Origin of the sequence: Acerihabitans arboris (assembly GCF_010131535.1) — a bacterium.
Classification (GTDB): Bacteria; Pseudomonadota; Gammaproteobacteria; order Enterobacterales; family Enterobacteriaceae; genus Acerihabitans; species Acerihabitans arboris.
Map to the genome: position 1 here is coordinate 1 of NZ_WUBS01000001.1, position 57,671 is coordinate 57,671.

At 55.5% G+C, this 57,671-nt stretch carries 54 protein-coding genes, 4 tRNA genes, 1 rRNA gene and 1 other annotated feature (1 of these 60 running past the window's edge); of the genes, 13 read left to right on the forward strand and 46 right to left on the reverse strand.

From position 1 onward, the window contains the following. From GRH90_RS00005 to rluD, 4 genes are all read right to left on the reverse strand, one after another. Positions 1-266: ribosomal RNA gene (locus GRH90_RS00005) — 16S ribosomal RNA — on the reverse strand; the annotation flags it as partial. Positions 267-826: 560 nt separating this feature from the next. Beyond that, positions 827-3,400, reverse strand: a complete 2,574-nt coding sequence (clpB, locus tag GRH90_RS00010) for an ATP-dependent chaperone ClpB (protein WP_162363856.1) — start codon at positions 3,398-3,400, stop codon at positions 827-829. A 130-nt stretch (positions 3,401-3,530) separates the two neighbouring features. Continuing rightward, positions 3,531-4,262 (reverse strand): purine nucleoside phosphorylase YfiH, encoded by a 732-nt coding sequence (gene yfiH / locus GRH90_RS00015; RefSeq protein ID WP_162363857.1) that lies wholly within the window; start codon positions 4,260-4,262, stop codon positions 3,531-3,533. A 4-nt stretch (positions 4,263-4,266) separates the two neighbouring features. Then, positions 4,267-5,241: a 23S rRNA pseudouridine(1911/1915/1917) synthase RluD gene (gene rluD / locus GRH90_RS00020; protein WP_162363858.1), complete on the reverse strand. Its 975-nt coding sequence runs from the start codon at positions 5,239-5,241 to the stop codon at positions 4,267-4,269. Positions 5,242-5,371: 130 nt separating this feature from the next. On the opposite strand from rluD, the gene bamD reads away from it, so the two are divergent. The 4 genes from bamD to pheA all read left to right on the forward strand — a co-directional run bounded on the left by bamD (position 5,372) and on the right by pheA (position 8,303). Then, the gene (gene bamD / locus GRH90_RS00025) at positions 5,372-6,103 is read left to right on the forward strand and encodes an outer membrane protein assembly factor BamD (protein WP_162363859.1); all 732 of its coding nucleotides are present in this window, start codon (positions 5,372-5,374) and stop codon (positions 6,101-6,103) included. Between the two features lie 398 nt (positions 6,104-6,501). Continuing rightward, positions 6,502-6,837 (forward strand): ribosome-associated translation inhibitor RaiA, encoded by a 336-nt coding sequence (gene raiA, locus GRH90_RS00030; protein WP_162363860.1) that lies wholly within the window; start codon positions 6,502-6,504, stop codon positions 6,835-6,837. 156 nt (positions 6,838-6,993) lie between these two features. Next, positions 6,994-7,120 (forward strand) — a sequence feature (Phe leader region). Then, a complete protein-coding gene (locus GRH90_RS26025; RefSeq protein ID WP_218586196.1) occupies positions 6,995-7,042 on the forward strand; it encodes a hypothetical protein in 48 nt (15 codons plus the stop codon). Its footprint overlaps the feature before it by 48 nt. Positions 7,121-7,145: 25 nt before the next feature. Further along, positions 7,146-8,303 (forward strand): bifunctional chorismate mutase/prephenate dehydratase, encoded by a 1,158-nt coding sequence (gene pheA, locus GRH90_RS00035; protein ID WP_162363861.1) that lies wholly within the window; start codon positions 7,146-7,148, stop codon positions 8,301-8,303. A gap of 68 nt (positions 8,304-8,371) precedes the next feature. Here the strand turns inward: pheA and tyrA are convergent, their stop codons facing one another. Continuing rightward, the gene (gene tyrA, locus GRH90_RS00040; protein ID WP_162363862.1) at positions 8,372-9,493 is read right to left on the reverse strand and encodes a bifunctional chorismate mutase/prephenate dehydrogenase; all 1,122 of its coding nucleotides are present in this window, start codon (positions 9,491-9,493) and stop codon (positions 8,372-8,374) included. A 6-nt stretch (positions 9,494-9,499) separates the two neighbouring features. Next, the gene (locus GRH90_RS00045) at positions 9,500-10,576 is read right to left on the reverse strand and encodes a 3-deoxy-7-phosphoheptulonate synthase (RefSeq protein WP_162363863.1); all 1,077 of its coding nucleotides are present in this window, start codon (positions 10,574-10,576) and stop codon (positions 9,500-9,502) included. Positions 10,577-11,085: 509 nt separating this feature from the next. On the opposite strand from GRH90_RS00045, the gene GRH90_RS00050 reads away from it, so the two are divergent. Then, the gene (locus GRH90_RS00050) at positions 11,086-11,454 is read left to right on the forward strand and encodes a DUF2799 domain-containing protein (RefSeq protein ID WP_246235795.1); all 369 of its coding nucleotides are present in this window, start codon (positions 11,086-11,088) and stop codon (positions 11,452-11,454) included. 105 nt (positions 11,455-11,559) lie between these two features. Here GRH90_RS00050 and rplS read toward each other — a convergent pair whose 3' ends face one another. From rplS to ffh, 5 genes are all read right to left on the reverse strand, one after another. Continuing rightward, entirely contained in the window at positions 11,560-11,910 is a 351-nt protein-coding gene (rplS, locus tag GRH90_RS00055; protein ID WP_162363864.1) for a 50S ribosomal protein L19, read from the reverse strand. A gap of 66 nt (positions 11,911-11,976) precedes the next feature. Then, positions 11,977-12,729, reverse strand: coding sequence for a tRNA (guanosine(37)-N1)-methyltransferase TrmD (trmD, locus tag GRH90_RS00060; RefSeq protein ID WP_162364252.1), 753 nt, complete (start codon positions 12,727-12,729; stop codon positions 11,977-11,979). A 40-nt stretch (positions 12,730-12,769) separates the two neighbouring features. Beyond that, the gene (gene rimM, locus GRH90_RS00065) at positions 12,770-13,318 is read right to left on the reverse strand and encodes a ribosome maturation factor RimM (protein WP_162363865.1); all 549 of its coding nucleotides are present in this window, start codon (positions 13,316-13,318) and stop codon (positions 12,770-12,772) included. An 18-nt stretch (positions 13,319-13,336) separates the two neighbouring features. After that, entirely contained in the window at positions 13,337-13,585 is a 249-nt protein-coding gene (gene rpsP, locus GRH90_RS00070) for a 30S ribosomal protein S16 (RefSeq protein ID WP_162363866.1), read from the reverse strand. Positions 13,586-13,709: 124 nt separating this feature from the next. After that, entirely contained in the window at positions 13,710-15,071 is a 1,362-nt protein-coding gene (ffh, locus tag GRH90_RS00075; RefSeq protein ID WP_162363867.1) for a signal recognition particle protein, read from the reverse strand. Between the two features lie 176 nt (positions 15,072-15,247). Between ffh and GRH90_RS00080 the strand changes: the two genes are divergently transcribed. Beyond that, positions 15,248-16,039 (forward strand): cytochrome C assembly family protein, encoded by a 792-nt coding sequence (locus GRH90_RS00080; protein ID WP_162363868.1) that lies wholly within the window; start codon positions 15,248-15,250, stop codon positions 16,037-16,039. A 79-nt stretch (positions 16,040-16,118) separates the two neighbouring features. Beyond that, positions 16,119-17,408 carry an HlyC/CorC family transporter gene (locus GRH90_RS00085; protein ID WP_162363869.1) on the forward strand — a complete coding sequence of 430 codons (1,290 nt, stop codon included), beginning with the start codon at positions 16,119-16,121 and terminating at the stop codon, positions 17,406-17,408. A 74-nt stretch (positions 17,409-17,482) separates the two neighbouring features. Here the strand turns inward: GRH90_RS00085 and luxS are convergent, their stop codons facing one another. From luxS to pncC, 12 genes are all read right to left on the reverse strand, one after another. Next, positions 17,483-17,998, reverse strand: a complete 516-nt coding sequence (gene luxS, locus GRH90_RS00090; protein WP_162363870.1) for an S-ribosylhomocysteine lyase — start codon at positions 17,996-17,998, stop codon at positions 17,483-17,485. A 156-nt stretch (positions 17,999-18,154) separates the two neighbouring features. Further along, complete coding sequence (gene gshA, locus GRH90_RS00095) at positions 18,155-19,717, reverse strand: glutamate--cysteine ligase (protein ID WP_162363871.1); 1,563 nt, start codon at positions 19,715-19,717, stop codon at positions 18,155-18,157. Positions 19,718-20,056: 339 nt separating this feature from the next. Beyond that, a complete protein-coding gene (gene yqaB / locus GRH90_RS00100) occupies positions 20,057-20,623 on the reverse strand; it encodes a fructose-1-phosphate/6-phosphogluconate phosphatase (protein ID WP_162363872.1) in 567 nt (188 codons plus the stop codon). 233 nt (positions 20,624-20,856) lie between these two features. Then, positions 20,857-20,933 (reverse strand) — tRNA-Arg (locus tag GRH90_RS00105). A 54-nt stretch (positions 20,934-20,987) separates the two neighbouring features. Then, positions 20,988-21,064: transfer RNA gene (locus GRH90_RS00110), tRNA-Arg, on the reverse strand. Positions 21,065-21,115: 51 nt separating this feature from the next. After that, positions 21,116-21,192, reverse strand: a tRNA-Arg gene (locus GRH90_RS00115). 12 nt (positions 21,193-21,204) lie between these two features. Next, positions 21,205-21,297 (reverse strand) — tRNA-Ser (locus tag GRH90_RS00120). A 274-nt stretch (positions 21,298-21,571) separates the two neighbouring features. Continuing rightward, positions 21,572-21,757, reverse strand: coding sequence for a carbon storage regulator CsrA (csrA, locus tag GRH90_RS00125; RefSeq protein ID WP_132926210.1), 186 nt, complete (start codon positions 21,755-21,757; stop codon positions 21,572-21,574). Between the two features lie 259 nt (positions 21,758-22,016). After that, positions 22,017-24,644, reverse strand: a complete 2,628-nt coding sequence (gene alaS, locus GRH90_RS00130; protein WP_162363873.1) for an alanine--tRNA ligase — start codon at positions 24,642-24,644, stop codon at positions 22,017-22,019. Positions 24,645-24,786: 142 nt separating this feature from the next. Further along, positions 24,787-25,281 carry a regulatory protein RecX gene (locus GRH90_RS00135; protein ID WP_162363874.1) on the reverse strand — a complete coding sequence of 165 codons (495 nt, stop codon included), beginning with the start codon at positions 25,279-25,281 and terminating at the stop codon, positions 24,787-24,789. Between the two features lie 51 nt (positions 25,282-25,332). Beyond that, positions 25,333-26,403, reverse strand: coding sequence for a recombinase RecA (gene recA, locus GRH90_RS00140; protein WP_162363875.1), 1,071 nt, complete (start codon positions 26,401-26,403; stop codon positions 25,333-25,335). A gap of 109 nt (positions 26,404-26,512) precedes the next feature. Then, positions 26,513-27,001 (reverse strand): nicotinamide-nucleotide amidase, encoded by a 489-nt coding sequence (gene pncC / locus GRH90_RS00145; RefSeq protein ID WP_162363876.1) that lies wholly within the window; start codon positions 26,999-27,001, stop codon positions 26,513-26,515. A 345-nt stretch (positions 27,002-27,346) separates the two neighbouring features. Between pncC and GRH90_RS00150 the strand changes: the two genes are divergently transcribed. Both GRH90_RS00150 and GRH90_RS00155 read left to right on the forward strand, forming a co-directional pair. Continuing rightward, complete coding sequence (locus GRH90_RS00150) at positions 27,347-28,117, forward strand: amino acid ABC transporter substrate-binding protein (RefSeq protein ID WP_162363877.1); 771 nt, start codon at positions 27,347-27,349, stop codon at positions 28,115-28,117. 26 nt (positions 28,118-28,143) lie between these two features. Beyond that, positions 28,144-28,803, forward strand: a complete 660-nt coding sequence (locus tag GRH90_RS00155; RefSeq protein WP_162363878.1) for an amino acid ABC transporter permease — start codon at positions 28,144-28,146, stop codon at positions 28,801-28,803. Positions 28,804-28,893: 90 nt separating this feature from the next. Here the strand turns inward: GRH90_RS00155 and GRH90_RS00160 are convergent, their stop codons facing one another. The 4 genes from GRH90_RS00160 to GRH90_RS00175 form a co-directional block, all read right to left on the reverse strand. After that, complete coding sequence (locus GRH90_RS00160) at positions 28,894-29,904, reverse strand: hypothetical protein (RefSeq protein WP_162363879.1); 1,011 nt, start codon at positions 29,902-29,904, stop codon at positions 28,894-28,896. Positions 29,905-30,855: 951 nt separating this feature from the next. After that, positions 30,856-32,091, reverse strand: coding sequence for a hypothetical protein (locus GRH90_RS00165; protein ID WP_162363880.1), 1,236 nt, complete (start codon positions 32,089-32,091; stop codon positions 30,856-30,858). A 737-nt stretch (positions 32,092-32,828) separates the two neighbouring features. Continuing rightward, positions 32,829-33,170, reverse strand: coding sequence for a zinc ribbon domain-containing protein YjdM (locus GRH90_RS00170; RefSeq protein WP_162363881.1), 342 nt, complete (start codon positions 33,168-33,170; stop codon positions 32,829-32,831). 295 nt (positions 33,171-33,465) lie between these two features. Further along, positions 33,466-34,224, reverse strand: coding sequence for an alpha/beta hydrolase (locus GRH90_RS00175; RefSeq protein ID WP_162363882.1), 759 nt, complete (start codon positions 34,222-34,224; stop codon positions 33,466-33,468). Positions 34,225-34,410: 186 nt separating this feature from the next. Between GRH90_RS00175 and GRH90_RS00180 the strand changes: the two genes are divergently transcribed. Next, entirely contained in the window at positions 34,411-34,857 is a 447-nt protein-coding gene (locus GRH90_RS00180; protein WP_162363883.1) for a MarR family winged helix-turn-helix transcriptional regulator, read from the forward strand. 203 nt (positions 34,858-35,060) lie between these two features. Then, positions 35,061-37,625, forward strand: a complete 2,565-nt coding sequence (gene mutS, locus GRH90_RS00185) for a DNA mismatch repair protein MutS (RefSeq protein WP_162363884.1) — start codon at positions 35,061-35,063, stop codon at positions 37,623-37,625. A 138-nt stretch (positions 37,626-37,763) separates the two neighbouring features. Here mutS and rpoS read toward each other — a convergent pair whose 3' ends face one another. From rpoS to cysG, 13 genes are all read right to left on the reverse strand, one after another. Beyond that, positions 37,764-38,753 (reverse strand): RNA polymerase sigma factor RpoS, encoded by a 990-nt coding sequence (rpoS, locus tag GRH90_RS00190; RefSeq protein WP_162363885.1) that lies wholly within the window; start codon positions 38,751-38,753, stop codon positions 37,764-37,766. Positions 38,754-38,806: 53 nt separating this feature from the next. Next, the gene (nlpD, locus tag GRH90_RS00195) at positions 38,807-39,985 is read right to left on the reverse strand and encodes a murein hydrolase activator NlpD (protein ID WP_162364253.1); all 1,179 of its coding nucleotides are present in this window, start codon (positions 39,983-39,985) and stop codon (positions 38,807-38,809) included. A gap of 247 nt (positions 39,986-40,232) precedes the next feature. Further along, positions 40,233-40,859: a protein-L-isoaspartate(D-aspartate) O-methyltransferase gene (locus GRH90_RS00200; protein ID WP_162364254.1), complete on the reverse strand. Its 627-nt coding sequence runs from the start codon at positions 40,857-40,859 to the stop codon at positions 40,233-40,235. Next, a complete protein-coding gene (surE, locus tag GRH90_RS00205) occupies positions 40,853-41,623 on the reverse strand; it encodes a 5'/3'-nucleotidase SurE (RefSeq protein ID WP_162363886.1) in 771 nt (256 codons plus the stop codon). The genes GRH90_RS00200 and surE overlap by 7 nt, the downstream gene beginning before the upstream one ends. A 238-nt stretch (positions 41,624-41,861) precedes the next feature. Beyond that, positions 41,862-42,911, reverse strand: coding sequence for a tRNA pseudouridine(13) synthase TruD (gene truD / locus GRH90_RS00210; protein WP_376766045.1), 1,050 nt, complete (start codon positions 42,909-42,911; stop codon positions 41,862-41,864). Beyond that, entirely contained in the window at positions 42,908-43,384 is a 477-nt protein-coding gene (gene ispF, locus GRH90_RS00215) for a 2-C-methyl-D-erythritol 2,4-cyclodiphosphate synthase (protein WP_162363887.1), read from the reverse strand. The genes truD and ispF overlap by 4 nt, the downstream gene beginning before the upstream one ends. Positions 43,385-43,405: 21 nt before the next feature. Beyond that, entirely contained in the window at positions 43,406-44,131 is a 726-nt protein-coding gene (gene ispD, locus GRH90_RS00220) for a 2-C-methyl-D-erythritol 4-phosphate cytidylyltransferase (protein ID WP_162363888.1), read from the reverse strand. Then, on the reverse strand, positions 44,131-44,448 hold the full coding sequence (gene ftsB, locus GRH90_RS00225) for a cell division protein FtsB (RefSeq protein WP_162363889.1): 318 nt from the start codon (positions 44,446-44,448) through the stop codon (positions 44,131-44,133). Before ftsB ends, ispD begins: the two co-directional genes overlap by 1 nt. 159 nt (positions 44,449-44,607) lie before the next feature. Next, on the reverse strand, positions 44,608-44,955 hold the full coding sequence (locus GRH90_RS00230) for a DUF3561 family protein (protein WP_162363890.1): 348 nt from the start codon (positions 44,953-44,955) through the stop codon (positions 44,608-44,610). Positions 44,956-45,016: 61 nt separating this feature from the next. Further along, the gene (gene cysC, locus GRH90_RS00235; RefSeq protein WP_162363891.1) at positions 45,017-45,646 is read right to left on the reverse strand and encodes an adenylyl-sulfate kinase; all 630 of its coding nucleotides are present in this window, start codon (positions 45,644-45,646) and stop codon (positions 45,017-45,019) included. 2 nt (positions 45,647-45,648) lie between these two features. Then, the gene (gene cysN, locus GRH90_RS00240) at positions 45,649-47,076 is read right to left on the reverse strand and encodes a sulfate adenylyltransferase subunit CysN (RefSeq protein ID WP_162363892.1); all 1,428 of its coding nucleotides are present in this window, start codon (positions 47,074-47,076) and stop codon (positions 45,649-45,651) included. A 12-nt stretch (positions 47,077-47,088) separates the two neighbouring features. Beyond that, complete coding sequence (gene cysD, locus GRH90_RS00245; protein ID WP_162363893.1) at positions 47,089-47,997, reverse strand: sulfate adenylyltransferase subunit CysD; 909 nt, start codon at positions 47,995-47,997, stop codon at positions 47,089-47,091. 10 nt (positions 47,998-48,007) lie between these two features. Next, entirely contained in the window at positions 48,008-49,423 is a 1,416-nt protein-coding gene (gene cysG, locus GRH90_RS00250; RefSeq protein WP_162363894.1) for a siroheme synthase CysG, read from the reverse strand. Between the two features lie 268 nt (positions 49,424-49,691). On the opposite strand from cysG, the gene GRH90_RS00255 reads away from it, so the two are divergent. After that, complete coding sequence (locus GRH90_RS00255) at positions 49,692-50,717, forward strand: aminopeptidase (RefSeq protein WP_162363895.1); 1,026 nt, start codon at positions 49,692-49,694, stop codon at positions 50,715-50,717. Positions 50,718-51,068: 351 nt separating this feature from the next. On the opposite strand, the gene GRH90_RS00260 is transcribed toward GRH90_RS00255, so the two are convergent. The 5 genes from GRH90_RS00260 to kbaZ form a co-directional block, all read right to left on the reverse strand. Beyond that, on the reverse strand, positions 51,069-51,974 hold the full coding sequence (locus GRH90_RS00260) for a DMT family transporter (RefSeq protein ID WP_162363896.1): 906 nt from the start codon (positions 51,972-51,974) through the stop codon (positions 51,069-51,071). Between the two features lies 1 nt (position 51,975). Next, positions 51,976-52,944, reverse strand: coding sequence for an N-acetylglucosamine kinase (locus tag GRH90_RS00265; protein ID WP_162363897.1), 969 nt, complete (start codon positions 52,942-52,944; stop codon positions 51,976-51,978). Continuing rightward, the gene (locus GRH90_RS00270) at positions 52,941-53,813 is read right to left on the reverse strand and encodes a tagatose bisphosphate family class II aldolase (protein WP_162363898.1); all 873 of its coding nucleotides are present in this window, start codon (positions 53,811-53,813) and stop codon (positions 52,941-52,943) included. The genes GRH90_RS00265 and GRH90_RS00270 overlap by 4 nt, the downstream gene beginning before the upstream one ends. Before the next feature lie 77 nt (positions 53,814-53,890). Next, on the reverse strand, positions 53,891-55,042 hold the full coding sequence (locus tag GRH90_RS00275; protein ID WP_162363899.1) for an SIS domain-containing protein: 1,152 nt from the start codon (positions 55,040-55,042) through the stop codon (positions 53,891-53,893). A gap of 20 nt (positions 55,043-55,062) precedes the next feature. Further along, positions 55,063-56,346, reverse strand: a complete 1,284-nt coding sequence (kbaZ, locus tag GRH90_RS00280; RefSeq protein WP_162364256.1) for a tagatose-bisphosphate aldolase subunit KbaZ — start codon at positions 56,344-56,346, stop codon at positions 55,063-55,065. 386 nt (positions 56,347-56,732) lie between these two features. Here kbaZ and agaR point away from each other — a divergent pair, with 386 nt between their 5' ends. Continuing rightward, on the forward strand, positions 56,733-57,530 hold the full coding sequence (gene agaR, locus GRH90_RS00285; protein WP_162363900.1) for a transcriptional repressor AgaR: 798 nt from the start codon (positions 56,733-56,735) through the stop codon (positions 57,528-57,530). A 64-nt stretch (positions 57,531-57,594) separates the two neighbouring features. Here agaR and GRH90_RS00290 read toward each other — a convergent pair whose 3' ends face one another. Beyond that, positions 57,595-57,671, reverse strand: partial view of a phosphoadenylyl-sulfate reductase gene (locus tag GRH90_RS00290; protein ID WP_162363901.1) — the end only. The gene runs 658 nt beyond the window's last position; 77 of the gene's 735 nt are visible here — the last part of the coding sequence; its start codon lies beyond the right edge, outside the window — the gene reads right to left on this strand; the stop codon is at positions 57,595-57,597.

Genomic DNA, 57,671 nt, shown 5'->3' on the forward strand with positions numbered 1-57,671 from the left:
CCGTTACCCCACCTACTAGCTAATCCCATCTGGGTTCATCCGATGGCGTGAGGCCCGAAGGTCCCCCACTTTGGTCTTGCGACGTTATGCGGTATTAGCTACCGTTTCCAGTAGTTATCCCCCGCCATCAGGCAGATCCCCAGACATTACTCACCCGTCCGCCGCTCGCCGGCAAAGTAGCAAGCTACTTTCCGCTGCCGCTCGACTTGCATGTGTTAGGCCTGCCGCCAGCGTTCAATCTGAGCCATGATCAAACTCTTCAATTAAAAGCTTGATGCTCGAAGATTCATCTGGTTAATCTTTTGAATTAACTGTTTGTTCACTCTTCAAGACTTGGTATTTTTGTGTTTCGATACGGTCTTGTGAGTGCCCACACAGATTGTCTGATAAATTGTTAAAGAGCATGGCCAGCGTGCGTAAATCTCACCTGGCGCGGGTTGCGTATATTACGTTTTCCCGCTGAAGAGTCAAGCTTTTATTTGCCCGAACGGGCCGCTGTTCCCTTCCCGACCCGGCATCGCGTTAGCGTTTGTTCCCGGTCAGTGGAGGCGCATTATAGGGACTTTCTCGCAGGTGACAAGGGCTATTTCGAAAAAAAATCTCAACTGCTCATTATTAGCGCAAAACGTTAGCAAGCTAATGTTTACCCAGCCCACGCAATGAGCGGCCAAACAACCGTCAAGCCCCGGCACCACAGGGATTGTGGTGATTAATACTGGTATGGATGCCGGCTATGTTTAAACAGCAGACCGGGCACAATAAAAAAGCCCCGCCGTAGATGAAGTAAACGGCGGGGCTTTTATTGCCAGGTGATTACAATATCGGCTTATTGCCTGGCCACGATATGGCCGTTTTCCACTTCCAGCCTGATGGGCACACCCGGGATCAGCGTACCGGACAGCATCTGTTGCGACAGCGGGTTTTCAATTTCCTGCTGGATAGCCCGCTTCAACGGCCGGGCGCCATACACCGGATCGAACCCGGCTTCGCTCAGCAGCGCCAGGGCTTCCGCGCTCAACGTCATGCTGTAACCGCGATCCTCCAGCCGTTTGTACAGGCGCTGCAGTTGGATCTGCGCGATCTCGGCGATATGCTCGCGTCCCAGCGGATGGAACACCACCACTTCATCGACGCGGTTGATAAACTCCGGACGGAAATGATGGCTGACCACGCCCAGCACCATATCTTTCATTTCCTGATAGTTCATTTGGCCGAACCGTTCCTGGATAACGTCGGACCCCAGGTTGGAGGTCATGATCACCACCGTATTGCGGAAATCCACCGTGCGTCCCTGGCCATCGGTCAGTCGCCCGTCGTCCAGCACCTGCAGCAGAATGTTGAACACATCGGGATGCGCCTTTTCGATTTCATCGAGCAGGATGACCGAATAGGGGCGGCGGCGAACGGCTTCCGTGAGATAGCCGCCTTCCTCATAACCGACATATCCCGGAGGCGCGCCCACCAAACGCGAGACGGAGTGCTTCTCCATAAATTCCGACATATCGATACGCACCATGGCGTCGTCGCTGTTAAACAGGAATGTCGCCAATGCCTTGCACAGTTCGGTTTTACCTACCCCGGTCGGGCCGAGGAACATGAACGAGCCTATGGGCCGGTTGGGATCCGCCAATCCGGCGCGGCTGCGCCTGATGGCATTGGACACAGCCTCCACCGCCTCGTTCTGGCCGATGACCCGCTGATGCAGGTCATGCTCCATGCGCACCAGTTTTTCGCGTTCACTCTCAAGCATGCGCGATACCGGAATACCGGTCCAGCGCGCCAGGACTTCGGCGATTTCGACATCGGTTACCCGGTTGCGCAGCAGGCGCATGGTTTTACCTTCCGCCTGGGACGCCGCCGCCAGCTGTTTTTCCAGCTCGGGGATCTTGCCGTACTGCAATTCGGACATGCGCGCCAAATCGCCCACCCGCCTGGCCTGCTCGATGGAAAGCTTCGCCTGTTCCAGTTCCGCCTTCAGGGATTGGGTGCCGGAAAGCGAGGCTTTTTCGGCTTTCCATTCTTCTTCCAGCTCGGAGTAATCCCGTTCCTTTTGCGACAGCTCGCTTTCCAGCATTTCCAGCCGTTTGATGCTGGCATCGTCGGACTCCTTCTTCAGCGCCTGCTGCTCCAGCTTGAGCTGGATAATGCGCCGCTCAAGACGGTCCAGCGCCTCGGGTTTGGAGTCGATCTGGATACGGATGCTGGCAGCCGCTTCATCAATCAGATCGATAGCCTTGTCAGGCAGTTGCCGGTCGGAAATATAGCGATGGGACAGCGTCGCCGCGGCGACGATGGCCGGGTCGGTAATCTGCACATGGTGATGCAGCTCATAGCGTTCCTTCAGCCCGCGCAGGATGGCAATGGTATCCTCCACGCTCGGCTCGGCGACGAACACTTTCTGGAACCGGCGCTCCAGCGCGGCGTCTTTTTCGATATACTGCCGGTATTCATTCAGGGTAGTGGCGCCGACGCAATGTAGTTCGCCGCGCGCCAGGGCCGGTTTGAGCATATTGCCCGCATCCATCGCCCCGTCGGCTTTACCGGCGCCGACCATGGTATGCAGTTCGTCAATAAACAGGATGATGTGGCCTTCCTGCTTCGACAAATCGTTCAGCACCCCTTTCAGGCGCTCCTCGAACTCCCCGCGGTATTTAGCCCCCGCCACCAGCGACCCCATATCCAGCGACAGCACCCGGCTGTTTTTCATGCCTTCGGGCACTTCGCCGTTAATGATGCGCTGCGCCAGTCCCTCGACGATGGCGGTTTTACCCACCCCCGGTTCGCCGATTAACACCGGATTATTTTTGGTACGACGCTGCAAGACCTGGATTGTGCGGCGGATTTCCTCGTCGCGGCCGATAACCGGGTCCAGCTTGCCGAGTTCCGCCCGCTCGGTCAGGTCGATAGTGTATTTTTTTAATGCCTGCCGTTGGTCTTCGGCACCTTGATCGTTCACGTTATCCCCGCCCCGCATTTGCTCAATGGCGTGGGTTATTTTTTCCGCGCTCGCGCCGGCTGATTTTAACAAGTCCGCCAGGGTGCCGCGCGAATCGAGCGCCGCCACCACGAACAGTTCGGATGAGATAAAACTATCGGCGCGCTTTTGCGCCAGTTTATCGCACAGGTTCAGTACCCGGACTAAATCCGCGGACGGTTGCACATCCCCGCCGGTGCCTTCTACCTGGGGCAGGCGCTCGATGGCCTTTTCGATTTCGGTGCGCAGCGGGCCGGGGTTGATGCCGGCGGATTGCAGCAAAGGACGCACGGTGCCGCCTTCCTGGTTCAGCAAGGCCTGCATGACGTGAAGAGGTTCGATAAACTGATTGTCGCGCCCAAGCGCAAGTGACTGAGCGTCGGCGAGGGCAAGCTGGAATTTATTGGTAAGACGATCCAAGCGCATAACTCCTCCCATATTGGTCAAAATTGCTACTGGAGATTAAATAAGGTCGTTTATTTAAAATTCAAGGATATTTCGCCAATATAGTTGGGAGATACCTGCTATCCGCCATGGACCGTCTTGGTGAAAGAGATTATATCAGCCAGACCAAAGTTGCCATACGTCCGGTAACTCCATCGCGCCGATAGGAGAAATATGATGCCGCGTCGGTCACCGTGCAGCGATCTCCGCCATAAACGAACCCTACTCCGGCGGCCTGTAGCCGCAATCGGGCCAGGTGGCAGATGTCGGCAAAATATTTTTCACCGTGCGGGCTAAAAGCCTCGGCAGCCTGAGGATCGTGGGCGACAAACGCCGCCTTGACCTCGGGACCGACTTCAAACGCCGCCGGGCCGATGGCCGGGCCAAGCCAGGCCATGACCGAGCCGGGGTCGGCCTGGAACGCCGCCAGCGTCTTTTCCAGGATGCCGGCGCATAAACCGCGCCAGCCGGCATGGGCCGCCGCCACTTCCCTGCCCGCCCGGTCGCACAACAGCACCGGCAGGCAGTCGGCGGTCATGATGGCGCAGACCTGGCCGGGCTGGCGCGTATAGACCGCGTCGGCCCGGTTTGGCGTCCGCGCAGCCCCGGTAAGCGTCACCACGTCGGTGCCGTGCACCTGCTGCAGCCAGCGCGGCGCGGCGGGCAGCCCCGCCAGCGCAGCCAGCCGCCGGCGGTTTTCCGCCACCGCATCCGGGCGGTCCCCGACATGGTCCCCCAGGTTAAGCGAGCCATACGGCGGGCGGCTTACCCCGCCCAGCCGGGTGGTTGAGCAGGCCCTGACATTACCCGGCGCGGGCCAGTCAGGCACAATCAGCCGGCTCATGGTGTTACTCCATCCGATCGTTAAACATCTCGGTATCCGCCTGCATCGCGGCGATCAAATCCACCATATCCTGCGGCAGCGGCGCATGCCACTCCATTTCGATGGACGTGATCGGATGATACAAACGCAGCATGGTGGCATGGAGCGCCTGGCGATCGAAGCCGCGCAGCAGCTCGACAAAGGCGTCGGATGCACCTTTTGGCGGGCGCGGGCGACCGCCGTATAAAGGATCGCCCACCAGCGGGTGGTTGATATGCGCCATATGGACCCGAATCTGATGGGTCCGACCCGTCTCAAGCCGCAGCCGCAGCCGGGTATGGGCACGGAAATGCTCCATAATCCGATAATGGGTTACCGCGGGCTTGCCCATGGGATGCACCGCCATATGGGTACGCTTGCTGGGATGACGGGAAATCGGCTGCTCCACCGTGCCGCCGGCGGTCATGTTGCCGATGGCCACCGCTTCATATTCACGGGTAATTTCACGCGCCTGCAAGGATTCCACCAGCCGGGTTTGCGCCGGCACCGTCTTGGCGACCACCATCAGGCCGGTGGTGTCCTTATCCAGGCGATGGACGATGCCGGCCCGGGGAACTTCGGCAATGGCCGGATAATAGTGTAGCAACGCGTTCAGTATGGTGCCGTCGGCGTTGCCCGCGCCGGGGTGTACCACTAAATCCCGGGGTTTGTTCAGGACGATGATATCGTCGTCTTCATAGACGATGTTCAAGTCGATATCCTGCGCCGCCCAGCGGGTATCTTCTTCAAGAATCGCATCGATTTCAATGGATTCGCCCCCCAACACTTTTTCCTTCGGGGTTGCGGCGACCTGCCCGTTAATCCGGACCCGGCTATCAAGGATCCAGACTTTTATGCGCGATCTGGAATAATCAGGGAACATTTCGGCCAAAGCCTGATCTAAACGTTGCCCGAGTTGTGATTCATTCACCACACCGGTGAGTAGTAGTTGTTGTGCCATATGCAGCTTCTTCGTTATCGTTGGGTTTTCACGGCAATGCCGTTTAGAATAATATGCTATTGTAGCTGGTCTCATTCGGGAGCTTAACGGACAGTCTCCCGGAATAACACTCGAGGATAAGCAAAACGTCATGATGCGTATGAAATATCTGGTGGCAGCAGCCACATTGAGCCTGATGCTGGTCGGTTGTTCCAGTTCCAAGGATGCCGTTCCGGATAATCCGCCCGCCGAGATTTATGCGTCCGCGCAGCTCAAATTGCAGGACGGCAACTATAAGGGAGCCATCAAGGAACTGGAAGCACTGGATAACCGCTATCCGTTCGGTCCCTATGCGCAGCAGGTTCAGCTTGATTTGATTTATGCCTATTATAAATCGGCGGATCTCACTTTAGCCCAAGCCTCGATCGATCGTTTCCTCCGCCTGAATCCGACGCATCCAAACGTCGATTATGTCCTCTATATGCGTGGCCTGACAGATATGGCGCTGGATGACAGCGCATTGCAAGGGTTCTTCGGCGTGGATCGTTCCGACCGCGACCCGGAGCATGCCCGCGCGGCCTTTCGTGATTTTACGCAACTGGTTCGCGGCTATCCGAACAGCCAGTATGCCACGGATGCCAGCAAACGTCTGGTTTATCTGAAGGATCGCCTGGCCAAATATGAGCTGGCCGTCGTTCAGTTTTACACCAAACGCGGCGCCTACGTTGCGGTGGTTAACCGGGTCGAGCAGATGCTGCGCGATTACCCGGACGCGCAGGCTACCCGGGACGCGTTGCCCCTGATGCAAAACGCCTATCGGCAGCTGCAGCTGCAGGGCCAGGCTGACAAGGTGGCAAAAATTATCAGCATCAACCCGGCCTGATACCCTTATCACCCGGTATAAAATCTCGGTAGCTTAGGCTACCGTTTTTTTGTCTGTGGCCGGCGTGGGCGAAATTAAATTCCGCGGCAACATGTCACTGGAAACGGGCAAGGGCCGCCAGTGGACATTGCGGGAAGGCATAGCATGGAAGATGACGCGACGGAATGTTTGGGGAAGAAAAAACGGTGGGGACAGAGCCAAAAAGCCTGACTTATCCAGTCAATAATGCCCCATTCGACCACAACACTCAAGCCTTGTTCCCCCTTTCCTGCACGAGTGTTACAAAACCTGTGATCGCTCACGCAACCCCAAAAAATAAGTGATGGAAATCACACTTTTCAGTGATTCTGGAGGTATGCTTAAATTACGTAGACGGAAACAGGTAGAGAGGTAGTGATATGATTATCAATATTACCAGTAAGCAAATGGACATTACTCCGGCCATTCGTCAACATGCGGAAGAACGCTTGGCCAAGCTTGCCAAATGGCAGACCCAGCTGATAAATCCTCATATAATCCTCTCCAAGCAACCTCAGGGTTTTGTGGCCGATGCCACGCTTAACACGCCTAACGGGCAATTAGTCGCCAGCGCCAGCAACCAGGATATGTATGTTGCCATCAACGAACTGATTGCCAAGCTGGAACGCCAGCTCAATAAGGTACAGCATAAAGGCGAAGCCCGCCGCGCAGCGGAATGCGTCAAGACCGCCGCCACGAATATTGTCGAAGAATAGCTGACCTACCGCCGGGCTGATCGTCCCCGGCCGGTCAGCCGGCAGGCCTGAATTTTCATCACACCCGATATAACGCGCCATAACGGCGCGTTTTATATTGACAGAATGAAAAGCCAGCGGTTACTGTAAGCCTCCGAATAACCACAAAGCTGATACCATGCATACCACTCCGTTTTTCTTCGCCTTCTTTTTTATCTTCCCCTGAACGGGAGGCTGGTCGTCATATGAGAAAGAATACGAAGACGAACAAAAAAGCCTCCTGACAACAGGGGGCTTTTTTTATGACAGATTGAAAGGTAGCTAACAACATGAGCGACAACCCATTATTGGCACTGCGCGAACGCATCAGCGCGCTGGATTTAAAGCTGTTATCACTGCTGGCGGAAAGACGCGAGCTGGCGCTTGACGTCGCGCGCAGCAAATTAACCACCCATCGCCCTATCCGTGATAAGGAACGTGAACGGATTTTGCTGGAACACCTGGTCACTGAAGGTAAAAAGTTGAACCTGGACGGATTTTATGTGACGCGGCTTTTCCAGTTGATTATCGAGGATTCGGTGCTGACCCAGCAGGCGCTGCTGCAATCGAATCTGAACCAGACCCTGGAGCGCTCGGCGCGCATCGCGTTCCTGGGGCCAAAAGGTTCATATTCCCACCTGGCCGCCCGGCAATACGGCGCGCGTTATTTCGACCAGGTGGTGGAGTGCGGTTGCCAAAAGTTTCCGGACATCATCCAGATGGTGGAAACCGGCCAGGCCGACTACGGCGTGCTGCCGATTGAAAACAGCAGCTCCGGTTCCATTAACGACGTCTATGACCTGCTGCAGCATACCAATTTGTCGTTGGTGGGTGAGCTGACCAATCCCATCGATCACTGCATGCTGGTGACCGGCGAGAGCAGTATCGACCAGATAGAAGTGGTGTATAGCCATCCGCAGCCGTTCCAGCAGTGCAGCCAGTTTATTAGCCGTTACCCGCACTGGAAGATTGAGTATTGTGAAAGCACCGCCGCCGCCATGGAAAAAGTGGCGGCGCTGAACTCGCCCCATGCGGCGGCGCTGGGCAGCGGTCCGGGCGGCGCGCTGTACGGCCTGCAGGTGCTGGAGCACAACCTGGCCAACCAGCAGCAAAACGAGACCCGCTTTATCGTGCTGGCGCGCAAGGCAATCGAGGTGTCGGAGCAGGTGCCGGCCAAGACTACCCTGATCATGGCCACCGGCCAGCAGTCCGGCGCGCTGGTGGAAGCGCTGCTGGTATTGCGCGAACAGGGTATCGTGATGACCAGGCTGGAGTCGCGGCCGATTTACGGCAATCCGCGCGAAGAGATGTTTTACATCGACGTGCAGGCCAATTTACGCAGCGCGCCTATGCAAAAGGCCCTGGCGGGGTTACAGGCCATTACCCGGTCGCTGAAAGTACTGGGCTGTTACCCATCGGAAAACGTGGTGCCGGTCGATCCGGAATAAACAACGCGCAGCAATACAAACCCCAAAAGGGCCGCGCAATACGGCCCTTTTTACTGTCCGGATGGTGGTTATCTGCGGATATCATTGGCCTGGCGCAGCAGCATGCGGCTTTCCACCAGGAAGCTTTGGGCGTAGCTGCCGAACCACTGTTCGATCTTTTTAAAGCGGGCGATAAAGGCTTGTTTATCCCCCTGCTCCAGCAGCGTAATAGCCTCGCCAAAGCGCTGGTAATAACGCTTAATCAGCGCCAAGTTGCTTTCCGATGACATGATGATATCCGCGTATAGTTGCGGATCCTGGGCAAATAAGCGCCCGATCATCGCCAGTTCCAGGCGGTAAATCGGCGACGACAGGGCCAGCAGCTGCTCCAGCTCGACATTCTCCTCCGCCAGATGCATGCCGTAGGCAAAGGTGGCGAAGTGGCGCAGCGCCTGGATAAACGCCATATTCTGGTCGTGCTCCACCGCGCTGGTGCGATGCAGGCGGGCGCCCCATACCTGGATTTGCTCCAGCAGCCATTGATAGGCCTCGGGCTGGCGGCCGTCGCAGTACACCACCACCTGCTTGGCCAGGCTACCGCTGTCGGGACCGAACATCGGATGCAATCCCAGCACCGGCCCATTATGGGCGGCCAGCATCGCCTGCAGCGGCGCGTTTTTTATCGACGCCAGATCCAGCAGGATGCAATCCTCCGGCAGCGGCGGCAGCCGCTCGATTACCTCAACGGTAAGGTGGATCGGCACACTGACAATCACCATGCCGGCATCCGCCAGCAGTTCTTTCGCCTGCGGCCAGTCTTCCTGCTCGAGGATCCTGACCTGATAACCGGATAACAGCAGCATTTTTTCAAACAGCCTGCCCATCTGGCCGCGCCCGCCGATTATCACCACCGGCCGCAGCTGCGGACAGAGGGTCTTGAAGCCTTTGTCATTTTCGCTGGAATAAGACTCGCGCATCACGCGTCTTAGCACATCTTCAATCAAATCGGGCGGCACGCCCTGGGCCACCGCCTCGTCCCGGCGCGACGCCAGCATGGCCGCCTCGCGATCGGGCGCGTAAATGGGCAGGCCGTAACGGCTTTTGACCTCCCCCACCTCGGCCACCAGATGCAGGCGCCGGGCCAGCAAGGTCAGCAGGGCTTTATCGACTTCGTCAATCTGATCCCGTAATGCGTGAAGCTCCGTTACCATAGGCTCTTATTCTCCCGCCAGCCGTCCCGCAAGGACGCCGCGCAGTTCGTTATGCAGTTGTCTTAACAGTGTATCGGTACTCTGCCAGTTGATACAGGCATCCGTCACCGATACGCCGTAGCGCATAGCGCCACGGGGTTGTTCCGATGACTGGCTGCCTTCATTGATATGGCTTTCCAGCATCAGGCCGATGATCGAACGGTTGCCCGACTTGATCTGCGACAGGGCCGATTGGGCCACTTCCGCCTGGCGTCGGTAATCTTTATTGGAATTGCCATGGCTGCAGTCAATCATCAGCGCCGCGTTAAGCCCGGCCTTGGCCATCTGCTGCTCGCAGTCGGCAATGTCGGAGGCATGGTAATTAGGCTTTTTGCCGCCGCGCAAGATGACGTGGCCGTCCGGATTACCGCGGGTTTGCAGCAACGCCACCTGGCCCGCCTGGTTAATGCCCATAAAACGGTGCGACATGGCGGCGGCGCGCATGGCGTTAATGGCGGTGGCCAGGCTGCCGTCGGTGCCGTTTTTAAACCCCACCGGCATCGACAGGCCGGAGGCCATTTCACGATGGGTCTGGGACTCGGTGGTGCGCGCGCCGATGGCGGACCAACTGAACAAGTCGCCAAGGTATTGCGGGCTGTTGGGGTCCAGCGCTTCGGTAGCCAGCGGCAGTCCCATGCGCACCAACTCCAGCAGCAGGCCGCGGGCGATTTTCAGGCCGGCTTCCACATCAAAGGAGTTGTCCATGTACGGGTCGTTAATCAGGCCCTTCCAGCCCACGGTGGTGCGGGGCTTTTCAAAGTAGACGCGCATGACGATATAGAGCTGGTCGCTCAGTTCCGCCGACAGGGCCGTCAGCCGCCGGGCATAGTCCAGCGCCGAATCCAGGTCATGGATGGAACAGGGGCCGCAAACCACCAGCAGCCGGGGATCGCGGCCATGGATAATGTCGGCGATAGTCTGGCGCGACGAGGCGATAGCCCGCTGCTCGGCGTCGGTTAAGGGGAACTGCCGTTTAAGTTCTTCCGGCGTAATCATCACCTGTTCATCAAGGATATGAACGTTATTAAGCGCGTCTTTTTGCATGATATCTGTCCTGACCAAAGGTTATTGCCGCGGATCGGCAAGATAGCCTGTCCGCGATGTATGGGCTATACCATACCACGTCACGTAAAGTTTTCAATCCATAAGTGTAAATATTATGGTACTGTGCGTGATCATTTTTAACCGCCCTCTACCGCGAGGAATACATGCAATGTACAAGCATAAATTTAGAAATTAAAATCCATATTTAACAGAATATTAAGTGTTATTTTTTTCCTGCCGCAACCATTACGAACACACTTTACCTGAACCAACGTTCTGCTTGAGACGCCTGGATGTAAAGATTAATATACAATTTCTCGGTGAGATATGTATTCTACTCGGGCGTCGGGTCGGGTCGCGTGCCGGCCGACCGGCACGCGGGCATATTTTTTTGCTTGCCAAAGCGAGGGAGAATACCCAGGGTAAAAACCACGCCGCCCGGCGGAAAGCTGTCGCTTAATCCGGTGTTACCCCCTATCATAAATGTTAACCGTCCCGACGAAATCTTTATGCCGATGAAATTACCTGTCATTTTCGCCCTGCTATTGATTCTGGCCGGCTGCGGTTCATCAACCGCACCGCCGCCCGCAGGCCAGGCCGATTCGCCATCGCAATGGTACCAGGTGGGATACCATGACGCGCAGGCGGGCAAGATCGTCCGGGATAACGACGCGCTGGCGGAATGGTTCGGCAACCCGCAAATCGACCGTGATGCTTATTTAAGGGGATATATCGCGGGACAACAAGAACTCTGCCTGCCGGACCAGGCGTTTTCCTGGGGACAGCAAGGGCGTAGTTTTCCCGCCGCCTGCGATGGCGTAAAGGATGCGGAACGGCTTCGGCAACAGTGGCAACAGGGCAGGGACAAGGCAAATTAACCGGTGCCCGCGACCCTTCGTCACCAGGTGCGGCGCACATAAAAAAAGGTCGGCCAACCGGCCGACCCTTGATAACTAAATGCTTTCGGATGTTGCGAAAGCGTACTAGCCGTTAAGACGCTCTTTAATACGCGCAGACTTACCAGTACGTTCACGCAGGTAATACAATTTGGCCTGACGAACGGCACCACGACGTTTAACGGTAATGCTGTCGATAACCGGTGAATGAGTCTGGAACACACGCTCAACACCTTCGCCGTTGGAAATTTTGCGAACAGTGAATGCAGAATGCAGGCCGCGGTTACGAATAGCGATAACCACGCCCTCGAATGCCTGCAGACGTTTTTTACTGCCTTCAACAACCCATACCTTCACTTCCACGGAATCACCCGGACGGAATGCAGGTACGTCCTGCTTCATCTGTTCTTCTTCAATCTGTTTAATAATGTTGCTCATAATAGGTCTCTTACCCTAGGTAAACTGAGTGTTCGGGCTGTCAGCAACAAAGCTGGCACACCCCTATTAGTTTTGTCGCTCAGGCTGATATTCCCGTTGGAACTCGGCCAGCAACTTTGCTTGCTCGTCAGTCAGAGCTAGGCTTTCCAGAAGTTCAGGTCTTCTAAGCCAAGTACGGCCCAGTGACTGTTTCAAACGCCAGCGGCGTATTTCCGCATGGTTGCCCGACAGTAACACCGGCGGAACCTCCATGCCTGCCAACTCTTCGGGACGGGTATAGTGCGGACAGTCCAGCAAGCCCTCGGCGAAGGAGTCCTCCGCCGCCGAGCCTTCATGACCCAATACCCCCGGAATAAACCGGGAGACGGAATCAATCAGCGCCATGGCCGCCAATTCACCGCCGCTGAGCACATAATCACCGATTGACCATTCTTCATCAATTTCGGTGGCTATCAGGCGCTCGTCTATACCTTCATAACGGCCGCACACCAGAATCATCTTCGGGTTGGCGGCCAGCTCGCTCACACCTTGCTGATCGAGCTTACGCCCCTGGGGGGAGAGATAAATAACCTTCGCCCCGGCGCCTGCTTGTTTTTTTGCCTCGTGAATCGCATCCCGCAAGGGCTGCACCATCATCAACATGCCCGGTCCGCCACCATACGGGCGTTCGTCCACGGTGCGATGACGATCGTGCGTAAAATCACGCGGACTCCAGCACTGCATGCTCAGCAGGCCGTTTTTCACTGCCCGGCCAGTTACCCCGTAATCAGTGATTGCGCGGAACATTTCGGGAAACAGGCTGATAACACCAATCCACATCACGCCGTTCCACCCATCTTCACTGGTTTACATCCGGGGATCAAAAACTCGGATCCCATTCAACCTCAATAACATGAGCGCTGAGATCCACCTTTTTGATAACCTGTCCGTCGAGGAACGGGATTAACCGCTCCTGGATACCGAAGGCATCTTTCAGGTTGGCTTTTACCACCATGACATCATTGGAGCCGGTTTCCATCATATCGATGACGCCGCCCAGCTCATAACCCGCGGTGGTTACTACCCGGCAACCCGTAAGGTCTTTCCAGTAATAATCACCTGCGGCCAGGGCCGGCAACTGCGTCGAATCCACGACGATTTCACAATTCGTCAGCAGAGACGCCGCTTCCCGATCTTCCATGCCCTTGACCTTAATGATCAAATCCTGACTGTGGCGCTTCCAGCCTTCCAGCTCGATCAGCCGCCACTCACCCGCCCGTTTAATAAACCAGGGCTGGTAATCAAAAATGCTTTCGGATTCTTCAGTGGAAGAAAACACTCTGAGCCAACCGCGAATGCCATACGTCGATCCCATTTTACCCACGACAATCGGGTTAGTGGGAATTGCGGTACGGATTTGTTTGCTCATAGCCGCCACCGAGATCCTTTAAGCCGCTTTCTTAGCGTCTTTGATAAGACCAGAAACGCGTTCTGAAACCGTTGCGCCTTGACCGACCCAATGCTCGATGCGATCCAGGTCCAAACGCAGGCCTTCAGCCTGACCGGAAGCGATCGGGTTGTAGAAGCCAATACGTTCAATAAAGCGACCATCACGCGCATTGCGGCTGTCAGTCACGACGATTTGATAAAACGGGCGTTTTTTTGCGCCGCCACGTGCCAAACGAATTGTTACCATAACATCCTCTTTAGTTAATAAAACAACCGGGCCCCATCGAGGAACGGGGCCCAGTTGCCATTTAAAGCTGCCGTATAAAAAGCTCCAAAATTCTACTCGTTTTGGAGCAAAAAGCAATCGATAGTTACCGCCCGGGGAATCCCGGCGGCATCATGCCCTTCATGCCGCGCAGCATTTTTGCCATGCCGCCTTTCTTCATCTTCTTCATCATGCGCTGCATATCGTCGAATTGTTTCAGCATGCGGTTAACGTCCTGAACCTGCAACCCACAGCCGGTGGCAATACGCCGTTTACGCGAACCCTTGATAATCTCGGGCTGGGCGCGCTCCTTGAACGTCATGGAATTGATGATGGCTTCCATACGCACCAATACGCCGTCGTCCATTTGCGATTTGACATTGGCCGGCAGTTGGCCGGCGCCGGGCAGTTTGCTCATCATGCTGGCCATGCCGCCCATATTGCGCATCTGTTTCAGCTGGTCGAGGAAATCGGTCAAATCAAAACCGTCGCCTTTTTTCAGCTTATTGGCCAGTTTTTCCGCCTGAACGCGGTCAACCTTGCTTTCGATATCCTCAATTAACGACAGCACGTCGCCCATGCCCAGGATACGCCCGGCAATACGCTCGGGGTAGAACGGCTCCAGCGCGTCGGTTTTTTCGCCCACGCCCATGAATTTAATCGGCTTGCCGGTAATATGGCGGATGGACAACGCCGCCCCGCCGCGCGCGTCGCCATCGACCTTGGTCAGGATCACGCCGGTCAGCGGCAGCGCCTCGTTAAACGCCTTGGCGGTGTTGGCGGCGTCCTGGCCGGTCATGGCATCGACCACGAACAGGGTTTCCACCGGCCTGATGGCCGCGTGGATCTGTTTGATCTCGCCCATCATGGCTTCATCGACGTGCAGCCGGCCGGCGGTATCCACCAGCAGCACGTCGTAGAATTTCAATTTTGCGTGTTGCAATGCCTGGTTGACGATATCAAGAGGCCGTTGTCCGGCATCGGACGGAAAAAAATCCACGCCGACCGTTTCCGCCAGGGTTTCCAGCTGCTTGATTGCCGCCGGGCGATAGACGTCGGCGGACACCACCAGCACTTTTTTCTTATGCTTTTCGCGCAGGTACTTGCCAAGCTTGGCGACGCTGGTGGTTTTACCGGCCCCTTGCAGGCCCGCCATCAACACCACCGCCGGCGGCTGGGACGCGAGGTTGAGCTCGTTGTTCTCCTCGCCCATCGCGTTCACCAGTTCGGTACGCACGATTTTGACGAATTCCTGGCCCGGGGTCAGGCTTTTGTTCACTTCCTGGCCGACCGCGCGCGCTTTTACCCGGTTGATAAAATCACGCACCACGGGCAGGGCCACATCGGCTTCGAGCAGCGCCATGCGGACTTCACGCAGCGTTTCTTGAATGTTCTCTTCTGTCAGGCGGCCCCGGCCGCTGATATTGCGCAATGAGCGCGATAATCTGTCGGATAAATTTTCAAACATCGTTCTCTACTCAACCTGCTCAACCTGGAGTCCGGCCGCTTGCGCGACATTATTGCCGACGAGTATAACACGAAGCAGCGGCAGATCGCTGCCCCCGCGACGAGAACGTTTGGTACGAGACGCCGCTAACGCTATACTGGTCGCCTCTTTATCCTTAGCTAAAGCCCATTTGCGATATGTCATGGATTGCCCTACTGGCTTTTATTGCCTATGCCGTGAGTCTCGGCCTGATCCTGCCCAGCATTTTGCGCAGGAACGGCGCCTACCGCCGCCTGGCGCTGATGTCCGCCGTGGTGGCGCTGGTTAGCCACGCCTGCACGCTGTACCTGCGCATTTTCGACGTCCATACGGGGCAAAACCTGAGCCTGCTGAATATCGGCTCCCTGGTCAGTCTGATGATAGCCACCGTCATGACGTCGGTCGCCACGCTTAACCGCGGCTGGTTCCTGCTGCCGGTGGTCTATATATTCGCCATGATCCATTTGGCCGCCTCCACCCTGATGCCAGGGGAGTTCATTACCCACCTGGAGGCCACGCCCGGACTGCTGGTGCATATCGGCCTGGCGCTGTTTTCTTATGCGGTGCTGATTATAGCCACCCTGTATGCCTTTCAACTGGCCTGGCTTGATTATCTGTTAAAGACCAAACGGTTGATGTTCAGCGCCGATATGCCGCCGCTGATGGGTATCGAGCGTAAAATGTTCCACATCACCCAGGTGGGCGTGGTGCTGCTGACGCTAACCCTGTGCACCGGCCTGCTGTATATGCAAAATATGTTCAACGGCGAAAACCTGCATAAGGCGGTGCTCTCCTTCATCGCCTGGTTGGTCTATATTGTTTTATTATGGGGCCATTATCGTGAAGGCTGGCGCGGTCGTCGTGTGGTTTGGCTGAGCCTGGTCGGCGTGCTGTTGCTGACGCTGGCCTATTTCGGCAGCCGTATCTGGCAGAACATACTGGGCGGATGACGTACAAATCAATGGCAATTCGTCGAGGATGGTCATTAACCGCTAACCGCTGTATTTACCCCTAAAAGGAATTCCCACGTTGGAACATGTTTCAACCAGTACGCTGATAATTATCCTGGTGATTATGGTACTGGTGTCCGCCTATTTTTCCGCCTCGGAAACCGGGATGATGACGCTCAATCGTTATCGCCTGCGTCATCTGGCCAAACAGGGCAATCGCGCCGCCCGGCGGGTCGAGAAATTATTACGCCGCACCGACCGCTTGTTAAGCCTGGTGTTGATCGGCAACAACCTGGTCAATATCCTGGCCTCGGCGCTGGCCACCATCGTCGGCATGCGCCTGTACGGCGATATCGGCGTGGCGATCTCAACCGGTATCCTGACCTTTGTCATCCTGCTGTTTGCCGAGGTGCTGCCCAAGACCGTGGCGGCGCTTTATCCCGAGCGCATTGCCCTGCCCAGCAGCCTGCTGCTGGCGCCGCTGCAAAAGATCATGATGCCGCTGGTCTGGCTGCTGAATATCATTACCCGCATCCTGATGCGCATCATGGGCATTAAGGTTCCCTCGAACCTGAATGACGCCCTGAGCAAGGATGAACTGCGTTCCATCGTCAACGAGTCCCGCTCGCTTATCTCGCGGCGCAACCAGGATATGCTGCTGTCGATCCTGGATTTGGAAAAGGTCAGCGTCGGCGACATTATGGTGCCGCGCAATGAGATCGTGGGTATCAATGTCAACGATGAATGGCGCAACATCATCCGCCAACTGACCCACTCTCCCCATGGCCGCATCGTGCTGTATCGCGACAATCTCGACGATGCCATCGGTATGCTGCGGGTGCGCGAAGCCTACCGCCTGATGACGGAAAAGCAGGAGTTCACCAAGGAGAACCTGCTGCGCGCGGCCGATGAAATCTACTACGTCCCCGAAGGCACGCCGCTGAATATCCAACTGGTGAAATTCCAGCGCAATAAAGAAAAGGTCGGGCTTATCGTCGACGAGTATGGGGATATCCAGGGACTGGTGACGGTTGAGGATATCCTGGAGGAGATTGTCGGCGATTTTACCACCTCCATGTCCCCCACCCTGGCGGAAGAAGTGATCCCGCAAAGCGACGGTTCGGTATTGATCGACGGCGGCGCCAATATTCGCGAGCTGAATAAAGCCTTTAACTGGACGTTGCCCGAAGCGGAGGCGCGCACGGTTAACGGCATGCTGCTCGAGGCGCTGCAGGATATCCCGCCGGTGGGCACGCATACCCAGATAGACAGTTATAAGATTGAAATCATGGCGGTGCAGGACAACATGATCAAGCAGGTGCGCATTACCCCGCTTAAGGCGTTTAAAACGGGCGTGGATGAGGCGTAGCCTCCACGGCGTTATCTTTTCCCATAAAAAAAGCCCTTCACCTGGAAGGGCTTGCGAGTGCCGGTAAACAGGGTTTAGATATGCAGCTCCGCCAGCTTTTCTTTCGGCAGGGCCAGCTCATCGTTATGATTCACCCGGATATCGTGATCAAGTATATGCTGGGCGATCTCCTGCGCTTCCGCCAGGGAATGCATGTGATACGTACCGCATTGATATTCATTCAACTCAGGGATTTTGTTCTGGTCGGTGACTTTCAGCACATCGGCCATCGCCGCTTTCCAGGCGTTGGCGACACGAACTTCATCCGGCGCGCCGATCAGGCTCATATAAAAACCGGTACGGCAGCCCATAGGTGAAATATCGACGATTTCAACGCCGTCGCCGTTAAGATGATTACGCATAAAACCGGCGAATAAATGTTCCAGGGTGTGAATACCGCGCTCAGGCATCACTTCCAGATTGGGTCGGCAAAAACGCAAATCAAAGACGGTGATGGTATCGCCATGAGCGGTTTTCATGGTCTTTGCAACACGTACCGCAGGCGCGGCCATGCGGGTGTGGTCTACGGTAAAGCTATCCAGTAGTGGCATACGTCACCTCCTCTTTTAAAAAATAATTTTTTTACCATTGTAAGGAAACTTTTTTCCAAGCCGAGAGTCTGAATTATTGAAAGACGCGCATTTGTTATCATCATCCCTGTATTCAGAGATGTTTATTTGGCCACAGTCTCTGTGGCCTTTTCTTTTTCAGCCGGCGTTATGCTGCGCCAGAAATTGCTCGAAACTCACGCTATCCCCTGCTTCAATCTCACGCTGCCGCTTCCAGGAACGCGCCTGTTCAGTCGCCAACAGCTCTTCATCCAGTATTTCCAACGGCTCATCGCACAGCGTCTGACGATAATTATTAGCCAACGCCATTCCCAGCCCGCCAATACCCTGCTCTTTCATGGCCTCGAGAATACGCGCGGAATAGGTCAGCGACGGGTCGTCAAAGCCGGCCACCAGGCCGTCACAGGCCTGGCGGTATTGATGGTTATGGTTATTGCTATCGAGAATCACCGCCACGCGACGCAAATCCTGGAACAGCGCCTTGCCTATGTGGGCCAACGGTTCCTGCTGGGAACCGCAATCGACGCCCAGGGTCAGGCCGGGTTTACGCCCTTCGAGAATTACCTTATTCCAGTTGGCGCGGGTGCACAACACTTCCTCCGCGCTCATTTCCGGCGCCTCGGCCAGCGTACACCAAATCAGGAAAAGATCCAGGAAGCGCGCCTGCTGTTCGTCGATGCCAATCGGCGAGAACGGGTTGATATCCAACGACCGCACTTCGATATACTCAATGCCCCCACGCTCCAGCGCATCGGACGGAGATTCGCCCTTATGGGTCACGCGCTTGGGGCGCACCGGCGCGTAGAGTTCGTTTTCGATTTGCAGCACGTTGGTGTTCACCTGCAGCCGCTTGCCGTCTTTTTCCAGTCCGATACGCTGGTAGTCCGCCGACGGCGTTTTAATGGCCCGCTTCAGGGCGGCAATATAATCCTCCAGCCGGTTAAAGGTAATGCCGAGCTGGCTTTGGGACTTATTGGTGTACCCCAGGTCGCTAAGTCGCAGCGAGGTGGCGAACGGCAGGTAAATCATGCCGGAGGCCGCCCGCTCAAACGGCAAATCGCTCTTGCGGCCGTCAAGGAATGACGCGCAGACGCCCGGCGACGCCCCAAACAGATAGGGGATAATCCAGCCGAATCGATAATAATTACGGATAAGGCGCAGGTAGCCGTCGGAAATGGCCGCCTTGCCGCCGATCTCATCCTCGACACCAAGCCGCGCCTGCCAGAACGCCAGCGGCAGGGAAAAGTTATAGTGCACGCCGGAGATAGCCTGCATCAGGGCGCCGTAACGATTTTTCAGGCCTTCACGATACAAGGTCTTAAACCGTCCAATATTGGAGGAACCATATTGGGCCAGTTCAATAGGCTGGTTATGATCGATGAAACAAGGCATGCTCATCGGCCACATGCGCTCTTCGCCAAGATGGCGCGCCACATGGCGGTGGATGTCCCGTAGCAGCGCCAGCAGGTGATCGACATCGTCATCCACCGGCGTGATGAATTCGAGCAGAGCCTCGGCAAAATCCGTGGTAATCCATTTATGCGTTAACGCCGCGCCCAGGGATTCCGGGTGGGGGGTTTGAGCCAAACGTCCGTTGGCGGAAATGCGCAAGGTTTCGCGTTCCACACCCCGGCGGATACCCTTCAGTGCATGAGGATTGGCTTCCAGCCATGAAAGCGCTTCAGATACGTCCGGGATCAAATCGACCTCCCGCAGTTAATTTTGTATTGAGTAAGCATAATTGAATCTGCTCGTTTATCGCTACCAATCGTTATCATTTACGCATTCATCATCAGGTGAGTCCCGGGGATTAACCGGTTTGACGTGCCTTAATGTAATGCTTTTCCCAACTATAAAGAGATCATTATGGGCTTTGCGCTAAACCGGGCGTCAAACCACCATAGCGGTGTTCCCGCTGCCGGTGATGAAGCCGCCGCATCTCAACTTAAACGTCGCGCAGCATAGTCCGGAAACATAGTCCGGAAACCTCATGCCAGGCGATGACAATCGCAATACGCCGTGAGTTCTGTCAATTGCATTCTAGGCAATTCGCACATCGACAAACGCCATGCCGGCCGACCGGGCGGCCTGAATGCCAAAATCGGCGTCTTCAAACACCACGCATTTCTCCGGGGCCACGCCTATCAGTTCGGCACAGCGTAAAAAGGTGTCTGGAAAAGGTTTATGCCGGGTCACGTCATCCGCCCCGACAATGGCGTCAAAATAGTGCAATAGTCCCAGATGTCCAAGCAAGGATACGGCCAGGCGATGTTCGCTGCCCGTGCCGACCGCCATCGGTCGCTTGCCATGATAGGCTTTCACCACGTCGATAAGCGGCAACGGCAGCACGTGTTCCAACAACATCATTTCCACCGCCGCGGTTTTCTCAATCGCCAGCCGGTAGGGATCCATGGCGGAACCATGGCCATCGATAATCGTCTTAGCGATACGCCAGGTCGGCGACCCGTTTAACCCGACCATAGCCGCGCCGTCATACCGCATACCGTACTTGCCGAGCACCTGATGCCAGGCTTTATGATGGGTTGGCTCGGTATCGAGCAGCGTACCGTCCATATCGAAGATTAAGCCTTCGTATTGATCGTACATCGTCGCTCCCTGATGCTGAAAATAACGCTTCACTGTAACGCAAAGTCATAAAATTGTCGCTTTTTCTGTTGCACGGTCGCGGCACGGGAAATGGCGAAGGCGCGCAAGAAAACGGTCAATCCAGGCGGCGTTGAGGGTTCAAGGGAGTATGTCGGCGGTAAACAAACGCGGTTAAAAAACCCTGTGCAGGTAAGCCTAGGGGATGCGGGAAAAAAGCGGAAGATGCATAGTCATGGTGCATCCAGGAGGATTCGAACCTCCGACCGCTCGGTTCGTAGCCGAGTACTCTATCCAGCTGAGCTATGGATGCAATGATGAGACCAAAGACGATATGTGGTAAAACGGATTTTGTTTAATACGGGAATGGTGCATCCAGGAGGATTCGAACCTCCGACCGCTCGGTTCGTAGCCGAGTACTCTATCCAGCTGAGCTATGGATGCATCGTATTAAATAATACAACTAATTTCCGACCGTGCTAACGGGTCGTCTAATGGTGCATCCAGGAGGATTCGAACCTCCGACCGCTCGGTTCGTAGCCGAGTACTCTATCCAGCTGAGCTATGGATGCAATATTAAATAATGGCGGTGAGGGAGGGATTCGAACCCTCGATACAGCTTTTGACCGTATACTCCCTTAGCAGGGGAGCGCCTTCAGCCTCTCGGCCACCTCACCTACGCGCCGATGTTAAAGCTCATCGGCACTGCGTGGCGCACATATTACTTTCCCGGACTGATAAGTCAAACAATTTTTCCCGTCTGGCGAGCGTTTGCGCAAAAGCCATGCAACTTGACCAGATTGACAGCACAATAGCCCGTAAACGTTCCCTTATCAGGGAAAATGCAAGCGATAGGTTGAGTTTAGACGCAGAAATAATCAGCAGAAAATAAGTCATTTTGACGGGTGGCGAGGGGAGTAGCGCCCCGCGGCAGCGAGGCGCTGGAAAAGATCAGAAGGGATTCTGTTGCGATTTTTCAGCCTGAATACGCTGGTATATTTCTTCACGGTGAACAGAAACTTCTTTAGGCGCATTGACACCGATACGTACCTGGTTGCCCTTGACTCCTAAAACCGTAACCGTTACCTCATCGCCAATCATGAGGGTTTCACCAACTCGACGAGTCAGAATAAGCATTCTTTGCTCCTTGAAAGATTAAAAGAGTCGGGTCTCTCAGTTTCCCGCCATTATCCATCATATACCGTGAAAACGTAAGTCATGTGAGTGACATAAAATGCCAGCAGGCTGACGACTTTCAACATCAGGTATAAGTTTAGTCGATATGACCAGCTTCGCGCCTAACTTTTGATTCAGCTGACTCAGCGGATAATACGAATCCAAACGCCATAACTTAACAGAAAGCTACGGCGTTTATAATAACGTATTCTTATCCGCGCTAGAATTTCGTCGCCAGCCAGGCCTCTACGCCGGCCAGGGCCGCAGGCAATGCCTGGACGTCAGTGCCCCCGGCCTGCGCCATATCGGGGCGACCGCCGCCTTTGCCGCCCACCTGCTGGGCCAGCTGGCCGATGAGTTCGCCAGCTTTAACGCGCCCGGTTAAATCTTTTGTCACTCCTGCTATCAGACTGACTTTACCCTCGGCTATCGTTGCCAGCACGATGACCGCCGATCCCAACTGGTTCTTCAGATCGTCCACCATGGTGCGCAGCATCTTGGGGTCGACATTATCCAGTTTGCTGACCAGCAGCTTCACGCCGCCCACCATCTTGACATTGCCGGTCAGCGCCGAACTTTCCTGCGCCGCCTGCTGGCTTTTAAGCTGCTGGATCTCTTTTTCCAACTGCCGGGAGCGCTCAAGCAAGGTTTTAACCTTATCGGCCAGGCTTTGGTTATCGCCCTTCACCAACTGGGCAATGTCATGGATCAGCTCGCTCTGCTGATGCAGGCTCGCCAACGCGCCTTCGCCGGTCACGGCTTCAATACGGCGCACGCCGGCCGCGGTACCGGATTCAGAGATGATGCGAAACAGGCCTATATCCCCGGTGCGGGAGGCATGAATGCCGCCGCACAGCTCGGTGGAGAAATCGCCCATGCGCAATACCCGGACCTTGGCGTCATATTTCTCGCCGAACAGCGCCATGGCGCCGGTGCCGCGCGCGGCCTCCAGATCCATGATCTCCGTCTCGATAGGTAGATTTCGACGGATTTGCTGGTTGACGATATCTTCCACGGCGCGTATCTGCTGCGGTTCCATCGCTTCGGAGTGGGAAAAATCGAAACGCAGGTACCGATCGTTCACCAGCGAGCCTTTTTGCGCCACGTGGGAGCCCAGCACCTGACGCAGCGCCGCGTGAAGCAGATGGGTGGCGGAATGGTTCAGGCGGATGCGGGAACGACGCGCATCGTCCACGCTGGCGGTCACCGGGTCGCCCACCTTTAATTCGCCCAAGGCCAGGCGCCCGACGTGACCGAATGCCTGGCCGTACTTCTGCGTATCATTGACGGTAAACAGCCCCATGGCGGCTTTCAGTTCGCCCTGGTCGCCAACCTGGCCGCCGGATTCGCCGTAAAACGGCGTCTCGTCCAGGACCACCACGGCGTCGTCGCCCTGGCCTATCGCCTGCACCGGCTCTCCGTTGCGAAACAGCGCGACCACGGCGCCCTGGTGCCGGGACTCGTCATAGCCGAAGAACCGGGTGGCTTTATCCACCCGCAGCATGCTGTTGTAATCGGCGCCGAACCCGCTTGACTCGCGGGCGCGGCGGCGCTGTTCATCCATGGCCCGCTCGAAACCCTCTTCGTCCACCTTCAACTGACGCTCACGGCAGACATCGGCGGTCAGATCCAGCGGAAAGCCGTAGGTATCATACAGGCGAAAGGCGGTTTCACCGTCCAGCGTGTCGCCCTCGAGCTTGCCCAGTTCCTCGTCCAACAGGGCCAGGCCGCGCTCCAGCGTACGGGCGAACTGTTCTTCCTCGGTTTGCAGCACTTGCTCCACCCGCGCCTGCTGCTGTTTCAGTTCTGTGGCCGCAGGCCCCATCACGTCAATCAACGGCGCCACCAGCCGGTAGAAAAAGGCCTCTTTGGCGCCCAGCATATTACCGTGCCGCACGGCACGGCGAATAATGCGCCGCAGGACATAACCGCGCCCTTCGTTGGACGGCACCACGCCGTCCGAAATCAGGAAGGCGCAGGAGCGGATATGGTCGGCAATCACGCGCAGCGATTTGCTGGTCAGATCGCCGCAGCCGGTCACTTTTGCCACCGCAGCAATCAGGGTATGGAATAAATCGATGTCGTAATTTGAGTTAACATGTTGCAGCACCGCGGAAATACGTTCCAACCCCATGCCGGTATCCACCGAAGGTTTCGGCAGCGGCAGCATGGTGCCGTCCGATTGGCGGTTGAACTGCATAAACACCAGATTCCAGATTTCGATATAACGATCGCCGTCTTCTTCCGGGCTTCCCGGTGGTCCGCCCCAGATATGATCGCCATGATCGTAGAAAATCTCCGAGCACGGCCCGCACGGGCCCGTATCGCCCATCTGCCAGAAGTTATCCGACGCATAGGCCCCGCCTTTATTGTCGCCGATGCGGATGATGCGATCTTCGGGCACGCCCACTTCACGCGACCAAATATTGTAGGCTTCGTCATCGGTGGCATAGACGGTAACCCATAGTTTTTCCTTCGGCAGGTTAAACCACCGGGCACCGGTCAGGAGTTCCCATGCAAAGTTGATGGCGTCGTGCTTGAAGTAATCGCCGAAGCTGAAGTTACCCAGCATTTCGAAAAAGGTATGGTGGCGCGCGGTATAACCGACATTTTCCAGGTCGTTATGCTTGCCGCCCGCGCGCACGCAGCGCTGGGAAGTGGTGGCGCGATGATACTGGCGTTGGTCCAGCCCGAGGAAAACGTCCTTGAATTGGTTCATGCCGGCATTGGTAAACAGCAATGTCGGATCGTTATCTGGCACCAGCGAGCTACTTGCGACTACCTGGTGGCCTTTGCTATGGAAAAAATCGAGAAACGCTTGACGGATCTCAGCGGTGCTCTTGCTCATAGTTGTCCCGGAATCAAGCTAAACGAACGGATCGAAAACAGAATAGCGCAGTATTGGGGCGCTACAGTAGCGTTCACGAACTCAAAAGTGGGAATAAGATAAATTTTCTTTGATGGGAAGTAAAATCCCACAGGCCATCAAATTAAAAATTTATATAAATAGAGCGAATCTCATCGTAGGAAAAACCGCGTGAAAGGAGGTAACGTTGCACTTTGGCCCTGGCTTCCCGATCGGACGGGAGAGGTTGTCCAAATTTTTTCCAGGCAACGTCCTGCGCCTGCGCCGACCGATCGATTTGTGCTTCGGTAAAGGCGTTATCAATAATTTCCCGTTGTATTCCCTTCTGGAGCAACTCCATGCGTATCTTTTGTTCGCCGTATCCTCGTTTGCTGCGGCTGTTAACATAACGCAGGGCAAAACGCGCATCATCGAGCCAATCATTTTGCAGGCAATAGTCGATAACAACCTGGATATCAGCTTCGGTGATTTGCGTCTCGGCCGGCGCGTTCTTCGCCGGCGTTGCCTTAAATCGTTGCCTGGCGACCGGCTGCGCCGCCAGTTTACGACGCAACTCCGCTTCGCTGTGATCGCGTAGCGCGAGCATATGTAGCGCGCGATCGAGCAGCGAACTACTCATACGCTACCGCCGGCCGGGACAAACCACAATCCGCCCCGGATAGCGCAGGGGTTATACTTCTTCACTGCTTTCGCTGGCCGCGCTTTCATCAACGTCATCGCCTACGCCGGCAAAACTGGAGGTTTCAGGGCTGTTCAACAGCATGTCGCGCAGTTTTTTATCCAAATCCGCCGCGATTTCCGGGCGTTCCTTCAGGAAGACACAGGCATTGGCCTTACCCTGGCCGATTTTTTCACCGTTATAGCTATACCAGGCACCGGCTTTTTCGATGAGCTTGTGCTTAACGCCCAGGTCCACCAGTTCGCCGCGAATATTGATGCCCTCGCCATACAGGATTTGGAATTCAGCCTGTTTGAACGGCGCGGCCACTTTATTCTTCACTACTTTAACGCGTGTCTCGCTGCCCACCACCACCTCGCCTTCCTTGACGGAGCCGATGCGACGGATATCAAGACGTACCGAGGCGTAGAATTTTAGCGCGTTACCACCGGTGGTGGTTTCCGGGTTACCGAACATCACGCCGATTTTCATACGAATCTGGTTGATAAAGATCAGCAGCGTATTGGCGTTTTTAAGGTTACCCGCCAGTTTACGCATGGCCTGGCTCATCATGCGTGCCGCCAGCCCCATGTGGGAGTCGCCGATTTCCCCTTCGATTTCAGCTTTAGGGGTCAAGGCCGCCACGGAGTCGACGATGATAACGTCAACCGCGCCGGAGCGCGTCAGGGCATCGCAGATTTCCAGTGCCTGCTCGCCGGTGTCCGGCTGAGAGCACAGCAGGTTATCGATATCCACGCCGAGTTTTTTCGCGTAGATAGGATCAAGCGCATGTTCGGCGTCGATAAACGCGCAGGTTTTGCCTTGACGCTGTGCGGAGGCAATCACCTGCAGGGTGAGGGTGGTTTTACCAGAAGACTCCGGCCCATAGATTTCAACGATGCGTCCCATGGGCAAGCCGCCGGCGCCCAGTGCAATATCAAGGGAAAGAGAACCCGTGGAGATTGTTTCAACATCCATTGAACGATCTTCACCCAGGCGCATGATAGAGCCCTTGCCAAACTGTTTTTCAATCTGGCTTAACGCTGCTGCTAACGCCTTTTGTTTATTCTCATCAATAGCCATTTCAACTCCTATCAAGCAGGGAGCGACATCGCTACCCTCTTTTCGCCAAACATCTATGCCGATACTGCCGCCAATTATACTGTACAATCATACAGTATCAAGTACATTTTCAGAGAAATGTGTCTAATAAGGTTTTCAGGGCGAAATGCACCGCCTGGCGCCGCACCTCATCCCGGCCGCCCTCGAAGTGCATAAGCTGGGAAAACGGCGCCTGATGGCGGCAGGCAAACCCAAACCATACCGTGCCGACCGGCTTTTCCAGCGAGCCGCCGTCCGGCCCCGCGATACCGCTGATGGACACGGCATAATCCGCCGACGCGGCCGCCAACGCGCCCTGGGCCATTTCCAATACCACCGGGTCGCTCACCGCGCCATGCTGTTCAAGGGTGCTGGCCCTGACGCCCAGCATCTCGGATTTTGCCTGGTTACTGTAGGTAACGAACCCGCGCTCGAACCAGCCCGAACTGCCGGCGACATCGGTCAGGGTTTTAGCCACCCATCCGCCGGTACAGGACTCGGCGCAGGTTACCCTGCCGCCGGTCTGTTTGAGCGCCGCCCCAATACGGGTACCGAGCATGAAAAGATCGTCGTCGTTCATGATACTCCCATCCTGATAAGAGGGCTGTCAAACGGGAAAACATCCGTTGCCGCGGCTGTCGTTGCCTTCAAGTATAACCCGAACCGCACAGGTTATTGAGGCCGGATTTTCGCCGGTCATCCCCGCTATCCTTATAACCGCCCCGTTGATTCCTGTTATCATGCTATTGGTTCTTGTAACCATACTCTTGATGCACTAAGTTCTTATTAAACTATCTGTTATAATTTTATGTAATTTCTAATTACTTAATGACATTTAATGGAAAATCCAAAGTGGATTAGCATTCCCGACAAATTCAGAACGCGCGCTGGCGCGCCTCTCAACATTGTCACCTCAGGACTAACGATGAAAAAAATGACCTTAGCACTTTTAGCCGGCTCCCTGTTTATCACCACGGTACAGGCCCAGGCGGAAGACGGCCTGGCGGCCATTAAAGCCGCCGGCACCATTACCTTCGGCACCGAAGGCACCTACGCGCCTTATACCTATCATGACGGCAGCGACAAGCTGGTGGGATTTGACGTTGATCTCGGCCGGGCCGTCGCCGCCAAGCTTGGCGTCAAGGCGAAGTTTATCGAAGGCCGTTGGGACGGACTGATTGCCGGCCTGGATGCCAAACGCTATGACGCGGTGATCAACCAGGTGGGCATAACCCCGGAGCGTCAGGCGAAATATGATTTTTCCCAACCCTACATCGATTCAAAAGTGGTGCTGATCGTGCGTGACGACAATACCACCATCAAAAACTTCGATGACCTGAAGGGACAGAAGGCGGCCCAAAGCCTGACCAGCAATTATTCCCAGGTGGCGACCAAATACGGCGCCGATCTGGTGCCTACCGACGGCTTTAACCAGTCTTTGGATCTGGTGCTGAGCCGTCGCGCGGCCGCGACGCTGAATGACAATTTGTCCTTCCTCGACTTCAAAAAACACAAACCGAACGCGCCGCTGAAAATCGTTGCCGCCCAAGATGCCAACGCGCCTTCCGGAATCTTGATACGCAAGAATCAACCCGAACTGGTGAAAGCGCTGAACAATGCGCTGGATGAAGTAAAGGCGGAGGGTACCTATAAGGAAATTGCCGTTCGTTACTTCGGTCAGGACATCTCTAAATAATGTTCCCGGAACAGGAGTTCTAGCGGATGCCGCCTTGGCTACAACTGATGTTGGACTCATTCTGGCGGTTGTTCGCCGCCGGAGTGATGTTTACCCTGCCTCTGGCGATCTTCTCCTTTATCGGCGGGCTGGCGGTCGGGTTTGTGGTGGCGCTGATCCGTTTGTACGGCCCGCAGCCGCTCAAAGGGATTGCCGATTTTTATGTTTGGGTGATTCGCGGTACCCCGCTATTGGTGCAGCTGTTCCTTATCTTTTACGGACTGCCCAGCGCGGGTATTACGCTTGATGCGTTTCCGGCCGCGCTGATTGGTTTTATCATGAGCGTCGGGGCCTATAGCTCGGAAATTATCCGCGGGGCTATCCTGTCGGTGCCCAAGGTCCAATGGGAAGCCGCCTATGCCATCGGCATGAGCAGTAGCCAGGCCATGCGCAGGGTGATATTGCCGCAGTCGGTATTTGTATCGTTACCGCCCCTGGCCAACTCATTTATTTCGCTGATCAAAGACACGTCGCTGGCGGCGGTAATTACCGTGCCGGAAATGTTCCTGGCGGCGCAGCGTATCGTTTCCGTGACCTATGAGCCCCTGATATTGTATATTGAGGCGGCCTTTATTTACCTGATGTTCAGCACCGTGCTCGGTAAACTGCAGGCCAGGCTGGAGATTTATTTCCGGCGCTATGAGTAAATTCCGCGCACCGATGACGCCGCCGGCGTCATCGTCATTAACCCGTCGTTGAGGGCAAGCGTAGCCATTTGGCATTGGCCGCGGCAATTATTAAATATCTTCCATGATAAAGTTGGAAAAACGGTATTCGGGCAGCATGGCTTCCTCGATATGCCCTATTCTTATGGGCAGTTCACTCAGGGAGTCGCACAGCGATTTTATATAGCGCCAATAAATTTTTTCCGCTTCAATATGCTCAATCATCGGGTCCATAGCCCCTTCCGTAATATCAATAGCGATGCTTTTATCTACAGGGTTATCATCAATTTTTCCTGAAATTTCCTGCATCGGCGCCTCTTGATTACCGGCTTCATCCTGATCAAGCATTTCGGCCATTTTTTTGATCATCGCCAGGTTGGCATTCGCCGCCTGCGGCGAAAAATAGAACAATCCATCGTTAAAAATAGCTTCCATAACTTCATAAAATGAAAAATTAATTCTACCCTGAATATAACTTATTTTATTATTAACCGTTACACCGGTGTATTTACGATTCATTAGATTACTTTTTTCATAGCCGTAACTGGCGACGACCTGCCGATCGCTCACCACCACCGGCACATTTTTGATAGTATGTATATCGCCACTGATACTATAATGTTCTTTATCTTTGTTTTTGTAACCATTGGCGGTGTAGTCCGCTTCAATATCAAAATGCTTGGTTGGAATGCGCTCACGATTGAAATATGATGTAAAATCCTCGCCGGGTTTAATGTCCTGATGCTGATATGCACGATGGATCGACGTCACCTTTTGAATGCCAATCCAGTCAAATACGGATTCCGCTTGGGAGGGTTTCCTTATTTCATCAATATATGACATCACATCTATATCGAGGTAAATGCCCAATATTTTCGCCCAAGGTTTAATCGCCAGGAATATATGTGATAACGTCGTACCCTCTTCAATGATAACCGGATGTCGAAAATATTTTAGCAGAAATAAGGGGTCTTCATTTTCCAGGCACGCTTGCACGGACAACAATGGAATCGCTGTCAAATCATCGTAATCCGAACGAAACCTTAGAATTGCATCTTTACAGAAAATCAAAGCTCCGTCCATGCTACACCCCGGAAAACAGTTGATAAAATAGTCGCGGCCGCTTATTTTTGTGGTGATAAGCAACTAATATTTATAGTGTGTAATTATCATCGCTATGTGCATGTCAATTTTATATTTACATCGAAGTTTTTTTCATCTGATATTAATGCCATCTTATTGTCAGGCCTCAGGTTTCGCTGCGGATTGACGAGAATCAAAGCCGAATGAATCCAAAAGTTATATCTACATCACATTTTCAGTCCTTATTTTTCGCGGCAGACGTGACTTGGCCGGCAATTGATTATTTCAGATAGGGTGGCCTTTTACACCTCTGTGGCATATTATGGCATTAGTAAAAAGGCAATTGGCGCACCGGTGATAATCCGCATAGTGGTTCAAAGGATACCTTGCCTTCTTTCATATTAATCAGTTGATCCCATTAGACTTTCCTTAAAAAAACAGTATTGGCAAGTGAACCCGGTCACAGTACCATCTAGTGGTTATCTGATAACCATAAACGGACCATTCGATCTTTGCCATCAAAAAAATCATGAATAAAATTAATGAAATGCTCAGGTACGTAATTTAAATTAAGTCTTTAACTATCAGATCTTTAGAAGATTACCTTTCCCCAAGGAAAAAAATCCGCTCAAAACAGTAGCACCAATGTGTTTTTTTTTAACCCGGTAATGGGACGATGAACCAGAGAACTCGCTATAACAGTTTAGATTTATCGATCATTTCGCCCGCGCTAAAAACCATTTAATCAAACCCTAAGCGCATTTTGTCACTACACTAAAATCGAGTGTTCAATTGTACGCCTATTTGCAGAGAATGATCTCTTATCGATTAATAACATTAGCATTCCTACTGTAAAAACCGCCAAAAAATTATCATGGTCTTTTTTCAGGGCCGGGCCGTCACCCGCCAATCGGGATAACGCGCCCGCAAGGATGCCCCAGGCGACATGTTTCAGCTGCTTGCGGCACAAGGTGCGGTAGCCGGCTTCCCATGCGCCGCGATAAACGCCGGGTAACCGGCCATGACCAAACCGGCAACCAGGCTATTCACCACCAGGATTTTATCGATATGCGATAAATTGGCGCCGTTTAGCGCCGATGCCGCGGTCAGGGCGATGCTTACCACTCCCGCAAAGTAGGACGTGCGCATGGCGTTGGTGGTGAAAAACTGTTCCGCGGCCTGCCCGGCCGTAGGCCAACGTCCCTTGCCGATACGCGGCCGTCCCAGCCCGATACGCACACCTTGCGCACGCGGCGGCGGCACGCCGGATTTAGCGGGAATGGCCTCGGCATCGTGGTGCTCGCGCAGCCCGTCATGCGGTTTAGCGAACCAGCGCATCAGTGCGGGGCGCTGCAAATCGTCAAAGACTTCGGTAAAGGCATTTAATGCGCTGCGCAGCAAATCGTGCACGACATCCGGTTGTATTACCACGGCGGCCAGGCTGGCGTCGGAAGCCCATTGCGCCATATGTTTGGCGATCCGGTCGGCTTCGTCAATCGCATAACCGGCTCCCGAATGCGGCGCAAGATTGGCCATGGCGACGCCTAATACCCCTTGCGCCGCGCCATAAAACAGGCTGGAACATATCAGGCCGCCCGCATTCATGCCACCATTGTCGTGCAGCGGAAAAAACAGCTGGAGCAGATCCCGCATCAGGGTATAGGTGAGCGTTTGCAGCCCAAACGATCCCATCAGCGAGCCGAGGGTGAAGGCTGGCCTATGGCTTGCCACCGCCATCAGCGCGCCGGCGCTTAATAATCCCATGGCGATACGCGAAGCGCGCGAGGCGCGCGTGGCGGTGCCGTTCCTTTCGTCGCGCACCGCGCCGGCAAGATTCAGGGCCGGCCCTATCAGCATGGAGACGATGCCCGCCACGACGCGCGGGGGCAAAGATGCGGTCGCGCCTAACTGACGGAAGTTATTTTCCAGGGCAAAACCGGCCAGTTGCCTCAGCAGGGTCGCCAGCGCGACGATAGTGCCGGTACGTGTAGCCACGGTAATCACATTCACAATACAGCGCGGCAGGGTGCCGGAGATGACGGCGAAGTCATTGCTCATGACTGCGCCGATAAAATCAATCATCAGCCGGCCGCGCTCATAAAACGTCGCCATCGGGTGCTGGCGCAGCTCATGGCGCAGATGCAGCACTATTTGATGTTCGGCGCTGCCCGGACGGGTGGATGGCATTATTTCTCCACCCTGCTTCAACATATTATCCATGCTGGCCAACATCCTTTCCGTTTCCGGTAATTCATCCGGCGCCAGGGAGGCTAATAAATCACTGTTTAATTCATCCAATTGGCTGCAAAGACTTTCTGCGCTGGTTATCAATGTCTCGGTAACGCCTTCTAAGCCGGCGAAGTCTTGATTTTCATTCAGGCATTGCTCTATATAATGGGCGGAATGACTATTATCTATTGATTCTATAGGCTCTATGTCCCGGGCCATATTTACTTCATGATAAAATTGTACGCAACTTTCTGTAGTTGTTGGATAAAGAGGCAACATAAACTGTGGTTCCACATGTCTCGATTGATAATGGCAAACCCGACCGTCGGCCATAGTCCCCGCCTTCCGGTTTAGGTGGGTATCATGGCTGGCGTATCATTACTTGTCATTAAATTGACTTTCATAAATTTAAAATAACATATTCACTTGGCTGGATGTTGGCTTGGCAAAGGAAAATGACCATGCAGCTAAAAGGAGCTTAGGATGGAATGACATTAGAAATTAATTTTATTTAAATGATTGCAAATACATTGGTAATTATTATGGCAGCCTTATTTCATGATAAAACCGGCGGTTAAACAACCCGCCGATATCCGCTTTTTGTCGCGTTTTCCCTGGCCAAGCGCCTTTTATCTTGCAGAAACTTGATATTAGGCTCGCCGCCGGCAAACGGATGGATGAAAAGCCTATGCCACTCAGCTTTTTTTCACGAATTCTGATTTGAGTTTCATCGGGCCGAAACCGTCAATCTTACAGTCGATATTATGATCCCCCGCCACCAGCCGGATGCTTTTGACTTTGGTACCGATTTTTAGCGTCGAGGAGCTGCCTTTTACCTTCAAATCCTTTATTACGGTAACCGCGTCGCCATCCGCCAGCAGATTGCCGTTGGCATCCCTGACGATCAGGCTTTCCTCACCGGCGGCCGGATCGTCCTGCGCCGACCACTCATTGCCGCATTCCGGGCAGCTCAACCGTTCGCCGTCCTGCCAGGTAAACCCGGAACCGCATTTTGGACAATTTGGTAATTGTTGCACCTTAAATCCTTAGAATTAATGGGAATAAATTTAAAAATCCTTAAATCGGCAGCCACAACGGCGGCAGGGGGGATTTTACCCTTTTTATAGGGTCGGAGGATAGCGCGGCTATCGCTTGCGCAACACCCACATCGTTGTCAAGCGCGGGCTCGATTTTTTAACCCTAACCACGGCTAGGCCATTTTCGTTATTGCCGCGCGAAAATGGCCTAGAGATCGATTATTTGGCAGGTTGGCGATTATTACGCGATGTGTGGCAGAACGTGATTGCCGTCGGCGCTGGCTATCGGCCGAATTTATTCGGACAATTTCTGCGCCGCTTTCTCAATCAGCGTGGCGACCTGCCGCGGCTGTGAGGCGTAGACCGCATGACTGGCTTTTACTTCAATGATGCTACTTTTGGCGCGCTTGGCCATAAACCGTTCCAGATCCGGATTAATGGCCCGATCCTGGGTCGCGACTAACGCCCAGCTTGGTTTGGTTTTCCAGGCTGGTTCCACCGCGGGCGTTGAAAAAATAGCGGCGGCCGGCATGACCTGTGAACGGGCCATGAAGTTGGCCTGGCTCGCCGGCAGGTCGGCGGCGAAATCGGCGTGGTAAAGCTCGGGTTTCAGGTAGAGGAAACGATCGCCGGTTTGCGTGATGCCTTGACTGGCCTGAGGGATTTTCGACGACAGGCCGGCGAGCGTTTCACCTTTTTCGGGCTGGAAAGCCGCGATGTACACCAGGCCGGCAACGGAAGGATCCTGCCCGGCTTCGCTGATAATAAAGCCGCCATAGCTGTGCCCGACCAGCAGCGATTTGCCCTGTTGCTGACCGAGGATCCGCCGGGTAGCCGCGACGTCATCGGCCAGTGACGTTTGCGGTTCCTGCACGATAGATACATGGTAACCCGCCTTGTCCAAAATGCGGGTCACCTCTCGCCAGCCGGAACCATCGGCAAAAGCCCCGTGCACCAGGACAATATTTTTGACCGGACTTGCCAGGGCGACCCCCTGGGCGGCGAAGGCCAATGCCAGACCCGCGGCCAGACTTGTCAGCGTTTTCTTCAACATGATTATGTCCTCATTGATCATTGGGGGAAAAAAGGCATTAATTATCAGGATAAATATTATCGCGATAAGTAATTACGATTACAATAGCAGCGGACTTTTGCATGTCAAGCTATTTGTTATCGCGATAGCGAAAGGAGTCATTAAAGTGGTATGATAAAATTCAGTCCGACGCTTAAGGAGCATCCCGTGGTACATCGTCCCCGCCTGGCGGAACAGCTTTGCTATTCCATTTATTCCACCGCCATCGCCATCAAGCGGCTGTATAAACCGATGCTCGATGCCATGGGCGTGACCTACCCGCAATATCTGGTACTGAATGTATTATGGGAGCGGGGCAAACAATCAATCGGCGGCATTGGCGAAACGCTGGCGCTGGAAACCAGCACCTTGACGCCGCTGCTTAAACGGCTGGAAGCGGAAGGATTTATCGAGCGGGTGCGCAATCCCGAGGATGAACGGCAGGTGATGATCTCGATCACCGACAAAGGTAAAGGGTTGGAGGATAAGTCTTCGTGCCTGTCCGAGACGCTGTTTTGCAGCGCCGGCCTGGAGCTTGCCCAGCTACAGCGGCTCAATCAGGAAATCATCCGGCTACGGGATAACATCGTGAGTCGGCACCCGGAGAAAAATTAAAGGGCGTCTTTTTCGCGCTCGACCTCTTCCCATGCCCTATGGCACACTTCGCCGGTAGGGCATCCCTGCATGAGGTTATACGTCATTGCGTTTTAGTCGTTGGCGTAGAGGATTCAGTGTTTTTTTGAGGCAACGTGATATCAAACGAAAACAACGAACATCACAATTAACTTTAAATTCAATGGATTAAAAAGATTAAGTCTATGACTGACAATATAAATCTAGATTCACACACCCCAATGATGCAGCAGTACCTGCGTCTCAAGGCGCAGCATCCGGACATCTTACTGTTCTACCGGATGGGTGATTTCTATGAAATGTTCTATGACGACGCCAGGCGCGCGTCGCAGCTGATGGATATTTCTCTGACCCGGCGCGGACAATCCGCCGGCGAGCCGATTCCCATGGCCGGCGTGCCTTATCATGCGGTGGAGACCTATCTGGCGAAGCTGGTCCAGTTGGGCGAGTCGGTGGCGATTTGCGAGCAGATCGGCGACCCGGCCACCACCAAAGGTCCGGTGGAGCGGCGCGTGGTGCGCATTGTTACGCCGGGAACCCTGAGCGACGAGGCGCTGCTCAATGAACGCCAGGATAACCTGCTGGCCGCCATCTGGCAGGAAGCGCAGGGTTTTGGTTATGCCACCCTCGACCTCAGCTCAGGCCGTTTCCTGGTATGCGAACCTGCCGACCGCGAGGCCATGGCCGCGGAGCTGCAGCGCACCAATCCGGCAGAACTGTTGTTTCCGGAAACCCTGCAGGAAATGGCGCTGATCGAACATCGCCGGGGGCTGCGCCGCAGGCCTATCTGGGAATTCGAGCTCGATACCGCCCGCCAGCAGCTTAACCTGCAGTTCGGCACCCGTGACCTGAACGGATTCGGCATCGAGCGCGCCGGCGCGGCGCTGCGGGCCGCCGGGTGCCTGCTGCAGTATGTCAAGGACACCCAGCGCACCTCCCTGCCCCATATCCGCGCCATCACGCTCGAGAGGCAGCAGGACGGCATCGTGATGGACGCCGCCACCCGGCGTAACCTGGAACTCACGCAAAACCTCGGCGGCGGGTTTGAAAATACCCTGGCCGAGATCCTGGATCATACCGTAACGGCCATGGGCAGCCGGATGCTGAAACGCTGGCTGCATATGCCGACCCGCGACGCCGCCGTGCTGGCCCATCGCCAGCAGGCCATTGCGAGCCTGCAGGAGCCCTGCGCCGAACTGCAGCCCCTGCTGCGTCAGGTGGGGGACCTGGAGCGTATCCTGGCGCGTCTGGCGCTGCGCTCGGCCCGGCCGCGCGACCTGGCGCGCATGCGCCACGCCTTCCAGCAGTTGCCGGCCATTCACGAGCTGCTTGCCCAGCAGCAGACGGAGCATATCCATAGCCTGCTCGCGCAGGTCGGGCTGTTTGACGAGCTGAGAACGCTGCTTGAGCGCGCGGTGGTCGACGCCCCGCCGGTCCTGGTACGCGACGGCGGCGTTATCGCTCCCGGCTATCATCAAGAGCTGGACGAGTGGCGGGCCCTGGCCGATGGCGCCACCGATTACCTGGACCGGCTGGAAATCCGTGAACGGGAAAAAACCGGACTGGACACCCTTAAAGTCGGTTTCAACGCCGTCCATGGGTATTATATCCAGCTGAGCCGCGGGCAAAGCCACCAGGCGCCGATCCATTATGTCCGCCGGCAGACGCTGAAAAACGCCGAACGCTATATCATTCCGGAATTGAAAGAGTACGAAGACAAGGTGCTTACCTCAAAAGGGAAAGCGCTGGCGCTGGAAAAGGCGCTTTACGACCAGTTATTTGATCTGCTGTTGCCCCATCTGGGCCCGTTGCAGCAATGCGCGGCGGCGTTGTCGGAGCTGGACGTGCTGGGTAACCTGGCGGAGCGGGCCGAAACGCTGAACTATGTTTGCCCCACCATCACCGAGCAGCCGGGCATCAAGATTACCGCCGGACGCCATCCGGTGGTGGAGCGCGTGTTAAGCGAGCCGTTTATCGCCAATCCGCTGTCGCTCTCCACCCAGCGGCGCATGCTGATTATCACCGGTCCGAATATGGGCGGGAAAAGCACCTACATGCGGCAAAATGCGCTGATCGTGCTGATGGCCTACATAGGCAGCTTTGTTCCGGCCGCGCAGGCGGTCATCGGACCGGTGGATCGTATATTTACCCGCGTGGGCGCGGCGGACGATCTGGCCTCGGGCCGCTCGACGTTTATGGTGGAAATGACCGAAACCGCCAATATTTTGCATAACGCGACGCCGCAAAGCCTGGTGCTGATGGATGAAATCGGCCGCGGCACCTCGACCTATGACGGTTTATCGCTGGCCTGGGCCTGCGCAGAAAGCCTGGCCGGGCGGATCAAAGCCATGACCCTGTTCGCCACCCATTACTTTGAACTGACCACCCTGCCTGAGAAGATGGAAGGCGTGGTGAATGTCCACCTGGACGCCTTGGAACAGGGCGAAACCATCGCGTTTATGCATACCGTGCAGGATGGCGCGGCCAGCAAGAGCTATGGCCTGTCGGTGGCGGCCCTGGCCGGCGTGCCGCGCGAGGTGATTAAGCGGGCGCGGCAAAAGCTAAAGGAACTGGAAAATTTGTCCACCAGCGCTACGGCAAGCAACGTGGACGGCTCGCAACTGTCACTGCTGCAGCCGGTGGAGGAAGAGGCGCCGCCGGCGGTTGCCGCCCTTGGGGGAATCGATCCGGATACGTTGACGCCCAGGGCGGCGCTGGAATGGATTTACCGGCTGAAAGCGATGCTGTAGCGCTGGCGATGATAGCGTAGCGCCGGGGTCGCAATGACACGCCAGCGCCGGGCTTGTGATAAGACGTAAAAAAACGGTGAGGTTTTCCCCCACCGTTTTTTTTATCAGCTAACGGAACCTGGAATAGTTATGAAGTATTTATTCCCTGAACATTGCCTCGAGGTTCAGCCCCTGCCCTTGCAGGATTTCACGCAGGCGACGCAGCCCTTCAACCTGGATCTGGCGAACGCGTTCGCGCGTCAGACCGATTTCGCGACCTACATCTTCAAGCGTTGCCGCTTCATAACCTAATAAACCAAAACGCCTGGCCAGGACTTCACGCTGTTTGGCGTTCAGTTCAAATAACCACTTAACGATACTTTGCTTCATATCATCGTCTTGGGTGGTATCTTCCGGCCCGCTGTCCTTATCATCGGACAGGATGTCCAACAGGGCTTTTTCAGAGTCTCCGCCGAGCGGCGTATCCACCGAGGTGATGCGTTCGTTCAGGCGCAGCATGCGACTTACGTCGTCAACCGGCTTATCAAGCTGCTCGGCGATTTCTTCCGCGCTTGGCTCATGATCAAGCTTGTGCGACAGCTCCCTGGCGGTGCGTAAATAAACGTTGAGTTCTTTTACGATATGGATCGGCAGACGTATGGTACGGGTTTGGTTCATGATCGCCCGTTCAATGGTCTGGCGAATCCACCAGGTGGCATAGGTGGAGAAACGGAACCCTCTTTCCGGGTCGAATTTCTCTACCGCACGGATAAGGCCGAGGTTACCTTCCTCGATCAGATCCAGTAAAGCCAGGCCCCGATTACCGTAGCGACGGGCGATTTTCACCACCAGGCGCAGGTTACTTTCAATCATGCGACGTCGCGAGGCAACATCGCCCCTAAGCGCGCGTCGGGCAAAATAGACTTCTTCTTCAGCTGTGAGCAGCGGGGAGTATCCGATCTCACCCAAATAGAGTTGCGTAGCATCCAGCACACGTTGGCTGGCCGCCTGAGACAGCAACTCTTCTTCCGCCAATTCATTATCAGCGGGCTCATCGATTAACGCTTTCTCGTCAAATGTTTCAGCACCGTTCTCGTCGAACTCGGCTTCTTCATGTAACTCGTTTACCTTCAGCGTATTTTGGCTCATAAATGGCTCCTACCCGTGATCCCAGGACAGGATACCGTGGTATCCCGACCAATTTATCGCTGCGGAAGATAACGCAGCGGGTTTACGGATTTCCCCTTGTAACGAATCTCAAAATGTAATCTAACCGAGCTGGTACCCGTGCTACCCATGGTAGCGATTTTCTGTCCTGCGCTTACTTCTTGTTGTTCCCGGACCAGCATCGTATCGTTATGGGCATATGCGCTCAGGTAATCATCATTATGTTTGATGATTATCAGATTACCGTACCCTCGCAGCGCGTTGCCGGCATAGACGACCCGTCCGCCGGAGGTGGCCAGGATGGGTTGTCCGCGCGACCCGGAAAGGTCGACACCTTTATTCCCGCCTTCTGCGGCGGAGAAGTTGTCGATAATCTTGCCGTCCGTCGGCCAACGCCAACCGGTGATTGCCGTGCTGCCGCTCGACGCCAGGGTGGTGGACGTGGAGCTGGGTGCGGTAACAGGGGCGGTGGTCGCAACAACCGCTCCCGATGTGGGTAACATTTTGCCGCCGCTTGATGGCAACATTTTCCCTACATTCTGTTTACCTGAATTTTCAGAATACTCATTGTTTGCTTGGGAATCAATACCCGAGCTCATCATTTTCGTATTCCCAGGGGCATTTGGTACGGTGGTGGCGCCTTGGCTGACGGTATTGCTACCGTTGTGTGACAGCATTCCACCGCCGCTTACGGCGCCTCCTACTACGGTTCCGCTTCCGGTAAGAGGTGCCGTTCCGTTTGTCACCTGTAATGTTTGACCAACGTTTAACCCATAAGGTTCCGGAATATTATTCCTTTTTGCCAAATCACGGTAGTCATTTCCCGTAATCCAGGCGATATAGAATAATGTATCACCACGCTTGACCTGATAGGTAGTGCCGCCGTAGGAACCTTTGGGAATGGTCGTGTAGCTACGGTTATAAACAATATTACCTTCAGGTGATTGATTAGCGGTGCTAACAACTCCCACTTCGGTTGGCTGTACCGGCTGCAGCTGCCGCGCCGGCAGCGGCTGCGTTTGCGCCGGCCGCTGCGGTTGCTGTTGTTGCAGCCTGGGTCTCTGTACGGGAGCGGCTGTCGTCATACCGCTGTTATTATCGCCGCCCACGCTACTTATTGGTGCTGCTGTCTCATCACTGGCGCAACCCGCCAACCATAAACTTGCCATCGAACATACCGCAATGCGGCGCCAATAGCATTTCGGGCTTCCCATGCTCATCTCTCCCCTGTGGCAGCAAAGCCAATCATCATTCCAAACATGCCAGACATTATCGTTATACATCCTATGTCCTCTCATTACTTCATGAATGAGAGTATTTTCAGCTATTTCCGAAAAGTTAATTTTATGCTGTTAATGCTAGCAACATCCGCAGGAACGCGCCATAAAACAGTTGTATAGAAATTTAAGGCGTCGCGGGCGTAAGCGCATGGGGGGAAAGTAGGGATAATACCTGCGGTGGTTATGCCAGTTCCCCCCTTATCAACGGCACAAAACGCACGGCTTCGACGGTTTCCACCATAAACTCGCCGGCCTGGCGCCTGACAACGGTCAGATCCTGGGCATCCTCGCCGACCGGCAAGACCATGATTCCCCCTTCATCCAGCTGGGCCATCAGCGCCGAGGGGATCTCCGGGGGGGCGGCGGTGACGATAATCGCATCAAAAGGCCCGCGCGACGGCCATCCCAGCCAGCCGTCGCCATGACGGGTGGACACATTATGCAAATCCAGCTGTTTCAGGCGGCGCTTGGCCTGCCACTGCAGCTTTTTGATCCGCTCCACCGAGCAGACATGCTGCACCAGGTGCGCCAGGATCGCCGTCTGGTAGCCGGAGCCGGTACCGATTTCCAGGACCCTGGATGTCGGCTGCAGCCGCAGCAGTTCGGTCATGCGGGCGACGATATAGGGTTGTGAGATGGTCTGGCCCGAGCCGATGGGCAAGGCGGTATTGTCGTAAGCCTTATGTTCGAAAGCTTCGTCGATAAAGCGTTCGCGCGGTACCGATTCGATAGCCTGCAGCAGCCGTTCATCTTTGATCCCCTGCTGGCGAAGCTGCTCCAGCAGAGCCTGGGTGCGCCGGTTTACCATGTCCAACTGACCTCCGCGTTAGCCAACCACGACGTGAGCACCGATTGAGCGGAATAAGCGGTTAAATCCACCTGCAATGGCGTAATGGAGACGTATCCCTGCTCTATAGCGGCAAAATCAGTATCGGGCCCCTTGTCGAACTTTTCCCCCGGCGGACCGATCCAGAACATTTCATGCCCGCGCGGGTCCAGCTGGCGGATCGCATGGGCGGCGGGATGGCGGCTGCCGCACCGGGTGACCTTGATGCCCTTTATCGATGACAAAGGGAGATCGGGGACATTGACGTTGAGGATCTTGCCGGTGCGCAGCGGCTCATGGGCCAGCGCCCGTATAAGCCGGCAGGCGATGATCGCGGCGGTATCAAAGTGTTTGTCACCGTTAAGCGAAATCGCCAGCGCAGGAAAACCCAGGTGCCGTCCCTCCATGGCCGCGGCCACCGTACCGGAATAAATAACATCGTCCCCCAGGTTCGGTCCGGCGTTAATGCCGGACACCACGATATCGGGACCGGGGCGCATCAGGGCGGTTACGCCAAGATAAACGCAATCGGTGGGCGTACCCGATTGCACCGCGATATCGCCGTTTTTTTCTTTCAGCGCCCTGAGCGGCCGGTCGAGGGTCAGCGAGTTTGACGCTCCGCTGCGGTTACGATCGGGCGCCACGATTTGCACGTTGTCCACGTCGGCACACTGACGCAGGGCGACCGCCAGCGATTGGATGCCGGGCGCATGAATGCCATCATCATTACTTAATAGTATGCGCATATCGTTTTGAGCTTTATTAGTAGTTTTATCGCGCCGCCCACCCATTGGGCAAAACCGGCCGGCAAGCCAATAATTCGACAACGCTGCCAGGCCGGGAATAGCAGCAATAATGGCATGAAACGCTACGGTGGTGAAGCCTGGAGTTGAGGGGAGCAGGCAAATTACCCATTGTCCGGATGGGCCGGGCGCTATGCCTGGACACTAACCATGCCCGCACCCTGGCGATGCTATGCCGGCCTTATAACGCAATATCCGCCGGCGCATCCAGCAGTTCCCGAACGACGCTGGTGGCAAAGCAGCCCGCCGGCAACGCAAACGACAGCTCAAGGGTAGCGTCGTCCCGCCAGCGCCAACGCATATCGGCGGGACGCAGCAACAGGGCGCGACGTGCCGGTTCCACCCGTTCCCGGGCCAGTAGCCCCAGCAGCTCCGGCTGGCCGGACAGGCATTGCTGTTCGAAGGCCAACGCCTCGCGCTCGCTGCCGGGCGGGCCGTCGCCAGGCAGCGGCGCGGTCAGGCTCAGTTCGCCCTGGGCCACGCGCCCGGGCGCGTCCGGCATATCCGCGTCGGTGGCGACAAACCAACTTCCCCGGCCGGTAAGCTGCAGCGCGTCGCCAGCCAGGATCTGCCAGCGGCCAAGACGCTCAAGACGCCGGCTGGCCACCAGGTTAAACAACGCGCTGCGGGCGGCGGAGAGGTAAAAGCTGCGTTTACTGCGCTCTTTGACCTTGAGTTCGTCCCGCGCCCAGCGCAACGCCCGATCGATATTATTGCCCTGATGGCCGAAACGCTGGCTGCCGAAATAGTTGGGCACGCCCTCGCGGGCAATACCATCCAGACGATGCTCCACCGCGTCCCGGTCGCTTATCTCGCGCAGCACCAGGGTAAAAGCATTGCCCTTCAAGGTGCCAATCCGCAGTTTGCGGCCGTGGCGCGTGGTCCGGACAATCTCGCAGCCCTCAAGCTGGAAGGCGGAGAAATCAGGCGTTTCCTTGCCCGGCAGATGGAGGCAGAACCATTGTTCGCTAACCGCATGGCGATCTTTCAATCCGGCATAACTGACCGAGCGGGCGGGAATGGCGGCAAATTTCGCCAGCGCCTCGGCGACAAACAGGGTATTGGCGCCGCTTTTGCGCACCCGGACCAACACATGCTCGCCCGCGCCGTCAGGCTCGAAGCCGAGATCTTCCAGCACCAGGAAATCCTCGGGCCGCGCCTTGATGATGCCGGTGGCCGAAGGCTTGCCGTGCAGCCAGTACAAATCCTGGGGGTTCAGTGAAGCAATCATGCTTCTTTAAGCAGCAGGGCCACCGCCTCGCAGGCGATACCTTCGCCACGCCCGGTAAAACCCAATTGTTCGGTGGTGGTGGCCTTGACGTTGACGTCATCCATATGGCATTCAAGATCTTCCGCCAGATGAATACGCATCTGCGGAATATGCGGGGCCATCTTCGGCGCCTGCGCGATAATGGTGATATCGATATTGCCCAGGCGATAACCCTTGGCCCGCACGCGCCGCCAGGCTTCACGCAATAGCGCGCGGCTGTCGGCGCCTTTGTAGGCCGCGTCGGTATCCGGAAACAGCTTGCCGATATCCCCGAGCGCGGCGGCGCCCAGCAGCGCGTCGGTGACGGCGTGCAGCGCCACGTCGCCATCGGAATGGGCCAGTAATCCCTGGATATAGGGAATGCGCACACCGCCGATAATCAACGGACCTTCGCCACCGAACCGGTGTACATCAAAACCATGACCGATACGCATCACCGGCTCTCCTTATTATGATTATGCAATGGCGTCGTTTTGCAATTGGGTAAAATAGAACGCTGCCAGGGCCAAATCTTCCGGGCAGGTCACCTTGATATTGTCCGCCCGGCCCGCCACCAGCAGCGGCCGGTAACCGCAGTGCTCCAGCGCCGAGGCCTCGTCGGTAATCCGCGCGCTGTCCGCCAGCGCCCGGGTCAGGCAGGCTTCCAGCAGCGAGAGGGGAAACAGCTGTGGCGTCATGGCGTGCCAAAGATCGATGCGATCCACCGTATGATCGATGGCGCCGTCGCCGGCGCGTTTCATGGTATCGCGTACCGGCGTCGCCAGGATACCGCCGACCGATGAATACGCCGTAATCGCCAGCAGGCGAACCAGATCGTCCTGATGCAGGCAAGGGCGCGCCGCGTCATGCACCAGCACCCATTGGCTGCCGCGCGCTATCTCCCCCGCCGCCAGCAGGCCGGCCATCACCGAGTCGGCGCGTTCCCTGCCGCCGATGACATGGCTGACGCGCGCGTCGCGGCTTATCGGCAGGGAGGCGAAGTAACCATCGTCCGGACTGATGGCGACGATGACGTGCCGAATGCAGGTCTGCCGCAGCAGCGCGTCGATAGCGTGCTCCAGCAGGGTTTTATTACCGATAGCGAGGTATTGCTTGGGGCAGTCGGTGCGCATGCGGCTACCGATGCCGGCGGCCGGCAGGATAGCGATGATATCGGGGAATACCCCGGCCGATGTGGTCATTATTGATTATCTTGTGAAGCGGGCGCCGCCGTCCGACGTTTTGACTGGTCCGGCACCAGGCGATAAAAACTCTCACCCGGCTTAATCATGCCGAGCTCATTGCGTGATCGTTCCTCGATGGCTTCTTGTCCATCGTTTAAATCATCGATTTCCGCAAATAACTGATCGTTGCGCGCTTTAAGCTTTGCATTACCGGACTGTTGGACCGACACATCGTCCTCGACCCGGACTAAATCGTGTACGCCATTTTTACCCAGCCACAAGGAATATTGCAGCCAGCCAAGCAGCACCAGTAATAGCAGCGTAAGTTTTCCCATCCCGCCCCCTGAAAGACTGCCCAATCATCCCATAACTTGTGGCCGGACTCCACACCGGGTGTCAAAATCAACCGGGAAAAGACGTCAAAGCTGCTTTTTTAGGCGGGTTTTTGATGGTTTTTTACGGTTTGTTACCGGCCGTAACCCCAGGCTTACGCTTTACCAGCCGGTCAAGAGGGTGAACACCAGCCAAAACAGGCAGAAAACGGACAGGCCGATACACAACATCATCAGTAACAGCCGGCCGGCCAGCAGTACGCTGAACACCAGGCCGATGAGCACCGATACCGGGATTAACGCCAGGAAAAACGGCCAGGTATAGAGCAGGAAGAATAACGCGTTGGCGCCGTAGGTCAGGATAGGAACGGCAAAGGCCAGCCAGTAGAAGATAAACCCCGCCATCGCCCCCCAAAAGCCATAGGATGGCTCTTCGGCGGCGCGTTCAACAGCCGGGGCAATGACAAACTTTGCCGGCACAACGCGCTTGGTCTGGGTGACGTTCAGCATAAATCTCACATCCTGGGCTGTTGGTGCATCGGCACGCCGGCTGACGCACCGATACGGTTTCTCAGGAGTTGATGATAACGCGACCACGCAACACGTCTAACAATTGCCCGGTCAAATGTGTTACCAATTGTTGGCCGTCAAGATGAACTTCCGCCCGTTGCGGTGCTTCGTAAACCGAGTCGATGCCGGTAAAATGCGGCAAATTGCCGGCACGGGCTTTTTTATATAAACCTTTGGGATCGCGGGCTTCACACATCGCCAGCGGCGTGTCAACATACACTTCAATAAAGCGCCCCTCGGGCAGCAGATCGCGTACCATCCGGCGCTCGGCGCGATGCGGGGAGATAAAGGCGGTGAGCACCACCAGCCCGGCATCCACCATCAGGCGGGCGACTTCGCCCACCCGGCGGATATTTTCCCGGCGGTCCTCATCGCTGAAACCCAAATCTTGACATAAACCGTGGCGCACGTTATCGCCGTCCAGCAGATAGGTGCTGATCCCCAGCGGATGCAGCGCCTGCTCCAGGGCGCCCGCCAGCGTGGATTTGCCCGAGCCGGAGAGGCCGGTAAACCAGACCACCGCCCCCTGGTGCCGGTGCAGCCGTTCGCGATCTTCCCGGGTAACCGGGTGTTGATGCCAGACGATATTATTGTCAGGCGGCATGGGTGGCTGAGCGTGACGATCGGCCATGGCTATTTCCCGCCCAGCAAATCGCGCGCGCCCCAGTGCGGGAAGTGGCGGCGGACCAGCGCGTTCAGCTCCAGCTCAAAGGTGCTGTGCTTTTCCTGCTCGTTAAAGACGTCCGCCAACGGCTCGCGCACCATGCCGGCGCCGACGGTAACGTTACTGAGCCGGTCGATGAAAATCATGCCGCCGGTGACGGCGTTATGCGGATATTTATCCACCACCATCGGCTCGTCGAACGCCAGTTCCACCAGGCCGATGCCATTAAGCGGCAGACTGTCCACCACACGCTGGGTCAGACTGTTGATCTCCACCTGGTACTGGATATTTTCAATCCGGGCGCGGGTCTTTTTTCCGCCTATTTTGATATCGAAACTTTGGCCGGCCACCAGCGGCTTTTCGGTCATCCAGACCACATCCACCAGGGCGTTGCGCACCGGCTGCAGCGTTTCGGCGGCATCCACCACCAGATCGCCCCGGCTGATGTCGATTTCATCCGCCAGCACCAGCGTCACCGCCTCGCCGGCCCAGGCTTCGGTTACATCGCCGTCAAAGGTCACGATGCGGGCGATGGACGAGGCGACTCCCGAGGGCAGCACTTTAATCTGCTGCCCCACCCGCAGCACGCCCGCCGCCACGGTGCCGGCGTAACCACGAAAGTCGAGGTTGGGACGGTTAACATACTGGACGGGAAAACGCATCGGCTGCTGTTCGTTAAGCTTGATCACCTCGACCGTTTCCAGCACGTCCAGCAGCGTCGGGCCGCTGTACCAGGACATGGCGACGCTTGGCGTTACTACGTTATCACCATCCAGGGCGGAAATCGGCACGAAGGTAATGCTGAGATCGACCGGCAGTTCCTCGGCAAAACGCAGGTAGTCCTGCTTAAACTGTTCAAATACCGCCTGCCGGTAGTCCACCAGATCCATTTTATTTACCGCTACCACCAGGTGACGAATGCCCAGCAGCGTGCTGATAAAACTGTGGCGCCGGGTCTGATCCAGCACGCCTTTACGCGCGTCGATTAACAGGATCGCCAGATCGCAGGTTGACGCGCCGGTGGCCATGTTGCGGGTATATTGCTCATGCCCGGGGGTGTCGGCGATAATAAACTTGCGCTTTTCGGTGGAGAAATAGCGGTAGGCCACGTCAATGGTGATGCCCTGCTCCCGTTCAGCCTGCAGGCCGTCCACCAGCAGCGCCAGATCCAGCTTTTCGCCCTGGGTGCCCATACGCTTGCTATCGGAGTGCAGCGTGGTCAGCTGGTCTTCGTAAATTTGCCGGGTATCGTGCAGCAGGCGGCCGATCAGGGTGCTTTTGCCGTCATCCACGCTGCCGCAGGTGAGAAAGCGCAGCAGGCTTTTATACTGTTGCGAGTGCAGGTAGGCTTCCACCCCGCCCTGTTCGGCGATCTGTTTAGCTATAGTCGTATTCATGTCGATCGCTCCTTAAAAGTAACCCTGACGCTTTTTCAGTTCCATCGATCCGGACTGATCGCGGTCGATAACCCGTCCCTGCCTCTCGCTGGTGGTGGATACCAGCATTTCCTCGATAATTTCCGGCAGGGTTTGCGCCGTGGAGTCCACCGCGCCGGTCAGCGGCCAGCAGCCGAGGGTACGAAAACGCACCATGCGCTGGCTGATGACTTCGCCGGGCTGCAGGTCGATGCGATCGTCGTCGACCATCAGCAGCATGCCGTCGCGCGCCAGCACCGGGCGCGGCTTGGCCAGGTAAAGCGGCACTATCTCTATATTTTCCAGGTAGATATATTGCCAGATATCCAGCTCGGTCCAGTTGGACAGGGGGAATACGCGAATGCTCTCGCCTTTGTTGATCTGGCCGTTATAGTTATGCCACAGTTCCGGCCGCTGGTTTTTCGGATCCCAGCGGTGAAAACGATCGCGGAACGAGTAGATTCGTTCCTTGGCGCGGGATTTTTCTTCATCACGCCGGGCGCCGCCGAACGCGGCGTCAAAGCCGTATTTGTTCAGCGCCTGCTTCAGCCCCTCGGTTTTCATGATATCGGTATGCTTGGCGCTGCCGTGGATAAAGGGGTTGATGCCCATCGCCACCCCGTCCGGGTTACGGTGCACCAGCAGTTCAAAGCCATAGGCCTTGGCGGTGCGATCGCGAAATTCGTACATTTCACGGAATTTCCAGCCGGTGTCCACATGCAAGAGCGGAAACGGCAGCGTGCCGGGGAAAAACGCCTTGCGCGCCAGATGCAGCATCACCGAGGAGTCTTTGCCGATGGAGTACATCATCACCGGGTTGGCGAATTCGGCCGCCACTTCGCGGATGATATGGATGCTTTCCGCCTCCAGCTGCCGCAAATGAGTATGTCGTTGTTGATCCATTTTTACGTCCTTAAGCCAGGTTAACCAACGTCGCGCGCCGATGCGCCGCCAATTGTTGGGCGCCAAACCAGGCAATTTCATCATGAAGGGTGACAACTTCGCCAATAACCAGCAAAGCCGGGGTCGACGCCTGTTGCGCCAGGGTGTCGAGTTGTTCCAGGGTACCGGTGAACACCTGCTGATCGGCGCGGGTGCCGCGGCTTATCACCGCCACCGGCGTATCCGGCGCGCGGCCGTGGAGGATCAGCTGCCGGCTGATATCCGCCGCTTTCATTATCCCCATATAGATAGCCAGGGTCTGGCGACCCGCCGCCAGCGCCGGCCAGTCGAGACTGCCGCCCCCGCGTCGCGCATGGCCGGTAATAAAGGTCACGCTTTGCGCGTGATCGCGGTGAGTCAGGGGAATGCCGGCATACGCCGTGGCGCCGGCGGCGGCGGTCACCCCCGGCACCACCTGGAAAGCAATGCCGGCGGCGGCAACCGCCTGCAGCTCCTCGCCGCCGCGCCCGAAGATAAAGGGATCGCCGCCCTTCAGGCGCACCACGCGTTTACCCTGCAGCGCATGATCAATCAGCCGTCGGTTGATCTCTTCCTGCGGCATGCAGAAATCGCCGGCGCGTTTACCGACGCAAATGCGTTCGGCGTCGCGCCGCACCAGTTCCAGCACTTCGTCGCTGACCAGGAAATCGTAAAGCACCACGTCCGCCTGCTGCATTAATTGCAGGGCGCGCAGCGTCAGCAAACCGGCATCGCCCGGCCCGGCGCCCACCAGCGCCACCTCGCCGCCCTGCTCGGCCGGCGCGATCAGTTCCCGCTCCAGCTCGTCCTGGGCGCTCTCAAGCTGCCCCTGCGCCACCAGGCTGGCAAAACGCCCGTTAAGCGCCCGCTCCCAAAAACGCCGCCGTCCGCCCATCGAGGAAACATGCTGCTTTACCCGTTCGCGGAAGGCGCCGGCCATATCCGCCATCGGGCCGAGGAAAGCCGGCAGCAGGGATTCAAGTTTTTCACGCAGGATACGCGCCAGCACCGGCGCCTTGCCCCCGGAAGAGATGGCTATCATGATGGGCGAACGATCGACAATGGAGGGGAAGATAAACGAGCATTTGGGCTGGTCATCGACCACGTTGGCCAGGATCTGCCGCCGATCGGCCGCCGCATAGACCTCGGCGTTCAGCACCGGATCGTTGGTGGCGGCAATCACCAGGAACACGCCGTCGAGCATAGCGGGGGAAAATATTTCCCCCAGCCACTGGATACGGCCCGACCGCGCCTGCAGTTCAAGCTCAGGCGAGAGCCGGCGCGCAACTACCCTGACCTCAGCGCCCGCGCGCTGTAGCAGCAGGATCTTGCGTGCGGCGACCTCGCCCCCACCGACCACCAGTACCGGACGCTGCCTGAGATCGGCAAAAAGAGGTAAATAATCCACAGCTACCTTTTATGATATGGCTTAGCAATAATGTGACTATACGTCTTGCGATTAGGTTCTATGAAATAGTTAATTGGAATTACAATTGCTTTAATGGAATAACGCCGCGTTTTAGCCCACGCCGGGCGGCGGCCCGGTGGCGAATCGTGCGATCGTTTCGTCACCGCGCAGGGTACAAATTGTATTGCTACCGTGGCGGTACCATACTATAGCGCTGGATTGAGCGGCAAAAAACGATGCCGTTCCCGTCAATTAAGGATACTGGTTTATGTTTCACCCCGGTCGCAGCAAGCGCGCCCGTTTAACGCTGTGCCTCGGCGGCCTGCTGGCATTCTGCGCGCCCGCCGTCGCCTTCACTCCCAGCCACTACGCGGAAGAACAAATTCGTTATATCGCCACCTATTTCCCCGGCCGCATGGCGGGCAGCCCGGCGGAGCTGATGGCGGCGGACTATCTCCAGCATCGTTTTAACGAACTGGGTTTCCATAGCGATCTGCGCGCCTTTAATACCCGTTATCTGTTTCACGGCAGCGCCGGCAAAGCCGACTGGCGCAAAATTACCGCCACGTCGGTGATCGCCGCCAGGGCCGGCGCCACGCCCGGCGAAGTGCTGATCGTTGCCCATGCCGATACCTTCATGCCGCGCAGCGATAAAGACCTGAATAATAATCTGGGCGGGCTGACGCTGCAAGGCGTGGACGATAACGCCTCCGGCCTCGGCGTGATGCTCGGCCTGGCGCAGCAGCTCGGGCGCGGCCGGCTTACGGTGGGGGTGCGTTTTGTGGCGCTGAGCGCCGGTGAGCCGGAAACCCTGGGCGCGGATGATTACCTGCAGCGCATGTCGGCGCAGGAAAAGCGCAATACGCTGCTGGTGATTAATCTCGACAGCCTGGTGGCCGGCGATAAGCTGCGGGTGAACTACAGCCCGGACAGCGGCGACGCCCGCGTGCGGGCGCTGGTTAAAACCCTCGGTGCCCAGGCCCGCCGGTCGGGCATTCCGCTGCTGCTCAGCCCCGGCATCAGAACCTCGGCTGATTGCGCCGGCGACGCCCTGCCGTTCGCCAAGGCGGGATTCGCGGTGCTGGATATCGGCTCCGGCACGACCGGCGACGGCTGCCGCCAGCGTAAGCCCAGCCGCAACTTTCCCCAGGGCATGGTGCGTTACCAGGGACAGCGCGATAACCTGCAGTATCTTGACAGCCACCTGACCGGGCAAATCAGCAAGCGCGCCCGGGACGGAATGAGGCTGATATGGCCGGTATTGCAGGCGTTAACACAGGGCGGGAAGGCGTAGCGCAGTCAAATAGGGGTCATGCGGCGTCAAGACCGCATGCCTGCGGGATAACCCACGGCGCGGATCCTATCATCCGCGCCGGATCCCGCAGTTGAATAAGCAAAATCGATGTTAACGGAACCGGGGCCATTTTCATTTTAAATGTTCCCTTAGCTATATTATTAATAGTTGACGACATTTCTGCAGCAGAAAAAACCAGCTTGAAAAAGACCAATTGATAAATTGAAAATGATTGATAATATGTTTAACTAAATTTTTTCCGCATAAAGATATGTCGCCATTTAAAATAGCAATCAGGGCCGTCAATTTTTTACAGGTTGATAATTAAATTAAAACTAATATTGCCGTAAATCAAAGCTGGGGTTGTATCGTCGCGGTACTGTTTTTCTCCTCGGAATAGACCATGATAGTGGAACCGGTAATAGCAAGGATAGTGCCGGTCAAAGCGTAAGCCGTTGGCAGGGTCTGGTACAATAACAATGATATTACCGCGGTGAGGACCGGGGCCAGCGCATTAGTGCAAGGCGCCACGATAATGGCTTTTCCCCTGGACAGCGCCATGACCAGGAATAAGGCGCCGACGGCATTCAATACCTGGGTGGCGGCGGTAATAAGATAGGCGGCCGCCGGATAACCGCCGCTTTTATCAGGGATCATGGCATAGGCGATGGGAGCCAGGATAAGGCCGGTCAACGTCATATAAAAGAAAATGGCGCTATCCTCAATGTGATTGTTGGACGCCCTTTTCATAAAAAACGCTTGCAGCCCCCAGGCCAGGCAAATAATAACTGAAAATAGTAACCACAGTGACCCGCTTATTGTCGTACCATCGCCCTGGCTAATGCTAAAGGCGAGTATCGATAACAGCGCCAGGATTATACCGATGGTGCCAAGAAAATTGATTCGCTCTTTCAACAACACCAGCGACATTATCACGGTAATCGCGGGTGAAATCGAGATAATGGGGAACACCAGATAGGCCGGAGCGCCCATGCCCAGGGTTTTAAACAGTAATAACTGCCCGCCCGCGCCGGTAAAACCAATCGCCAGCCCGTAAAGTATCGCCTGCGGGGAAAAATCAATTTTTTTACCTTTCAGCGTAAAATAACAGGGAATGAGCATGGTGATTGACCATATGATATAGACCCATTGATCGGGGAAGCTGTATTTTTGTGTCGGATACGCGCTCACACCGCCCCAAACGCCCCAGGTTAATACCACCATTAAGGTATAAATAATCCACGAATTGCTTTTCATTTTATTCTCCAATTTTAAGCTTATTGAGAACAGCGCCATCGAGGGGATTGCCACTTATCTTTGCGGCATAAATAGCGGCCCCCATTGAGGGATTATATTTGGGTTGGCATACCAGGTAGTTGCCGCTGAGGTTAGCAAGCTCATGAATAAACGGGTCAAGGATAATATCACCGCAGTTAAAAACACCGCCGGTAAACGACACCAGGGCCGTCTCGTTAGGTGAGTACTCCAGCTCCTTGCGGACTGAATCCACCATCATGGCGAGTTCCCTGGCAGCGGTACAAAAAAGCTTGTAACTCTCTTTGTCGCCCTCGACCGCCGCTTCATAGGCTAGCTTGGCAACCGACGCTATTTTAGTCCGGTCCCCTTGCCACTTATTGAACACCAGATCGTTGATATCAAGATCGACATCGATATGGTATTTGCTTTTGATCAGATCATACAGAATATCCATCTTCAGCCGATGGTCGGACATTTTTGAAAATAGATTGAGGGCGTTACAACCGATCCAATAGGCGCTACCCTCATCGCTGAACAGCTCCCCCCATCCCCCGCAGCGGGAGGTTTTTCCGTTATGCTCGCCATACGCGATCGAGCCGGTACCGGAAACGATATTGATGCCGTCGCGGCAGCCAAGGCTTGCCGCCCAGCCGCAAACCATATCGTTATCGCAGCGATATTTATCGGCGCTGAGCAAAGCGCAGGGAATCTGATCAAGAAAAGCAACGTCCGCCGATACCTCGCCGTAGGCCGGCAGGCCAAAAAAAGAGTAATCAATGATGTCGGGAACGATTTCGGCACGCCGGCAGACTTCGACAATACCGTTGGTAATAATAGTTCTGCTGTTTTCGCGCCCAACGTTTAAATAGTAGCAGGTGGACGTTTCGTGCTGTGCCAAAACCACGCCCTCCGAGTTGATCAGCACAAAGGCCGTTTTGGTCCCCCCACCGTCGACCCCCAGGAAGATCATGATTCGCTCCCTATAACCAGTTTTCCCGCCGAGCCGCAAAGCCGGATCTTGCTGTAGACGACCTCTTTCATGGCATCCATGCCCTCACGCATATAAAAACGGGGATCATTAGCCTCGGGATTAGCGGCAAAATACTTTTTCACCGCGCCGGCAAAGGCGATTTTCAGCTCGGTGCCGACGTTAACTTTACAGATGCCCAGTTTAACGGCGCGGATAATATACTCGTCGGGCACATCGCTGCCGCCGTGTAATACGATCGGAATATCAATCCTGTCGTTGATGGTCTCCAGCCGTTCAAAATCTATTTTCGGCTTGTCTTTGTACAGGCCGTGCGCCGTGCCGATAGCGATGGCCAGGCTATCGATACCGGTAAGATTAACAAACGCCGCCGCCTCATCCGGATCGGTAAGAAAGCTTGACCCGGCGCTGACGTCTTTATCGTCTTCGATGCCGCCTAGCCTGCCCAGCTCCGCTTCCACGCTGCAGTCATATTTATGGCAAAAAGAAGTTACATCCCGCACCAAGGCAACATTGCCGGAAAAATTTAAATGACTGGCATCAATCATTGCGCTGCGGGCGCCGGCAAAAACTTTATTGCGGATATCGGCAAGCGCTTCATGATGATCCAGATGCAGCGCTATGGGTATATCAAAGGTACCGGCAAAAGATTGGCAGAGGGCGTGAAGATCCTTAAAAGAGATATGCCTGAAGGTGCTGGGGGTGCCGGCCAGGATTACCGGCGATTGGCGTTCATGGCATGCCTCTAGCACCGCCTGGATAGTTTCGGCATTGTGGATATTAAAAGCGGGAACGGCAAAATTTTCTGCTTTTGCTCGTGCCAATAAATATTTCGTGGATATCATGCGCATAATTTATACCCTGAGTTACGACATGATTTGTCATGTCCTAAGTTATTCTGCTAACCTTGGCTTAGGGCTAGCTTGCTTTATATTTTCAGTTTATGAATAACCACACCCTCGACGACTCTGTTCACCACGCCGGTGGGAGAAGGATTGTCCGGCGAGGCGCCTGATTTCAAGGACGTCAGATAGGCGTATATTTGCGCGTAGAGTAAATAGCAAAAACCGATATGGGCGTCATCGGCATTAGTGGTCTTCGGTAAATACAGATGCTCCCCTGTGCTGATTTCCCCGGCGTTCTTATCGGCGATGGCAATAACCCTGCGCGCCACGTTGTCATTTCTTAATTCGGCTAGCAAGTCCAGATCATATTTTCTGGTATAGGTTGAATTAGAAATAAACACCACCACCAGGGTATTCCGGTCTACGATTGATTTCGGTCCATGGCGAAAACCGGTCGGGCTATCAAAAAGAGTACCGATTTTTCCTGCGGTGAGCTCGAGAATCTTCAGGGCCGACTCCTGCGCGATCCCTTGCAATCCGCCGCTACCGAGGTAGACCACGCGGTTAAAATCATCCTGGCCAAATAACGGCGCCGGCCGTTGCAAATACTGCGCGATAATCTGTTGGCTATTTTCGATAATGGGCAAAAAACTCTCGCGGTTATACTGTTTGGGCGCAAAAACCGCCAGGCAGCCCAGCATCATGTTACTGACACTGCTGGTCATGGCGAAACCCCGGTCGTGCGTTTCCGGCGGCGTCAATAATGAGAGCGTATTCGCGCTGTGAGCAAAGCGCTGATGTAACCGGCCGCTTTCATTACAGGTAATAATGAGATGGAAACATTGCTTAACAGTCTGGTTGGCCAATTCTACGGCCGCCACGCTTTCCGGGCTATTGCCCGAGCGGCCAAAAGAGACCAGAAGCGTCGGACATCCGGATGAAAAATAGTCCAGGGGATTACTGACCAGGTCGGTGGTGGGAATGGCCTCTACGCGCAAATTCAATTTGGGCGTAAGCGCCGGCACCAGGATCTTGCCGATAAAAGCCGAGGTCCCGGCGCCGGTCAGGATAATCCGTAACCCGGCCTGGGCCAATAACGGCTGTAAAAAGGCATCTATACGGCTTCTTTCCTGTTCAACCATTAGCAGCGTTTTATGCCAGGTGGCCGGCTGCTGGATAATCTCTTGCGCGGTGGCATAGTCCAGATTATAAGATGTTGGTGCAGATTGGGTCATTTATCTATTCCTTTAAATAATTAATTACATGCTGATGAATATATTTTTATGACATCAATGATTTTATCCAGAATAAGATTCTTGGGATTAAGCGCTAGCTCGCCATTTCTTACCCTGGCATATTGCTCAGGCAAATATTGACTTAATAATGGTAGGGGGATAACCGCATTCTCTAGGTTGAGTATCAATTTTTGGCAGCTGCGTTGCACCGTTTCATTCGGCCAGTAATACCTTATGCGGTCAGAATAGCTATACCGGCGGGAAATTCGCTTTTCGACTTCATCGCCGTGATAATGCCGCAGCCAATACTCCGGCTGCTCCTGCATGACCCGCTCCAGGGTTGTGCGTAGTTCACAGCGGCCTTGACTGATGATTTCTTTCTCGATGCGCTCAAGGGCAAACAACGCTTCCCGCAGGGCGAAAGTTAACGCGGGACCCACCTTGAGGATGGCGAAATGATCCCGCACCAGCTGCCGGTAAGCCTGGGGACGTTGATAATCCGTAGAATGCGCTTCATACACCAAATGGGGATATTGTTCGATCATCCGGCTTAACGAGGACGCAAGCTCAGGTTGATAATCGATTACCTGGGTATGGCTAAACTCCACGCCGGGTTGCACCACTAATCCTACCACCCTGGGCCATATATCTCCCAGTCCCCGCCGTGCGAAGGCGTCGCTGTGCGCCTGGATGGTGCGCGCCGCCGCAGCCGGCGAGGTGACATCCAGTTGCCGCAGGTTTTCCTTGGCCCCGCCCGGAACCGGCACTTCCGTACCGATGATATAGACGATATCGTGACAACCGAAGGTATCGTGGCAGGTATCTTCCGCTATTTTTGCCAAGCGGGCGGAACGCCCGGCTATGATTTCATCGCTGAGCGGCACGGCGTCGTCCCGGCAAGCCATGCTGCAATCAAGATGGATTTTTTTGAATCCCGCCGCCACGTAGGACGCGATAAGCGCTTCCGCTTTAGCCATGGCCTCCGCGGCCGGAAGCCCCTGCCAGCGGTTTGGCCCCAGATGATCGCCGCCCAGAATCAGCTTGGTGACGTCAAAACCCATGGCGATGGCCTGCGCCATGATGGTCTGGTAAAAATCGGCCGGCGTCATGCCGGTATAACCCCCATATTGGTCGACCTGGTTGGAGGTCGCTTCTATCAGCAGCAGGGTGTTTTCCGCCTGCGCATGCCGCAGGGCGGCCTCGATCACCAGGGGATGCGCCGAACAAATCGCATAGATGCCGACCGGTTGACCCTGTTTGTGCCGGGTTAGCAGCGTTTGTAACGCTACGCTTTGTGTTTCCATTGCCATTGCGTTTTCCATCTTTCGGTGTGTTGAAAAAAGATTACACCATGACGATAAAGAAAGAAAACAAAAGATCAACCTCTGTGAAGAAGATCATAAAATAATTAAACGAAAGATAATATTTTGCATTACGTTTGTTTTGACCCCGCTAGACATCAGGCCCGCCGCTTGTCATCGGGACGTACGACACGCATTCATCCCGCTGGGGCGGGGCAACGTTAAAGAGTCGACATCTCCTTGGGGGGTGGCTACAATAGCGTTTGATAAGCAAGACGTAAGGGAATGAAAGGTGTGTCAGGCATGAGGTCCGGCAGATCCCTGCGCGGCTTTTTAGCTCAATGTTGGCAAGTTCCGGGAGTGGACGGCGGTATGAGGGATGCGATGTTATGAGTCTTGGCAATAAAACGCTGACGACCAGCGCGCGGCGCGAACGAATTGTCGGTCAACTCAGGGCGCTGGGCAGCGTGCAGGTTAACGTTTTGGCTGCGGACTTTAATGTGTCGACGGTGACCATCCGCAACGATCTGTCATTTCTTGAAAAACAGGGTGTCGCCACCCGCGCCTATGGCGGGGCCATGTTATGCCCCGCTCCTGTTGTGGAAGCAGAGCGGTCAATTGAAGCCAAGCGTTCGGAAAACTCCACCATCAAGGAGCGCATCGGCAAACTTGCCGCTTCGCTCATCACGCCGGGCAGCACGATTATCCTCGACTCCGGCACCACCACCTATGAAATTGCGCGCCAGCTACGGGGTCATGAAGATGTGATTGCCATGACAAACGGCATGAATGTGGCGGAAGCGCTGTTAGATGCCCCGGGGGTGGATTTATTAGTCACCGGCGGCCGTCTCAGGCGGCACTCATTGTCTTTTTTTGGCAGCCAGGCCGAAATCTCATTGCAAAACTATCATTTTGATATGCTGTTTCTAGGCGTGGACGGGCTGGACCCGTTGATGGGGGTGACGACGCATAATGAAGATGAAGCCAGGCTGAACCGCTGTATGTGCGATGCCTCGAAAAAAATTATCGTCGTGACCGACTCCTCGAAATTTTATCGCATAAGCCTGCATAAAATCATCAGTATCGACAGCGTGGATAAAATCATTACCGACAGCAATATTTCCCCATCGCTACTGGATATATTCACCGATAAAGGTATTGACGTATTACTCGTCGATGCTGAATAGCAAACGCCGCCGGATATTTTAATCATCCGGCGGCGTTGTTTCTTGCTGCTTGGCACAGCCGTTTTCAGCCCTCGTGCAGCCCGCACTCCCTTTTAAGGCCGAAAAAGCGCGTCTCTTCCTCGCTCATGCCCGGCTCCCATT

What these genes read in the sequence shown, in the direction of transcription:
- clpB (WP_162363856.1), bottom strand. Translation starts at nt 3,400, where the DNA reads ATGCGCTTGGATCGTCTTACCAATAAATTCCAGCTTGCCCTCGCCGAC.
- yfiH (WP_162363857.1), bottom strand. Translation starts at nt 4,262, where the DNA reads ATGAGCCGGCTGATTGTGCCTGACTGGCCCGCGCCGGGTAATGTCAGG.
- rluD (WP_162363858.1), bottom strand. Translation starts at nt 5,241, where the DNA reads ATGGCACAACAACTACTACTCACCGGTGTGGTGAATGAATCACAACTC.
- bamD (WP_162363859.1), top strand. Translation starts at nt 5,372, where the DNA reads ATGATGCGTATGAAATATCTGGTGGCAGCAGCCACATTGAGCCTGATG.
- raiA (WP_162363860.1), top strand. Translation starts at nt 6,502, where the DNA reads ATGATTATCAATATTACCAGTAAGCAAATGGACATTACTCCGGCCATT.
- pheA (WP_162363861.1), top strand. Translation starts at nt 7,146, where the DNA reads ATGAGCGACAACCCATTATTGGCACTGCGCGAACGCATCAGCGCGCTG.
- tyrA (WP_162363862.1), bottom strand. Translation starts at nt 9,493, where the DNA reads ATGGTAACGGAGCTTCACGCATTACGGGATCAGATTGACGAAGTCGAT.
- GRH90_RS00045 (WP_162363863.1), bottom strand. Translation starts at nt 10,576, where the DNA reads ATGCAAAAAGACGCGCTTAATAACGTTCATATCCTTGATGAACAGGTG.
- GRH90_RS00050 (WP_246235795.1), top strand. Translation starts at nt 11,086, where the DNA reads ATGCCGATGAAATTACCTGTCATTTTCGCCCTGCTATTGATTCTGGCC.
- rplS (WP_162363864.1), bottom strand. Translation starts at nt 11,910, where the DNA reads ATGAGCAACATTATTAAACAGATTGAAGAAGAACAGATGAAGCAGGAC.
- trmD (WP_162364252.1), bottom strand. Translation starts at nt 12,729, where the DNA reads ATGTGGATTGGTGTTATCAGCCTGTTTCCCGAAATGTTCCGCGCAATC.
- rimM (WP_162363865.1), bottom strand. Translation starts at nt 13,318, where the DNA reads ATGAGCAAACAAATCCGTACCGCAATTCCCACTAACCCGATTGTCGTG.
- rpsP (WP_162363866.1), bottom strand. Translation starts at nt 13,585, where the DNA reads ATGGTAACAATTCGTTTGGCACGTGGCGGCGCAAAAAAACGCCCGTTT.
- ffh (WP_162363867.1), bottom strand. Translation starts at nt 15,071, where the DNA reads ATGTTTGAAAATTTATCCGACAGATTATCGCGCTCATTGCGCAATATC.
- GRH90_RS00080 (WP_162363868.1), top strand. Translation starts at nt 15,248, where the DNA reads ATGTCATGGATTGCCCTACTGGCTTTTATTGCCTATGCCGTGAGTCTC.
- luxS (WP_162363870.1), bottom strand. Translation starts at nt 17,998, where the DNA reads ATGCCACTACTGGATAGCTTTACCGTAGACCACACCCGCATGGCCGCG.
- yqaB (WP_162363872.1), bottom strand. Translation starts at nt 20,623, where the DNA reads ATGTACGATCAATACGAAGGCTTAATCTTCGATATGGACGGTACGCTG.
- csrA (WP_132926210.1), bottom strand. Translation starts at nt 21,757, where the DNA reads ATGCTTATTCTGACTCGTCGAGTTGGTGAAACCCTCATGATTGGCGAT.
- alaS (WP_162363873.1), bottom strand. Translation starts at nt 24,644, where the DNA reads ATGAGCAAGAGCACCGCTGAGATCCGTCAAGCGTTTCTCGATTTTTTC.
- GRH90_RS00135 (WP_162363874.1), bottom strand. Translation starts at nt 25,281, where the DNA reads ATGAGTAGTTCGCTGCTCGATCGCGCGCTACATATGCTCGCGCTACGC.
- recA (WP_162363875.1), bottom strand. Translation starts at nt 26,403, where the DNA reads ATGGCTATTGATGAGAATAAACAAAAGGCGTTAGCAGCAGCGTTAAGC.
- pncC (WP_162363876.1), bottom strand. Translation starts at nt 27,001, where the DNA reads ATGAACGACGACGATCTTTTCATGCTCGGTACCCGTATTGGGGCGGCG.
- GRH90_RS00150 (WP_162363877.1), top strand. Translation starts at nt 27,347, where the DNA reads ATGAAAAAAATGACCTTAGCACTTTTAGCCGGCTCCCTGTTTATCACC.
- GRH90_RS00155 (WP_162363878.1), top strand. Translation starts at nt 28,144, where the DNA reads ATGCCGCCTTGGCTACAACTGATGTTGGACTCATTCTGGCGGTTGTTC.
- GRH90_RS00160 (WP_162363879.1), bottom strand. Translation starts at nt 29,904, where the DNA reads ATGGACGGAGCTTTGATTTTCTGTAAAGATGCAATTCTAAGGTTTCGT.
- GRH90_RS00165 (WP_162363880.1), bottom strand. Translation starts at nt 32,091, where the DNA reads ATGCCATCCACCCGTCCGGGCAGCGCCGAACATCAAATAGTGCTGCAT.
- GRH90_RS00175 (WP_162363882.1), bottom strand. Translation starts at nt 34,224, where the DNA reads ATGTTGAAGAAAACGCTGACAAGTCTGGCCGCGGGTCTGGCATTGGCC.
- mutS (WP_162363884.1), top strand. Translation starts at nt 35,061, where the DNA reads ATGACTGACAATATAAATCTAGATTCACACACCCCAATGATGCAGCAG.
- rpoS (WP_162363885.1), bottom strand. Translation starts at nt 38,753, where the DNA reads ATGAGCCAAAATACGCTGAAGGTAAACGAGTTACATGAAGAAGCCGAG.
- nlpD (WP_162364253.1), bottom strand. Translation starts at nt 39,985, where the DNA reads ATGGGAAGCCCGAAATGCTATTGGCGCCGCATTGCGGTATGTTCGATG.
- GRH90_RS00200 (WP_162364254.1), bottom strand. Translation starts at nt 40,859, where the DNA reads ATGGTAAACCGGCGCACCCAGGCTCTGCTGGAGCAGCTTCGCCAGCAG.
- surE (WP_162363886.1), bottom strand. Translation starts at nt 41,623, where the DNA reads ATGCGCATACTATTAAGTAATGATGATGGCATTCATGCGCCCGGCATC.
- truD (WP_376766045.1), bottom strand. Translation starts at nt 42,911, where the DNA reads ATGATTGCTTCACTGAACCCCCAGGATTTGTACTGGCTGCACGGCAAG.
- ispF (WP_162363887.1), bottom strand. Translation starts at nt 43,384, where the DNA reads ATGCGTATCGGTCATGGTTTTGATGTACACCGGTTCGGTGGCGAAGGT.
- ispD (WP_162363888.1), bottom strand. Translation starts at nt 44,131, where the DNA reads ATGACCACATCGGCCGGGGTATTCCCCGATATCATCGCTATCCTGCCG.
- ftsB (WP_162363889.1), bottom strand. Translation starts at nt 44,448, where the DNA reads ATGGGAAAACTTACGCTGCTATTACTGGTGCTGCTTGGCTGGCTGCAA.
- GRH90_RS00230 (WP_162363890.1), bottom strand. Translation starts at nt 44,955, where the DNA reads ATGCTGAACGTCACCCAGACCAAGCGCGTTGTGCCGGCAAAGTTTGTC.
- cysC (WP_162363891.1), bottom strand. Translation starts at nt 45,646, where the DNA reads ATGGCCGATCGTCACGCTCAGCCACCCATGCCGCCTGACAATAATATC.
- cysN (WP_162363892.1), bottom strand. Translation starts at nt 47,076, where the DNA reads ATGAATACGACTATAGCTAAACAGATCGCCGAACAGGGCGGGGTGGAA.
- cysD (WP_162363893.1), bottom strand. Translation starts at nt 47,997, where the DNA reads ATGGATCAACAACGACATACTCATTTGCGGCAGCTGGAGGCGGAAAGC.
- GRH90_RS00255 (WP_162363895.1), top strand. Translation starts at nt 49,692, where the DNA reads ATGTTTCACCCCGGTCGCAGCAAGCGCGCCCGTTTAACGCTGTGCCTC.
- GRH90_RS00260 (WP_162363896.1), bottom strand. Translation starts at nt 51,974, where the DNA reads ATGAAAAGCAATTCGTGGATTATTTATACCTTAATGGTGGTATTAACC.
- GRH90_RS00265 (WP_162363897.1), bottom strand. Translation starts at nt 52,944, where the DNA reads ATGATCTTCCTGGGGGTCGACGGTGGGGGGACCAAAACGGCCTTTGTG.
- GRH90_RS00270 (WP_162363898.1), bottom strand. Translation starts at nt 53,813, where the DNA reads ATGCGCATGATATCCACGAAATATTTATTGGCACGAGCAAAAGCAGAA.
- GRH90_RS00275 (WP_162363899.1), bottom strand. Translation starts at nt 55,042, where the DNA reads ATGACCCAATCTGCACCAACATCTTATAATCTGGACTATGCCACCGCG.
- kbaZ (WP_162364256.1), bottom strand. Translation starts at nt 56,346, where the DNA reads ATGGAAACACAAAGCGTAGCGTTACAAACGCTGCTAACCCGGCACAAA.
- agaR (WP_162363900.1), top strand. Translation starts at nt 56,733, where the DNA reads ATGAGTCTTGGCAATAAAACGCTGACGACCAGCGCGCGGCGCGAACGA.